At 72.4% G+C, this 56,471-nt stretch carries 49 protein-coding genes (1 of these 49 only partly in view); 13 read left to right on the top strand and 36 right to left on the bottom strand.

What is annotated here, in order from left to right:
• The 3 genes in view from ABZ840_RS22265 to ABZ840_RS22255 are tightly spaced (at most 35 nt apart) and all read left to right on the top strand, a layout consistent with a single transcriptional unit that may run on beyond the window.
• A protein-coding gene (locus tag ABZ840_RS22265; RefSeq protein WP_361561822.1) for an alpha-L-fucosidase crosses the window boundary here: on the top strand, positions 1 to 1,407 show its 3' portion. Its footprint begins 330 nt before the window's first position; 1,407 of the gene's 1,737 nt are visible here — the last part of the coding sequence; its start codon lies beyond the left edge, outside the window; the stop codon is at positions 1,405 to 1,407.
• A gap of 35 nt (positions 1,408 to 1,442) precedes the next feature.
• Complete coding sequence (locus tag ABZ840_RS22260; protein ID WP_361561821.1) at positions 1,443 to 1,973, top strand: cupin domain-containing protein; 531 nt, start codon at positions 1,443 to 1,445, stop codon at positions 1,971 to 1,973.
• On the top strand, positions 1,966 to 2,748 hold the full coding sequence (locus tag ABZ840_RS22255; RefSeq protein WP_361561820.1) for an SDR family NAD(P)-dependent oxidoreductase: 783 nt from the start codon (positions 1,966 to 1,968) through the stop codon (positions 2,746 to 2,748). Before ABZ840_RS22260 ends, ABZ840_RS22255 begins: the two co-directional genes overlap by 8 nt.
• Here ABZ840_RS22255 and ABZ840_RS22250 read toward each other — a convergent pair.
• The 7 genes from ABZ840_RS22250 to ABZ840_RS22220 all read right to left on the bottom strand — a co-directional run bounded on the left by ABZ840_RS22250 (position 2,726) and on the right by ABZ840_RS22220 (position 10,728).
• Positions 2,726 to 3,703: a LysR family transcriptional regulator gene (locus tag ABZ840_RS22250; protein ID WP_361561819.1), complete on the bottom strand. Its 978-nt coding sequence runs from the start codon at positions 3,701 to 3,703 to the stop codon at positions 2,726 to 2,728. The genes ABZ840_RS22255 and ABZ840_RS22250 overlap by 23 nt on opposite strands.
• Positions 3,704 to 3,792: 89 nt before the next feature.
• On the bottom strand, positions 3,793 to 4,032 hold the full coding sequence (locus ABZ840_RS22245) for a hypothetical protein (protein WP_361561818.1): 240 nt from the start codon (positions 4,030 to 4,032) through the stop codon (positions 3,793 to 3,795).
• A 193-nt stretch (positions 4,033 to 4,225) separates the two neighbouring features.
• Positions 4,226 to 5,536 carry a cysteine desulfurase gene (locus tag ABZ840_RS22240; protein WP_361561817.1) on the bottom strand — a complete coding sequence of 437 codons (1,311 nt, stop codon included), beginning with the start codon at positions 5,534 to 5,536 and terminating at the stop codon, positions 4,226 to 4,228.
• Positions 5,523 to 6,917: a family 2B encapsulin nanocompartment shell protein gene (locus ABZ840_RS22235; RefSeq protein ID WP_361561816.1), complete on the bottom strand. Its 1,395-nt coding sequence runs from the start codon at positions 6,915 to 6,917 to the stop codon at positions 5,523 to 5,525. The genes ABZ840_RS22240 and ABZ840_RS22235 overlap by 14 nt, the downstream gene beginning before the upstream one ends.
• Positions 6,918 to 7,224: 307 nt before the next feature.
• Complete coding sequence (locus ABZ840_RS22230; protein WP_361561815.1) at positions 7,225 to 9,306, bottom strand: ATP-binding protein; 2,082 nt, start codon at positions 9,304 to 9,306, stop codon at positions 7,225 to 7,227.
• Entirely contained in the window at positions 9,303 to 9,947 is a 645-nt protein-coding gene (locus ABZ840_RS22225; RefSeq protein WP_361561973.1) for a DUF4255 domain-containing protein, read from the bottom strand. Before ABZ840_RS22225 ends, ABZ840_RS22230 begins: the two co-directional genes overlap by 4 nt.
• A gap of 136 nt (positions 9,948 to 10,083) precedes the next feature.
• Positions 10,084 to 10,728, bottom strand: coding sequence for a response regulator transcription factor (locus ABZ840_RS22220; protein ID WP_361561814.1), 645 nt, complete (start codon positions 10,726 to 10,728; stop codon positions 10,084 to 10,086).
• A gap of 204 nt (positions 10,729 to 10,932) precedes the next feature.
• Between ABZ840_RS22220 and ABZ840_RS22215 the strand changes: the two genes are divergently transcribed.
• A complete protein-coding gene (locus ABZ840_RS22215; protein WP_361561813.1) occupies positions 10,933 to 13,779 on the top strand; it encodes a LuxR family transcriptional regulator in 2,847 nt (948 codons plus the stop codon).
• 77 nt (positions 13,780 to 13,856) lie between these two features.
• Here the strand turns inward: ABZ840_RS22215 and ABZ840_RS22210 are convergent, their stop codons facing one another.
• From ABZ840_RS22210 to ABZ840_RS22175, 8 genes are all read right to left on the bottom strand, one after another.
• Positions 13,857 to 15,224: a zinc ribbon domain-containing protein gene (locus ABZ840_RS22210; protein WP_361561812.1), complete on the bottom strand. Its 1,368-nt coding sequence runs from the start codon at positions 15,222 to 15,224 to the stop codon at positions 13,857 to 13,859.
• Positions 15,221 to 15,790: a phage tail protein gene (locus ABZ840_RS22205; RefSeq protein ID WP_361561811.1), complete on the bottom strand. Its 570-nt coding sequence runs from the start codon at positions 15,788 to 15,790 to the stop codon at positions 15,221 to 15,223. The genes ABZ840_RS22210 and ABZ840_RS22205 overlap by 4 nt, the downstream gene beginning before the upstream one ends.
• Complete coding sequence (locus ABZ840_RS22200) at positions 15,787 to 17,745, bottom strand: putative baseplate assembly protein (RefSeq protein WP_361561810.1); 1,959 nt, start codon at positions 17,743 to 17,745, stop codon at positions 15,787 to 15,789. The genes ABZ840_RS22205 and ABZ840_RS22200 overlap by 4 nt, the downstream gene beginning before the upstream one ends.
• Entirely contained in the window at positions 17,745 to 18,227 is a 483-nt protein-coding gene (locus ABZ840_RS22195; protein ID WP_361561809.1) for a GPW/gp25 family protein, read from the bottom strand. The genes ABZ840_RS22200 and ABZ840_RS22195 overlap by 1 nt, the downstream gene beginning before the upstream one ends.
• Before the next feature lie 55 nt (positions 18,228 to 18,282).
• Positions 18,283 to 20,178 (bottom strand): VgrG-related protein, encoded by a 1,896-nt coding sequence (locus tag ABZ840_RS22190; RefSeq protein ID WP_361561808.1) that lies wholly within the window; start codon positions 20,176 to 20,178, stop codon positions 18,283 to 18,285.
• On the bottom strand, positions 20,178 to 20,903 hold the full coding sequence (locus tag ABZ840_RS22185) for a LysM peptidoglycan-binding domain-containing protein (protein WP_361561807.1): 726 nt from the start codon (positions 20,901 to 20,903) through the stop codon (positions 20,178 to 20,180). The genes ABZ840_RS22190 and ABZ840_RS22185 overlap by 1 nt, the downstream gene beginning before the upstream one ends.
• Positions 20,904 to 21,341, bottom strand: a complete 438-nt coding sequence (locus tag ABZ840_RS22180; RefSeq protein ID WP_030613525.1) for a phage tail protein — start codon at positions 21,339 to 21,341, stop codon at positions 20,904 to 20,906.
• Between the two features lie 80 nt (positions 21,342 to 21,421).
• Positions 21,422 to 21,853, bottom strand: coding sequence for an extensin (locus ABZ840_RS22175; protein ID WP_361561806.1), 432 nt, complete (start codon positions 21,851 to 21,853; stop codon positions 21,422 to 21,424).
• Between the two features lie 1,396 nt (positions 21,854 to 23,249).
• Between ABZ840_RS22175 and ABZ840_RS22170 the strand changes: the two genes are divergently transcribed.
• Positions 23,250 to 23,765, top strand: coding sequence for a hypothetical protein (locus ABZ840_RS22170; protein ID WP_361561805.1), 516 nt, complete (start codon positions 23,250 to 23,252; stop codon positions 23,763 to 23,765).
• A 1,021-nt stretch (positions 23,766 to 24,786) separates the two neighbouring features.
• On the opposite strand, the gene ABZ840_RS22165 is transcribed toward ABZ840_RS22170, so the two are convergent.
• From ABZ840_RS22165 to ABZ840_RS22150, 4 genes are all read right to left on the bottom strand, one after another.
• Complete coding sequence (locus ABZ840_RS22165) at positions 24,787 to 24,945, bottom strand: DUF6760 family protein (RefSeq protein WP_361561804.1); 159 nt, start codon at positions 24,943 to 24,945, stop codon at positions 24,787 to 24,789.
• Entirely contained in the window at positions 24,942 to 25,460 is a 519-nt protein-coding gene (locus ABZ840_RS22160) for a hypothetical protein (protein WP_361561803.1), read from the bottom strand. The genes ABZ840_RS22165 and ABZ840_RS22160 overlap by 4 nt, the downstream gene beginning before the upstream one ends.
• Entirely contained in the window at positions 25,460 to 25,903 is a 444-nt protein-coding gene (locus tag ABZ840_RS22155) for a phage tail protein (protein ID WP_361561802.1), read from the bottom strand. Before ABZ840_RS22155 ends, ABZ840_RS22160 begins: the two co-directional genes overlap by 1 nt.
• Before the next feature lie 86 nt (positions 25,904 to 25,989).
• Positions 25,990 to 27,579: a phage tail sheath subtilisin-like domain-containing protein gene (locus ABZ840_RS22150; protein WP_361561801.1), complete on the bottom strand. Its 1,590-nt coding sequence runs from the start codon at positions 27,577 to 27,579 to the stop codon at positions 25,990 to 25,992.
• 277 nt (positions 27,580 to 27,856) lie between these two features.
• Between ABZ840_RS22150 and ABZ840_RS22145 the strand changes: the two genes are divergently transcribed.
• Entirely contained in the window at positions 27,857 to 29,260 is a 1,404-nt protein-coding gene (locus ABZ840_RS22145; protein WP_361561800.1) for an RICIN domain-containing protein, read from the top strand.
• Positions 29,261 to 29,285: 25 nt separating this feature from the next.
• On the opposite strand, the gene ABZ840_RS22140 is transcribed toward ABZ840_RS22145, so the two are convergent.
• Complete coding sequence (locus tag ABZ840_RS22140) at positions 29,286 to 30,146, bottom strand: polysaccharide deacetylase family protein (RefSeq protein WP_361561799.1); 861 nt, start codon at positions 30,144 to 30,146, stop codon at positions 29,286 to 29,288.
• 100 nt (positions 30,147 to 30,246) lie between these two features.
• On the opposite strand from ABZ840_RS22140, the gene ABZ840_RS22135 reads away from it, so the two are divergent.
• Positions 30,247 to 30,615, top strand: a complete 369-nt coding sequence (locus tag ABZ840_RS22135) for a MerR family transcriptional regulator (RefSeq protein WP_361561798.1) — start codon at positions 30,247 to 30,249, stop codon at positions 30,613 to 30,615.
• On the opposite strand, the gene ABZ840_RS22130 is transcribed toward ABZ840_RS22135, so the two are convergent.
• From ABZ840_RS22130 to ABZ840_RS22115, 4 genes are all read right to left on the bottom strand, one after another.
• On the bottom strand, positions 30,612 to 31,370 hold the full coding sequence (locus ABZ840_RS22130) for a class I SAM-dependent methyltransferase (RefSeq protein WP_361561797.1): 759 nt from the start codon (positions 31,368 to 31,370) through the stop codon (positions 30,612 to 30,614). The two genes, ABZ840_RS22135 and ABZ840_RS22130, sit on opposite strands and share 4 nt — an antisense overlap.
• Before the next feature lie 84 nt (positions 31,371 to 31,454).
• On the bottom strand, positions 31,455 to 32,663 hold the full coding sequence (locus ABZ840_RS22125; protein WP_361561796.1) for an aminotransferase class V-fold PLP-dependent enzyme: 1,209 nt from the start codon (positions 32,661 to 32,663) through the stop codon (positions 31,455 to 31,457).
• Positions 32,664 to 32,670: 7 nt separating this feature from the next.
• Positions 32,671 to 33,990, bottom strand: coding sequence for a pyridoxal-phosphate dependent enzyme (locus ABZ840_RS22120; RefSeq protein ID WP_361561795.1), 1,320 nt, complete (start codon positions 33,988 to 33,990; stop codon positions 32,671 to 32,673).
• Positions 33,987 to 35,552, bottom strand: coding sequence for a Y4yA family PLP-dependent enzyme (locus tag ABZ840_RS22115; RefSeq protein ID WP_361561794.1), 1,566 nt, complete (start codon positions 35,550 to 35,552; stop codon positions 33,987 to 33,989). The genes ABZ840_RS22120 and ABZ840_RS22115 overlap by 4 nt, the downstream gene beginning before the upstream one ends.
• Positions 35,553 to 36,054: 502 nt before the next feature.
• Between ABZ840_RS22115 and ABZ840_RS22110 the strand changes: the two genes are divergently transcribed.
• Positions 36,055 to 36,354, top strand: coding sequence for a hypothetical protein (locus tag ABZ840_RS22110; protein WP_361561793.1), 300 nt, complete (start codon positions 36,055 to 36,057; stop codon positions 36,352 to 36,354).
• Positions 36,355 to 36,402: 48 nt separating this feature from the next.
• Here the strand turns inward: ABZ840_RS22110 and ABZ840_RS22105 are convergent, their stop codons facing one another.
• Positions 36,403 to 38,739 carry a glycoside hydrolase family 3 N-terminal domain-containing protein gene (locus tag ABZ840_RS22105; protein WP_361561792.1) on the bottom strand — a complete coding sequence of 779 codons (2,337 nt, stop codon included), beginning with the start codon at positions 38,737 to 38,739 and terminating at the stop codon, positions 36,403 to 36,405.
• A 414-nt stretch (positions 38,740 to 39,153) separates the two neighbouring features.
• On the opposite strand from ABZ840_RS22105, the gene ABZ840_RS22100 reads away from it, so the two are divergent.
• Positions 39,154 to 39,696: a hypothetical protein gene (locus tag ABZ840_RS22100; protein ID WP_361561791.1), complete on the top strand. Its 543-nt coding sequence runs from the start codon at positions 39,154 to 39,156 to the stop codon at positions 39,694 to 39,696.
• 236 nt (positions 39,697 to 39,932) lie between these two features.
• Here ABZ840_RS22100 and ABZ840_RS22095 read toward each other — a convergent pair whose 3' ends face one another.
• From ABZ840_RS22095 to ABZ840_RS22085, 3 genes are all read right to left on the bottom strand, one after another.
• Positions 39,933 to 41,579: an MDR family MFS transporter gene (locus tag ABZ840_RS22095; RefSeq protein ID WP_361561790.1), complete on the bottom strand. Its 1,647-nt coding sequence runs from the start codon at positions 41,577 to 41,579 to the stop codon at positions 39,933 to 39,935.
• On the bottom strand, positions 41,576 to 42,823 hold the full coding sequence (locus ABZ840_RS22090) for a glycosyltransferase (protein WP_361561789.1): 1,248 nt from the start codon (positions 42,821 to 42,823) through the stop codon (positions 41,576 to 41,578). Before ABZ840_RS22090 ends, ABZ840_RS22095 begins: the two co-directional genes overlap by 4 nt.
• Before the next feature lie 62 nt (positions 42,824 to 42,885).
• Positions 42,886 to 44,199, bottom strand: coding sequence for a UDP-glucose/GDP-mannose dehydrogenase family protein (locus tag ABZ840_RS22085; RefSeq protein WP_361561788.1), 1,314 nt, complete (start codon positions 44,197 to 44,199; stop codon positions 42,886 to 42,888).
• Positions 44,200 to 44,356: 157 nt separating this feature from the next.
• On the opposite strand from ABZ840_RS22085, the gene ABZ840_RS22080 reads away from it, so the two are divergent.
• The 3 genes from ABZ840_RS22080 to ABZ840_RS22070 all read left to right on the top strand — a co-directional run bounded on the left by ABZ840_RS22080 (position 44,357) and on the right by ABZ840_RS22070 (position 47,075).
• Positions 44,357 to 45,007 (top strand): TetR/AcrR family transcriptional regulator, encoded by a 651-nt coding sequence (locus ABZ840_RS22080; protein ID WP_361561787.1) that lies wholly within the window; start codon positions 44,357 to 44,359, stop codon positions 45,005 to 45,007.
• Positions 45,008 to 45,195: 188 nt separating this feature from the next.
• On the top strand, positions 45,196 to 46,329 hold the full coding sequence (locus ABZ840_RS22075) for an LLM class flavin-dependent oxidoreductase (RefSeq protein ID WP_361561786.1): 1,134 nt from the start codon (positions 45,196 to 45,198) through the stop codon (positions 46,327 to 46,329).
• Positions 46,329 to 47,075 carry a glucose 1-dehydrogenase gene (locus ABZ840_RS22070; protein WP_361561785.1) on the top strand — a complete coding sequence of 249 codons (747 nt, stop codon included), beginning with the start codon at positions 46,329 to 46,331 and terminating at the stop codon, positions 47,073 to 47,075. The genes ABZ840_RS22075 and ABZ840_RS22070 overlap by 1 nt, the downstream gene beginning before the upstream one ends.
• An 80-nt stretch (positions 47,076 to 47,155) precedes the next feature.
• Here ABZ840_RS22070 and ABZ840_RS22065 read toward each other — a convergent pair whose 3' ends face one another.
• Genes ABZ840_RS22065 through hsaA form a run of 5 tightly spaced genes read right to left on the bottom strand, consistent with a single transcriptional unit; the run spans position 47,156 to position 52,336 of the window.
• Positions 47,156 to 48,841 (bottom strand): FAD-dependent oxidoreductase, encoded by a 1,686-nt coding sequence (locus ABZ840_RS22065; protein WP_361561784.1) that lies wholly within the window; start codon positions 48,839 to 48,841, stop codon positions 47,156 to 47,158.
• On the bottom strand, positions 48,841 to 49,338 hold the full coding sequence (locus ABZ840_RS22060) for a flavin reductase family protein (RefSeq protein ID WP_361561783.1): 498 nt from the start codon (positions 49,336 to 49,338) through the stop codon (positions 48,841 to 48,843). The genes ABZ840_RS22065 and ABZ840_RS22060 overlap by 1 nt, the downstream gene beginning before the upstream one ends.
• Positions 49,326 to 50,219 carry a VOC family protein gene (locus tag ABZ840_RS22055; protein WP_361561782.1) on the bottom strand — a complete coding sequence of 298 codons (894 nt, stop codon included), beginning with the start codon at positions 50,217 to 50,219 and terminating at the stop codon, positions 49,326 to 49,328. The genes ABZ840_RS22060 and ABZ840_RS22055 overlap by 13 nt, the downstream gene beginning before the upstream one ends.
• A 48-nt stretch (positions 50,220 to 50,267) precedes the next feature.
• Positions 50,268 to 51,152 (bottom strand): 4,5:9,10-diseco-3-hydroxy-5,9,17-trioxoandrosta-1(10),2-diene-4-oate hydrolase, encoded by an 885-nt coding sequence (gene hsaD / locus ABZ840_RS22050; RefSeq protein WP_361561781.1) that lies wholly within the window; start codon positions 51,150 to 51,152, stop codon positions 50,268 to 50,270.
• The gene (gene hsaA / locus ABZ840_RS22045; RefSeq protein ID WP_361561780.1) at positions 51,152 to 52,336 is read right to left on the bottom strand and encodes a 3-hydroxy-9,10-secoandrosta-1,3,5(10)-triene-9,17-dione monooxygenase oxygenase subunit; all 1,185 of its coding nucleotides are present in this window, start codon (positions 52,334 to 52,336) and stop codon (positions 51,152 to 51,154) included. Before hsaA ends, hsaD begins: the two co-directional genes overlap by 1 nt.
• 194 nt (positions 52,337 to 52,530) lie before the next feature.
• Between hsaA and ABZ840_RS22040 the strand changes: the two genes are divergently transcribed.
• Positions 52,531 to 53,373 carry an IclR family transcriptional regulator gene (locus tag ABZ840_RS22040; RefSeq protein ID WP_361561779.1) on the top strand — a complete coding sequence of 281 codons (843 nt, stop codon included), beginning with the start codon at positions 52,531 to 52,533 and terminating at the stop codon, positions 53,371 to 53,373.
• Between the two features lie 67 nt (positions 53,374 to 53,440).
• Here the strand turns inward: ABZ840_RS22040 and ABZ840_RS22035 are convergent, their stop codons facing one another.
• From ABZ840_RS22035 to ABZ840_RS22025, 3 genes are read right to left on the bottom strand one after another with little or no spacing between them, the layout of a single operon-like run.
• Positions 53,441 to 54,472 carry a ferredoxin--NADP reductase gene (locus ABZ840_RS22035; RefSeq protein ID WP_361561778.1) on the bottom strand — a complete coding sequence of 344 codons (1,032 nt, stop codon included), beginning with the start codon at positions 54,470 to 54,472 and terminating at the stop codon, positions 53,441 to 53,443.
• Positions 54,465 to 54,731, bottom strand: a complete 267-nt coding sequence (locus ABZ840_RS22030; protein ID WP_361561777.1) for a hypothetical protein — start codon at positions 54,729 to 54,731, stop codon at positions 54,465 to 54,467. Before ABZ840_RS22030 ends, ABZ840_RS22035 begins: the two co-directional genes overlap by 8 nt.
• Entirely contained in the window at positions 54,724 to 55,920 is a 1,197-nt protein-coding gene (locus ABZ840_RS22025; RefSeq protein WP_361561776.1) for a Rieske 2Fe-2S domain-containing protein, read from the bottom strand. The genes ABZ840_RS22030 and ABZ840_RS22025 overlap by 8 nt, the downstream gene beginning before the upstream one ends.
• Positions 55,921 to 56,471 lie beyond the last annotated feature (551 nt).

Here is a 56,471-nt window from a genome sequence, read left to right as displayed (position 1 = left end):
TGGATGCGTGCGTACCGCGCGGCGGGCGCGAAGCTCGTGATGCTCACCGCCAAGCACCACGACGGCTTCGTCCTCTACCCGACGCGCTACACCCGGCACTCGGTCGCGGCCAGCGCCTGGAAGGGCGACGTCCTCGGCGCGTACGTGCGGGCAGCGCGGGCCGCGGGCCTCAAGGTCGGCGTCTACCTCTCCCCCGCCGACGGCGCCGAGCTGCCGCACGCCTGGCACGCCGACTGGGTGACGAAGATCCGGGCCAAGCAGCAGGCCGGCGAGCCGCTCAGCATCGAGGAGCAGGCCACCCTGGAGGACGGCGACCGCACCCCGGGCGGCCACGGCCGGTACGGCAACGGCAGCGCCCGCACCCCGCGCACCCTCCCCACCCTCGTCGACGGCGACGACCGCGCCCGGGCCGTCGCCAGGGGCGAACTCCCGACGTTCGACATCACGGTCAACGACTACGACGCGTACTACCTGAACCAGGTATACGAGCTCTTCACCCAGTACGGCCCCATCGACGAACTCTGGCTGGACGGCGCCAACCCGTGGACCGACGCCGGCATCAGCCAGGAGTACGACTTCGCCACCTTCTACGAGATCATCGGCAAGCTGTCCCCGAAGACCGTGGTCTTCAAGGCGCCCTGCGGCATCCGCTGGATCGGCAACGAGAAGGGCATCGCCCGCGAGTCCGAGTGGAGCGTACTGCCCGTCACCGGCGACGGCGTCGGCATGCAGGTCCCCGGCGGCGAGTCCGGCGCCGACCTCGGCTCCCGGGAACGGCTCACCGGCAACCCGGACGTGACGTCGCTGCGCTGGTTCCCCGGCGAGGCCGACGTCTCCCTTCGCCCGGGCTGGTACCACCACCCCGACCAGCGCCCGAAGACCGCCGCCGAACTGGTCTCCCTGTACGAGAAGTCCGTCGGACGCAACGCCGTCCTGCTGCTCAACATCCCGCCAGCCAAGGACGGGCGGGTGGACCCCGCCGACATCGCGGAGCTGACGGCCTTCCGCAACGCGCTGGACCGTACGTACGGCACCAACCTGCTCTCCGGGGCGCACGGCCGGACCGCCGCCGCGCTCACCGGCCCCGGCCTCACCACCGGCTGGTCACCGGCCGGGGGCGCCGCCACCGGCGCGCTGGAGCTGACGCTCCCGGAGGCCGTCGCGTTCGACCGCGTCCGCCTGGGCGAGGACATCACACGCGGGCAGCGGGTCGAGGAGTTCGCCGTGGACGTGTGGGAGGGATCGGTCTGGCGGCAGACGGCGGCCGCCACCACGATCGGATACAGCCGCATTCTTGTCCTGTCCTCGCCGGTGACGGCCCGCCGCATACGGGTACGCATCACGGCGGCACGGGCCACTCCCCGGCTGGCGTTCCTGGGCCTCTTCCGGAGCGCCGGACCGGCCTGACGGCCCGGCACACGACGACAGGAGAGGGGCCGGGGATGGCCGAGCCGACACCCGCCGAACTCGCCGAGCGCTACGGACTGCGTCCGCTCCCCGCCGAGGGCGGACTGTTCCGCAGTACGTGGGCGGGGCCTCCGGACGCCACCGGGCGGCCCGTCGGCACGGCCATCCTCGTGCTGCTCACCACCGCCGACGACGGCTTCTCCACCCTGCACCGCCTCCCCATCGACGAGATCTGGCACTTCTACCGGGGCGACGCCGTCGAACTGCTGCTCCTCGGGCCGGAGGACGCCGGACGGGTGGTGCGGCTCGGCGGGGACGAGGGCGAGGTGCAGACCGTGGTGCCCGCGGGTACATGGATGGGCGCCCGGGTCCTCCCGGGCGGGCGCTGGTCCCTGTGCGGTACGACGATGGCGCCCGGCTTCCTGCCCAGCGACTACGAAGGCGGCGACGTGGACGACCTCACCAGGCGGTATCCCCGGCAGGCGGAACGGATCCGGGCGCTGTGCCGGCCCGGCGCCCCGCTGCGGATGCCGGACGGCGCGCCGGGCGAGGCCGACGATGCCTGACACGGAGACAACAGGCAGCCTGACCGGCCGGGTCGCCCTGGTCACCGGCGCCGGCGGGCTGCTCGGCGGCGGCATCGCCCGGCGGCTCGCGCAGGCCGGCGCGGCCGTGGTGGTCCACTGGCACCACAGCGAACAGCAGGCCGCGGCGCTCGTCCAGGAGATCACCGCGGCGGGCGGCAGCGCCCGCGCCGTACAGGCGGACCTGACGCGGGAGGAGGAGTGCCGGCGGCTGGTCGACACGGCGGCGTCCTGGCGCGGTCAACTCGACGTCCTGGTCAACAACGCCGGGATCCAGCCGGTGCAGCCACTCGCGGAGATGACGGCGGAGGACTGGCGGTGGCTCTCCGAGACCAACGTGACCAGCGCCTTCTGCTGCACCCAGGCCGCGGTACGGGCCATGACGCGCAAGGGCGGGGGCGGCGGCTCGATCGTCCACATCGCCTCGATCGAGGGGTCGAGCCCTGCGCCGGGGCATGCGCACTACAGCGCGTCGAAGGCCGCCCTCATCATGTTCGCCCGCTCCGCCGCGCTGGAGTACGGCCACCTCGGTGTCCGCGTCAACACCGTCTCCCCCGGCCTGATCGGCCGTCCGGGGCTCGCCGACGACTGGCCGGACGGCGTCGAACGGTGGACCCGCGCGGCGCCGCTCACCCGGCTCGGCCGGCCCGAGGACATCGGCGACGCCTGCGTGTTCCTCGCCTCGAACGCGGCCTCCTGGATCACCGGTACCGACCTGGTCGTCGACGGCGGGGTCAGCGCCCGTCCGACGTGGTGACGCGCTCCTCGGGTGCGCTGTCCGCGGTCTCGTGCTCGTCCGGCTCGTCCAGGTCGCAGCCGTGATCGCAGATCAGGTCGATGACGGAGCGCAGCAGTTCGGAGGAGTCGTCCGAGCGCCAGACCAGGTGGAAGCGGTGCTCCGGGCCGGGCTCGGCCAGCGGCAGCACGGCGATGCCGGGGAGGGCGATGTTGGCGGGGTCGTCGATGTCGGCGGGGTGGGCGTGCACCAGGCCCGATGCCGTGCCGGCCGCCACCAGGGAGAGCAGTTGCTCCTGTTCGCGGAGCCGGTGGTGCTGCCACAGCGGGGCCACGCCGCGGTCGGCGAAGAAGCGTACGGTCGCGTCGTGCACGCCGGGTGCCGTGTCGCGCTCGTTGATCAGGAAGGGCATGCCCTCGAACACCCCGAGCGGTACCGGCACCTGTCGGGTCAGCGGACCGGGCGCGGGGACGGCCACATGGTCGTCGCGGTACCTGCCGACGATCAGGGACGAGGTGCCCTGCGGCGGCAGCGGGTCGCGGACCAGGGCGAGGCCGAGGTCGCCGCGTACGACCGCGTCCAGGGCCTCCAGGCTCCACAGGGGGACGGCCACCACGGCCACATCGGCGTGTTCCCGCGCCACCTTGCCGATGAGCGCGTCCACGAGGCGGGCGGTGCCCGGTGCGCAGCCGATGCGCAGTTCGCCGAGGCGGGCGGCGCGCAGGGTCCGCGCGGCGTCCGTGACCTCGGCCGCCGCGGAGAGCGCACGGCGAGCCGTGGGAAGCAGTTCACCGCCTGCCGCGGCGAGCGACACCCGGCCGCTCGTCCGGTCGAACAGGATCAGGCCCAGCTCGCGCTCCAGGTCCCGGATCCGCCGGCGTACGGCGGCGGGTGAGACGTGCAGCCTGGCCGCGGCGCGGCCGTAGTGCAACTCGTCGGCCACCAGGGCGAAATACTCCAGGTCACGCAGTTCCACGTGTCGCTCCCCACCTCGCTCGGCCGACGGGTACCCGCGCCGGCCCGGTATGCACCGGGCCGGCGCGGGTGACCGGCTGGAAGCGCCTGTCAGTCGTCGCTCTCTTCGTCGTCCCAGTCGCCGGTCTGGACCAGCGAGGTGTGCGTCCCGGCACCGGTGCTCTGGGAGCCGTGGTGGCCCGCCGTCGCGTTCGAGTAGCCGGAGTCGGTGGACGCAATCTTGCTGTTCAGAAAGTCGTCGCTGTCGGCGGCGGCGGTGCCACCGGCCATCAGCACGAGTGCGGCGACCGGGCCGACGACCGCGGCCACGCGCTTCACAGTGCGGTTCATGTTGGATGCCTCCATTGGGTCAAGCACGGAAAGGCGGCCCCTTGCGCCGCCTCGCGATCGATGAGTAACCGTGCGTACGCAACAGCACACGTGGCATCACCTGAATGGAACGGACCAGTTCCGGAAGGCACTCCATTGTGCTAACGACTCGGTCCGCGATTGTGGTCCGGATGCGTCGAGGCGCGGGCCGCCGTCAGGGCCGCTTCATCGCATCGCGGGCCGGGTCGTCACCGCCCTGCTGCATGCTGTGCAGTGAAGCGGCCAGGGTGTCCACCTCCCGGTGTGTGTTGTAGAGGGCGAGTGAGGCGCGTGCCGCGCTGTCCAGGCCGTAGTGGCGCAGCGCGGGCTGGGCGCAGTGGTGGCCGGCGCGTACGGCGATGCCGTCCCGGTCCAGCCACTCGGCGATGGTCGCCGGGTCGTACCCGGCGACGGTGAAGGTGAGGACGGAGATCCGGTCCGGCGCCGAACCCAGCAGCTCCAGCCCGGGGACGGTGGCCAGGGCCTGTACGGCGTACTCCGTCAGGGCCTGCTCGTACGCCGTGACGGCGGTGCGGTCCTGGGACGTGAGCCAGTCGATGGCGGCGTGGAGACCGAGGGCGCCGGCGATATTGCCGGTGCCGGCCTCCAGGAGGTGCGGCACGGCGGCGAAGGTCGTCCGGCCGAACTCGACCGACTCGATCATGTTGCCGCCGCCCTGCCACGGCCGCATCGCCGCCAGCACCTCCGGCTTGCCGTACAGCGCGCCGATGCCGGTGGGTCCGAACAGCTTGTGGCCCGAGAAGACGTAGAAGTCGGCGTCCAGGGCCTGGACGTCCACCGGGAAGTGGGCGACCGACTGGGCGCCGTCCACCAGCACCTTGGCACCGTACCGGTGTGCCAGCGCGGTCATCTCCCGCACGGGCGGGACGGTGCCGAGCACGTTGGACGCGTGGCTGAGCGCGACCAGCTGGGTGCGGTAGGAGAGCAGATCGGCGAAGGCGTCCTGGTCGATCTGCCCGTCCGGCAGCAGCGGTACGGGCACCACCCGGGCGCGTCGTTCCTTGGCGATCATCTGCCACGGCACGATGTTGGAGTGGTGCTCCAGGACCGGGACGAGGATCTCGTCGCCGGCGCCGAGGTTGGCCCGGCCCCAGGTCTGGGCGACCAGGTTCACCGCCTCGGTCGTGCCGCGGGTGAAGACGATGTCGTCCGCGGACGCCGCGCCGAGGAACGACGCGACGGCCGCGCGGCTCCCCTCGTACGCCTCGGTGGCCTCGCGGGCCATGGTGTGGGCGCCGCGGTGGATGTTGGAGTTGGCGGTGGCGTAGAAGCCGGCGAGTGTCTCGATCACCTGGCGCGGTTTCTGGGTGGTGGCGCCGTTGTCGAGCCAGACCAGTGGGTGGCCGTTGACCGTACGGTGCAGTACCGGGAAGTCGCGCCGCACGGACTCGGGGTCGAATCCGGGCCCGGTGGGTGCCTTGAACGCGCCGGGGGCCTCGGGAGCGGGCGCCTCAGGAGTAGTCATGGTACTTGGACACCTCGACGTTCTGGAGCACGGCGATGGCGTCCTCGACGAGGACCGCGGTGTTGAAGTACGCGGTCATCAGGTAGGAGGTGATCGCGCGCTTGTCAGTGCCCATGTTCCGCATGGCCAGGCCGGGTTCGACCTCGTCGGGCACCTCGGAGGGGCGCAGCCCCACCACGCCCTGCTCGGCCTCGCCGGTCCTGATGAGCAGGATCTCGGTGGTGCCGGCGGCGGCGCCGGACCCGTTGCTGAAGCCGACCTTGTCGGAGGGCAGCAGCGGCACGCCCCGCCAGGTCAGCAGCGGGCTGCCGAAGCGGGTGTCCATGACCGGGGGCACACCCCGGCGCGTACACTCCCGGCCGAACGCCGCGATGGCCCGGGGGTGGGCGATGAAGTAGCCCGGCTGCTTCCAGACCTTGGTGAGCAGTTCGTCCAGGTCGTCGGGGGTCGGCGCGCCGGTGCGCGTCTGGACCCGCTGGCCGGGGCTGACGTTGTGGAACAGGCCGAATCCGGGGTGGTTCAGCAGCATGGCTTCCTGCCGCTCGCGCAGCGCCTGGATGGTCAGGTCGGCCTGGGCCCGCACCTGGTCGTTGGGGTCGTTGTAGAGGTCGGAGACGCGGGTGTGGACGCGCAGCACGGTCTGGGCGACGGTCATGTGGTACTCGCGGGGCGTGTCCTCGTACTCCACGTAGGTGCCCGGCAGTTCGGGTTCGCCCACGTGGCCGCCGGCCAGTTCGATGGGGGCTTCACGGCCCGCGAGCCGCTCGCCGCCCTCGCGGTATGTGTCGAGTGCGGCGCACAGCCCCTCGTCGCGGTCGGCCAGGCGGGCCAGCACGGAGCGTTCGACGCACAGCGCGACGCCGGGGGTGAGGGCCTTGACCTGGTACGGCATGGGCTCTTCGCGGGTCCAGGCGTCGACGTCGAAGAACTGGCCGTCGCCGATCACCTCCAGGACGGTCTCGTCGCCGTAGCGGGTGGTCACCCGCTTCTCGGCGCGGCCCATGACCAGCACCCAGAGGCGGTCGCAGGTGTCACCCTCGTTCCGCAGTAACTGCCCGGCGTCGAAGGTGACTTCGGTGAATCCGCGGGCCAGCTCGTCGAGCAGGGCCGGGTCGGCCTCGCGCAGGAAGGGTATTTCCCGCAGGTCCTCGCTGATCACCCGGCGGTTGCCGTCGTTGTCGGTGTCGACGGTGATCCGGTCGTCGCCGAGCAGGAAGGTGCGGCGCCGGTTGACGCGGAAGACGCCGGAGTCGACGTCCACCCAGGGCAGTGCGCGGAGCAGGTAGCGCGGGGTCCTGCCGCGCATCTGCGGGCGGGTCTTGGTGGTCGTGGCGAGTTGCCGTGCGGCGTCCGGGCTGAGGCTGAGGCGGTGGTCGTTCATGGGGACTCCTGGAAGTCGGTAGGGGGGTCGCCCCGTGCGAAGTCCCGGCCTCCGATGCGGCGCCGACCGGGACGGGGCGATCGTCACGTTGGACACTCGCCGCCCACAAGAAGGCGCCGCACTCACGCGGTCCGGAAATGATCGGCCAGCCCTTTGTACCGATTGATCCGGAATGAAACTATTTATTCGGGAAACACAGTGTGACCAGCGCCCCAGGCCCCTACCAGCACGGACCGCACCTCTTCGGCACATCGTGCGCCCACGCCAACAGCCCTGCGGGAACGGCTTGATGACGTCCGTACCGCCGTCACCAGTCGGCGTCGTCCAGCACCAGCCGGCCCGCCTTGCGGTATTCACGTCGCGCGCCGTCCAGCAGGTCGGCGTTGCCCACCGGGCCGCCCCGCTCGGCCGCCGCGTAGGCCGCGGTGACCACGGCGCTGCGGATGGCGCCGCCGGCCAGCTCGAACTCCCGGGCACACGGCCCCGGATCGATGTCCTCGGCGCAGGGGACGTGCGCGAGGCTGTGCCGCCACAGGGCGAGGCGCTGGTCGGGGGCGGGGAACGGGAAGTCGACGATCAGGTCCAGGCGGCGGGTGAACGCCTCGTCGATGTTGGCGCGCAGGTTGGTGGTGAGCAGCGCGATGCCGTCGAAGGACTCCAGCCGCTGGAGGAGGTAGGCGCTCTCCATGTTCGCGTACCGGTCGCCGGCCTCCTTGACCTCCGACCGCTTGCCGAACACGGCGTCGGCCTCGTCGAAGAGGAGCACGGCGTCGGTGCGGTCGGCCTCGGCGAAGATCCGTTCCAGGTTCTTCTCGGTCTCCCCCACGTACTTGTCGACGACGGAGGAGAGCTGGACGACGTAGAGGTCCAGCCCCAGGTCGGCGGCGACCACCTCGGCGGAGAGCGTCTTGCCGGTACCGGAGTCGCCCGCGAACAGCCCCAGTACGCCGCGCCCGCGCCCGCCGCCGGCGTTCAGCCGCCAGTCGCCGAGGACCCGGTCGCGGTGGCGGGCCCGCCGGGTCAGCTCGCGCAGTGCGGTCAACTGGGTGTCCGGCAGCACCAGGTCGTCCCAGCCGACCTCGGGGCTGATGCGGCGGGCGTGCCGCTCCAGGCCGGAGGCGGACTGCCGGCGCGCCGCGAGCCGCAGGTGCGCGGCGGTCAGCGGGGTGCCGTCGAACTCCGCCAGCGCCACCGCGGCCCGGGCGGCCCTGCGGACGCCTGTCTCCCCGAGCCGGTAGGCGGCGACGACGGGCGCGAGGTCGAACTCCGGTTCCACGGCGGGGGCTTCGGCGTCCTCGGAGGGGGCCACCGACCCACCGGCGGCTTCGAGGGCCGCGGTCCAGGCCGCCACGTCACCCGCGCGCTGGCGGGGCACGTCCAGGACGAGCGGATCACGGCCGTCGTCGGACCACCGGGGGTCGTACGGACGGGTGTCGGCCAGGAGCACGGTGACGTCGTCCGCCGCGAGCGCGCGCAGCAGCGTACGCGGCTGCTCGGGCAGGGCGGGCACGACGATCGCGCGGCCGGTCAGCCGCGCCTCCCGCAGCAGTTCCGCGTACGGCGTCTCGTCCTCCGGTGTGATGTGGAGGGCGCCGAGCCCGGCGGTGTGCAGTGCGGCGGTGGCGCAGGCCGGACCGTCGCCGGCGCGGTGTTCGCGCAGGTAGACGGTGAGCGGTCCGCGCACCAGCCGCTCGGCCAGCGCGCGGGCGAGCGGGCCGGGGTCGGGCGCGGCAGCCGGCGGCCGGACGCTGCCGGCGAGTTCCGCGTCCGGTGTGTCGTCGCCCAGGAGGTGGGCCAGGACCCGGTCGGGGACGCGCAGGCCACGGCTGAGGAAGGGGCGCTCCGGCTCCTCGACGGTGAGCAGGCCCAGCGCTCGCAGCGGCGCGGTGGGGTGGAGCCGGGCGCGCGCCGCCGCGGCGTGCGGGGGCACCCCGCACAGGTCCAGCGCCAGCCCCGTGGTCGCCCGGCGGCGGGACACGTCGTCGTTGAGGTAGCCGTAGAGCGGTTCGAAGCCGCGGTCGAGGTCGGGGGCGAGGGCGACGAGCAGGATGCGGGTGTCCAGCTCGGTCAGGCCCAGCCGGCCGGCGAGCAGGCGCAGCCGGTCGTCCGCCGCGGCAGCCGGCGATTCCGTTGCGTCCGCCGGGGCGGGCGCGTCCGGCTCGGCGGCCTCGTCCGCCGCCGGGCCCTCGCCGGTACGCAGCAGGTGGAGCACCGCGTCCTCGGAGAGGTAGAGCCCGCGCAGCGGGTCATCGGCGGTCGGGTCCGTGGCGCGGCGCCGGTCGACCAGCAGCGCCACGCGTGCGCGCAGCCGGGCGAGGCGGGCGAGCAGCGGATCGGCGGAGCGGGCGTCGGCGGGCAGGGTGTCGGGCGAGGGGGCGGGCGTGCTCACTGTGCGGCCCCTCCGGCGGCCAGGTGGCTGGGCCGGTGCCGGCGTTCGGCGTTGTCGTCGAGCGAGCCGTCGATGTTGCGGACGCGCACCGCCGCGCCTTCGGTGACCGGCGGTCCCGCGTCGTACTCCGGGTACGCGGGGAACGGCACGGTCATGACGACGTCCAGCGACGGCTTCAGCTCGCCGCCGAGCGCGGTCCACACGTCGGACATGGAGCGGGCATCGCTCTGCGGGGTGCCGACGGTCAGCGGAACGGTCAGGCCGAGTTCCGCGAGCGGGCCCGTCAGCCGGTCCGGGGACAGGGTCTCGTGCGGCATCAGGGTGGCGAGCACCGCGGAGAGCAGGCGGTGCTCGTCCTGCGGGCGCTTGGTCCAGGCGGTGACGAGGTAGGCGAGCCGGAACCAGCGCGGCGGCTGCCGTCGGGACCGCACCGCTCCCTGCTCGTCACGGACCGGGACGGTGCCGCGCTGGCGCCGCTGGACGTCCTCGCGGATGTCGTAGAGGTAGGCGTCGATCACCGGGCCGTTGCGCCGGGCCGCCCATTCCCGGGTGGGGGCGTCGAAGGCGATCTCGACGCCGGAGCCTGCCAGCGCACCGCCGGTCAGCAGCCCCTTGAGTACCTCGTCCACCTCGTGGATCACGGTCGTGCCCTTCACTTGCCGCGTGTCTTGTGCTCACCCCATCGTCACCGCGCGGGGCCGGTACCGGCAGCCGTTCCGGGGCCGCGCACGGGGCACCCAACGATGCCCCGGGGGCCCTTGACGGACGCTCGATCCGTCAGATGTAGCCTTCACGGAGAGCAAACGCCACGGCATGAGCCCGGTTGCGAAGGTGCAACCGGGTCGTCAGGCCGTGCATCACGTTTTTGACGGTGCGTTCGGAGTACGAGAGCTTGCCAGCGATCTCACCGGTCCCCAGGCCCTCGGCGACCAGGCGGAGCACGTCGACCTCGCGTGCGGTGAGGCCGGAAGCGGGAAAGTCGGCCGGCCCGGCCGCGTTCCGCTGCATGCTGCCTATCTGGCTTATCAGACGTCCCAGCAGGTCGGAGGGCAGATCACCGTCCCCGCGTGCCGCGGCGAGGATCGCCTTCAGGAGCCGGTTCCCGGTGGCCTCGCGCCGCCAGACGATGGTGCCGACGCCGCATTCAATCACCTGCAGCAACTCGGCCTCCCTGATCAGCTCGGTAACCAAAACGGCCCGGGAACCGTCTGTCCGTACGAGCCTGCGCAGCCGCGCCAGTGCCGTTTCGTCCAGTTTCTCGGTGAGCAGGACCGCTACCGAGCCCTCCGGAAGGGGTGTCGTCGTGTCGTCGACGAGTTCGACCTCCGGCTGCGCGCGCAGCTGGCTGACGGCCCCCGCGTGGGAGAGCGGATCCGACGCGTGGACGACGACCGGGACCCTGGTCCGAACGTGCACAGACATTCCCTTACATACTTGCCCTGCGGTACGTACGCTGCAGTGGGTACGAGCTTCTCGGTGTCCGTGCGCCCGACGGTCCGGTGCCCTTTCGGACAGGCCCCGTTCCGTGAGCGGCACGCACGCGATCAAGCCTGCGGCCGGCACCACGAGAGCCGCAATCGTGGCCGACCACGAGACAAACCACGAGATCAGCGGCGGTCGGTGCCGGTGACCACGCTCATCGAACGCGAGACCGCGCTCGGCCTGCTGTCCGCCGAAGCCGCCCGTGCCCGCGCCGGAACGGGGCGGCTGCTGCTGTTCCGGGGGCCCACAGGGGCCGGTCGCAGTGCCCTTCTGGACGCCGCGGCCCGGCACGGAGAGGACCACGGGATGCGGGTCCTGCGGACCGATTGTTCCGCCGAGAACGCCGACACCGCGTTCGGACCCGTACTGCATCTGCTGGAGCCGCCGCCGTGCGCGGGGCTGGACGAGGACGCGCAGCGGCCGTCGCGCCACGACGGGCTGCCCGCCCGGCTGTGGCGGCTGCTGCGCTCGTACGCGTCCGCCTCGCCGCTGCTGCTGACCGTGGACAACGTGCACCTCGCCGACTCCGCTTCACGGCGCTGGCTGGCCGAGGCCGCCCGGCGCCTCGACGGGCTGCCCGTGCTGCTGGTGGCGAGCGAGCGTGTCCAGTACGACATCGCGCCGCCCGGTCACGGTCTGGCGCATGCCCTGTCGCCCTCTCAGCTGCGGGCACACGCGCCTGCCCCGCTGTCCCCGAAGGCCTCGGCGGAACTGGTACGCGCGGCCTTCGGCGCGGACGCGGCGGACGCCTGGGTGGACGGTTGCGTCCGTGCAGGGGCCGGCCTCCCGTTGCTGCTGCGGGCTTTGCTGGACGACCTGCGCGCGGTGGTGCCCGACGGCGGCCGGGACGGGGTGGCGCTGCCCGACAGTTGTGCCGACCTCTACCCGGGGTCCTACGCGGCCGCCGTGCTGTGGTGGCTGGACAGCGCCGGGCCCGAGACCGCAGCCGTGGCCCGTGCCCTGGCCGAGTTGGAGGAGACCGGCGGCGGCAACGCCCAGGTCACCGACGGGCTGCTGGCCGAGGTGAGCGGGGCGGGCGCGGCCCGGGTCGCGGGCTGGCTCACCGCGATGACCCGGCTGGGCCTGCTGCGCCGCGATCCCGGGCACGGCGGCCCGCTCTTCGCGCACCCCCTGCTGCGCGGCGCCGTGCTGGACGGCTGGCCGGAGGAGGACCGGCTCGACGTGCACCGGCGGGCCGCCGCGTACCGGTACCACCGCGGCGACCGCGCCGAAGCGGTGGCCTGGCACCTGCTGCGGGCGCACCCGGAGGGCGTGGGCTGGGTGACCGACATGCTGCTGGACGCGGCGACGGAGGCCTCGCGCGCCGGCCGGAACGCCGATGCCGCCGCGTATCTGCGGGGCGCGCTGGACACCCCGATGTCGCGCGAGCGCCGCGCCGAAGTGCTCACGCGTCTCGGCGCGCTGGAGTTCTCCACCGTGCGGTCGGCGGGGGTGCCCCGGCTGACCGAGGCGCTCCGTCTTCAGCAGGCGCCCAGGGAACGGGTGCTGACGGCGCTCACGCTGGGCACCGCGCTTGTCCACCGGGGCGAGGCGCGGGCCGCCTTCGATGTCCTGCGGGGCATCGACGACCAGGACGATCCGGTGCTGGCCCGTACGGTGCAGACGGCGGCCGCGCTGCTCTCCGACCACGACCGGGACATCCGGCGCGAGGTGCACCAGCGGCTGCGGGAGACCGCGAAGCGGCTCCCCACCGCGCTCAGTCCGGCCGTGCACACCCTGCTGGTCCGGTACGAGGCCGCCGCGGGCATGCTGTCGGCCGAGGACGCGATGCGGCAGATACGGCAGTTCGTCGCGGCGCCCGAGGACCGGCTGCTGCTGCCGTACCGCATGAGCGCGGCCTCCACCGTCGCCCAGTGGGCGGACGCGCTGGAGGACGCCGACCGCTACGTACAGGACGGGCTGACCCAGCGTCTCTCGCCCCTGCACCCGGCCCACCACGCCCTCATCAACACACGTGCGGACACCGAGGCGGCGCGCGGCGAATTCACGGCGGAGGACTACCCCGAAGTGCGGGCGTCGGGGGTGGCCCCGGGGCGCGCGGTGCCCACCAACATCCGGGCGCACTCCGTCATCTCGCTGGTCCGCTCCGGGCGGCTGGCGGACGCCCGCCGGATAGCGGCGGAGGTACATGTCGATGAATCGACCGACGGCTGGCAGCTCAACCGCTTCCTCTACGCGCGTGGCGTGCTGCGCGCAGCAGAGGGGGACCAGGTGGGCGCCCTGGACGACTTCCTCGACTGCGGACGCCGGCAGTCGGCCCGGGACATCCTCAGCCCGGCCGTCTCCCCCTGGCGTTCGGCCGCCGCCGAATGCCACCTGGCGCTGGGCCGGCCGCAGGCGGCGCTGCCGCTCGCCGAGGAGGAGTACCGGCTGGCGGCCGTCTGGGACACTCCGCGCGTGGTGGGCCGGGCGCTACGTGTCCTGGGCGCCGCCACGGGCGGCCGGCACGGCCTGGAACTCACCGGACAGGCCGTCACCGTCCTGCGGGACGGCGCTCCGACGCCGGTGCCGGACGCCGAGGGCGGTGCTGCGGACGCCGGGCCGGCGCAGGGTCTGCACCTCGAACTGGTTCCGGCGCTGATCACGCACGGCCGTCAGCTCGCCGCCGCCGGGCATCCGCGCCGGGCCCGCCCCCTGCTGCGGGAGGCCGCGGCCACCGCCGACCAGATGGGCGCGGCGCCGCTCCTGGCCCGGGCCGAGCGGGCGTTGCGCGACAGCGGCGCCCGGCGCGGGCCCGCCCGGCACACCGGCGCTGGCGCCCTCACCGACAGCGAGCGCCGCATCGCCGCGCTCGCCGCCGACGGCCGTACGAACGACGAGATCGCCGGCCTGCTGCACCTCGCCCGCCGCACCGTCGAAACGCACCTGACGAGCACCTATCGCAAACTGGGCATAAGGCGCCGGACCGCGCTCCGCGAGGCGCTGGCCGACGACGACACCGGGGAGAACGGCGACCGGCACGCGGGGTGAGTCTCCCGCGGTCCACGCCCCCCGGCCGGGCACACCGCCCGGCCGAGGAGAGCTGTCTCGCCGTCAGTCGCCGTACCTCACGAGGTCGACGACTGGGAGCGCCCGAAGAACTCGATCTCGGCGAACGAGACCTGCTTCTTGGATCCGGTTCCGTAGGCGGACCGCACCGTGAACCGTACGGAGCTGATCTCACCGACCCGGAAGGGGACGCGCTGGGCGCCGCTGGCCTGGTCGAGGTTGACGGTCTTGGTGAAGTGCTTCCCCTCCGCCGTGGTCACGAGGGCGTCGATGCGGTGCGGCAGGGCCGCCTTGGTGAGGTCGGCGGGGCGGTTCGAGATGCCGGGAGTGATCATCAGGTCGAGCAGCCGGACCGGGTCGTGGAACCGTGCCTCGACCCACTCCCCCTCGCCCGACTGCGAGACGCCCGGCCCCCACCAGGTGTTGTTGAACTTGTCGCCGACCAGGTCCGGGCCGTGATCGGGGAAGGACCGGGAAGCCGCCCATTTCTCCGGGGAGACCTGCGCCCGCTTGGCGAAGTGATCGCGCACGGCGTCCACCGCGGTGCCGATGTTGAAGAGGCCGAAGACCACGAGGCCGACCACGATCAGGCGGAACGTCCAGCTGAAGATGCGGCCCAGGTCCCGGCGGAGGCGCGGCCGGGAACCGGCCCACGGCGCCGGCCGGTTGCGGCGGTCCAGAATCCGGCGCCACCACGGGAGCCGGACCGGTGCGTCCTGGCGCGCGGCGAGCGACATGGCGCAGCGCCGGCAGAAGTGGCGGTCGGGGCGGTTGCCGGTGGAGCACCACGGGCAGGGCGGGCCGCCGTCCTCACCGGGCTCCATGGCGGGCCCCTGCGCGACCGGGCGGGCCGCTTCGGGGCGGCCGGGCAGCACCGGCGCCGCGACCGGCGTCGCCGCCACCCGCTGCTCGGGGTCGGCCACCGGGATGAGCAGCGCCCTGGCCCGCTCGTCTGCGGCCGCCTGGTCGTGCGGGGGCTGCTGCGCGCGGTCGGCGGGGGCGGCAGCAGCGTCGAGGTACGGGTTGGCAGCCGCCGCGGGGCCTTCGGGCGTGGCGGTGGTGTGCGGCTGCGGGGGCTCCGGGGACGCGGCGGCGTACGGTGCCGCGGCGGCGCTCCGGGGGTCGGCGGTGCCCTGGGGCGCGGCGGTGTCCGCGCCGCCGACGGCGTCCTGACGGAGCGTCGTCTCCTCGGGCCCGGCGGTGTCGTGGGACGCGGCGGAGGGGGCCGGGGCGGCGGGGCTGCCGCTCCCGGCGGGTGCGCCGGGGGCGCCCGGACGGCCCTCGTCCAGCTTCGGCGGCTTCCAGCCCAGTACCGTGCCGCAGCCGTCGCAGAACGACTGGCCCGGTGCCGTACGGGTGCCGCACTCGGGGCAGTCCGCCGGCCCGCCGGGGGCGGAGGAGGCGGAGGCGGAGTTGTGGTCGGTCACCTGTCGGTCGTCCTTTCGGCTTCGGTCACCTGGACCGTGTAGGGCATGTGAGCGGGGCGGGCAGCGGCGACGAGCCGCTCCAGCCGGTGTTCGTCGTGGGGCCCCGGGTCGGGGAGCCGGAGTTTCACGTGCAGGCTCGGGCGGCGTCCGCCGGGGAACGGGCCGAGGGGCCGGGCGTCCCAGGTGGCGCCACCGCTCTCGGCGATCTCCGGTGCGACGCCGAACGTGAGCCGGACGGCCTCCTCCAGACCGCGCCGGGTGCCGCGGATGCGGTGCAGGCGTACGGCGGCGGCGACCGCGGCGCGCAGCTGCGCCGGGTCCTCGGGCAGGTCCGGTCCGCCGTCGGGCGCGGCACCGACCCACTCGCCGAGCCAGCGTGTGAAGTCGACCGGCGCGAGCGAGGGGGTGAAGTAGGAGTCCAGGCAGTCCAGGACGTTGTGGATGGGCGCGAGCACCTCGTCGAGGCCGGCGACGAAGCGCTGCGCCAGGTCGTCCTCGGCGAAGACGGCGGGCAGCATGTCGCTCAGCGGTACGGACGAGCTGAGCCCGTCGACCGAGCCCCTCATGAGGCGTCCCCGATCACCCGGACGCGGTGGTCGAAGGAGAAGACCAGCGCGGAGGGCTCCAGGGCGATCCGGTCGGTGGGGTCGCCGCGCTTGCCGGTCAGCGGGTCGGCGGGGTGCAGCAGCACCTGGTCGACCAGTTCCACGCCGGGCACTCGCTGGAGGACCGCGAAGACCTCGCCGGCCTGCACCGGCCGCCCGAAGGGCCAGCCGGTGCCGTGCGCGCCGCCGGTCAGCGGGTCCAGGTGGCGGTAGAGCGCGTCGTGGGCATCGCGGCGGACCCGGTCGGTGTCGGTGCCGCGGAAGGCGTGCAGCGTCGCGACGACGGTGACGCCCTGGTAGTACGGCGGGCCCACGGCGAGCCGGGTGCCGATCAGCCGCCGGTCGTCGAGGTACCGGGTGATCCGGCCGAGCAACGCGTCGTTGGGGACGAGCTGCTCGAAGCGGAGCCGGCCGCCCGGGTCCGGTACGGCCTGCGGGATGACCAGGACGCGTACGGCGTGCGCGCCGTGCTCGTCCGGTTCGGCGGCCAGGCAGGTGATGCGGGCGGTCTCGGGGGCCGCGCGGCGGGCGAGTTCCTCGTAGTCGCGCAGGGTGACGGCCCGGTCCTGGGCGCTCAGCGCGATGGGCGCGCGGACCTTCGCCTCCTCCACGGTCTCGCCGTCCACGCCGCCGCTCGCGGCCTCGCGGTTGGTGACCTCGGCGACGTACGGGACGGAGTCGCGCAGCACCTGGATGGCGCCGCGGGCGACGTTGCCCGACTTGCCGCCGCCGGTGCGGTACTGGCGGGCGCGGACGACGGCGCCCTTGGGCGGCACGGCGCCGTACTGCCGCAGCGTGCCGTCCGGTTCGCGTACGGCGGGGCCGAAGGCGATCTCACCGGTGGCGGCGTCGAGGGTGACGTGCCGGTCCTCGGGCCCGGAGGCGGCGAAGTGGCCGACGACCTCCCAGTCGGTCCAGCCGTCGCGCTCGGCGACCTGGAGGTGCAGCGGCGGCACGTCACCGACGACGGGCGCGTGGGCGAGCCGCATCCGCTGGGCGGGCAGCCCGGCGGCCTCGCCGAGGAGTTCGTCGCGGACGGTGTCGGCGTGCACGGCGGGCGTGGTGCCGCCGATGGTGAACGCCTCGGCCACCCGGACGGTGGGCGACACGGTGTAGAAGGGCTGGCCCGCGACGGGGTCGGTGACCCGGCAGCGCAGCCAGCCGGCCTCCCGCCGGCCGGCGCGGGACAGCACGTGCCCGCCGGGTACGTGCAGGACCACTTCACCGGGCCGGTTCAGACCACCGGTGGTGTCCCGCTCGACCTCGCACGGCGCCCAGCCGTCCGCGGTCCACGCCTCCCAGACCAGCGGGGGCTGCCGGGGGTCCACACCGACACCGTCGACGCGGCTCTCCAGGGTCAGCACGACGGCGCAGTGCGGTACGGCGGCGCTCAGCCCGAACAGCATCCGGTCGCCGGGGCGCGGGGCCTCGGCGAAGCAGTTCACGTCCTTGCCCTCGACGAGGTCGGTGGTCCGCTCGGTCACCTCACCGTCCTGCGGGTGGACCACGAGGTGCGACAACTCGCTCGGCACGATGACCAGTTCACGCTCGGTGGCGAAGACGGACGCCTCCTCGCTCTCGGTGCGCGCGGTGGCGACCTCGGTCCCGAGGGCGAGCCGTACGGGCTGCTCCTGGGGCGCGGAGAGCCAGAACGTCACGTCCGCCCGTGCCGCGGCGGGCGGGAAGAGCGTGATGCCGAGCAGGTCCAGGAAGGCCAGGTGGTTCTTCTCGGGCACCCGGTTGAGCCGGTAGACGATCTGATCGGCCATGTGCGCGACCGTCTCCACCAGCGTCACCCCGGGGTCGGAGACGTTGTGGTCGGTCCACTCCGGGGCGCGCTGCTGGATGTAGCGCTTGGCGTCGTCGACGAACTGCTGGAAGCGCCGGTCGTCGAGGTTCGGGGAGGGCAGGGCCATCAGCGGTCGCTTCCAATGTGCTCGTCGGACTTGCGGAGGGAGATACCGGTCGCGCCGGCCGGCTCGGTGGAGCCGGAAGCGGCCGGCTCGTCGTGCGAGGGGATGACGTAGAACGGGAAGACCAGGCTGCGCGGGTTGTTGGTGCCGCGGATCGAGTAGCGCACGTCGATGAAGAGCACCCCCTGGTCGTCGCCGGCCGTCACGGTGACGTCGTCCACCTCGATGCGCGGCTCCCAGCGGTCGAGGCTGGCGTACACCTCGTGCTGGATGCGGCCGGCGGTCGCCTCGTTGACCGGTGCGAAGACCATGTCGTGGATGGCGCAGCCGAATTCGGGGCGCATCGGGCGCTCCCCCGGCGCGGTGGCCAGTACGAGCCGCATGGCCTCCTCGACCTCGCGCTCCCCGCTGACCAGGGCGATGCCGCCCGTGGGGCTGATGCGCAGGGGGAACGACCAGCCGGAACCTACGAACTGTCCGGACATCAGTGAGCCACCTGCCTTCTCTGTTCCATGACCTTCCCGGTGATGCGCTCGGCGGTCACGGGATCGGGTACGGCTTGTTGTTGACCAGCACGACACCCTGGAGCATGAGCGTGGCGGCGCGGATGCCGACGTTGGCGACGGAGTTGACCTGGATGGTGCCGCCGGCGCTGACCGTCGCGGCGCCCAGCGCCTTGAGGCTCAGCGCGCCCATCGCGTCCACGTTGACCGCTCCGGCGAGGGACTTGAGGTTGACCAGCCCCCGGCCCTGGATGTTGAGCATGCCGCCGCTCTTGATGGTCAGATTGCGGCGCGCGCTCAGGTCCAGGTCCGTGCCCGCCTCCACCGACACCGACCGGCTGCCCTTGATGGTGACGCTGCCGGAGCTGTCGATGGCGATCTCGGTGCCCGTACGGTCCAGGTTGACCGTCAGCTTGTTGTCCCCGGTGCTCAGCCGCACACCGCGCTTGCCGCCGGTGCGCTGGTCGAGGAGGTCGACACGGTTGCCGCTGCGGTCGGCCAGCGTGCGCCGGCTGACGGTGCCGCGCGTCGAGTCGTACAGCGGTACGTCGACGGGGTCCGGCTTGTCCTTGCCGTTGTAGAGCCCGCCGATGACGTACGGGTGGTCCAGGGCGCCCCGGTCGAACGCGACCAGCACCTCGTCACCGACGTCCGGGCCGATCACTCCGCCGCCCTTGGAGCCGCCGAACTGCACGGTCCGCGTCCAGTCGCTGGTGTACTTGTCGTCCAGCCAGGGGAACTGCAGCTTGACCCGCCCCTGCTTCAGCGGGTCCTTGATATCGGTGACCAGCGCGTTGGCGACGCTCGGCAGCTTCGGCTGCATGCTCGTGCCGCCCGAGGCCAGGCCGTACAGGGACCGCCACTGACGGCCGCTGACGGTCAGCACGGTCTCGTAGTGCCGGCCGTCCCCGAAGGAGTGGCGGGCCGCGGTCACCGTGTACTTGCCCTCGAAGGGCTCGCCCACGTCAGCGAGCGCGACGGGCACGCCGGGCCGCAGCTTCGGGTTGCCGCGCACCGTCACCTCCAGCTCGGCGAAGGCCCCGGTCACGTCGTCGGCCACGGCCTGCGCCGCGTACCGGACCTGGGCCTGGGTGTCGAGCGGGGTGTCGGTCTCCACCAGGGTGGCGGCGCCGAACGCCGAGGACGCCTGCCCCGGGGTGGTCCCGATCGACACACCGGGAGTGGTACTGGCGGGTGCCCGGCCCACCAGGTCCCGCTTGGTCGTCACGTCCCAGCCCCGCGCCTCCACCCGGCTCACCTGGTCGGCGGAGGTCACCGCGGCCCGGCAGCGCAGGATGTCCACGCCCGCCTCCAGGACGAACGGGCTCTTCTCGCTCGGCGTGCTCACCGGGGGCGCGCCGGACGCCGGATCGGCCTTGACGAACTGCAGCTTGCCCTTGGAGCTCAGCGACAGCACCCGCTCGCTCTCATCGGCCAGCCGGCACGCGAAGTCCCAGTCGGTGACGTTGGCCTGGGTGAGGAACTCGTACTTGGCGGTGGTGCCGTCGATCCGGCCGACCGGCACCCGGTCCTGGCCGGCCAGCTTGCGGACGATGTCGGACGCGGTCATGGACCGGTAACCCATCACCCGGCGCTGCCGCAGCATCCGGTGGCCCAGGTCGTAACCCCGTACGACGGTGAAGGTGCCGGTGCCGTCGTAGTCCGTCTCCAGCCCCGTCACCTCGCCGGTGAGCAGCACGGACTGCGCGCCCTGGCCGTCGGCCACCGGCGCCAGCTCGGCCTTGGCCCCGATCTTGATGCCCGCCTCGCCGAGCAGCTTCCGCTTGGGGTCCCGGAAGGTGAGCTCGAAGGCACCGGGCACCCCGGCCCCGAAGTCGACCCAGCCCCCGACCAGGAGCCGGGCGTGCTGCGGCTTCAGCGGCGCGCCACCGACCTTGACGTGGAAGACGTTGGAGTAACCGATCTGGGTCATCAGGAGCCGACCTCTTCAGCGGCGGGAAGCATCAGTTCGATCCCCGGCCGCAGCTGTGCGGGATTGTCGATGTTGTTGGCCTCGGCGATGGTGCGCCAGGCGGTGGCGTCGCCGTACTCACGGAAGGCGAGGAACTGCAGCGAGTCGCCGGCCACCACGCGGTGCACCCGGCGTGCGGTGAGCGCGCCGGAGGTGGGGTTCTGGCCCGCGGTCTGGCTCGGGATCTCGTGCAGCTGCACCTGGCAGGTGGCGCGGATCGGCACGCCGGTGGTGCCGAAGAGGGTGTACTGCGCGTCCACGGCACTGACGTACGCGGTGAACCGGGCTGTCGAGAACGACCCCCACTCGAACACCACCCACGGCGTCGACGGCTGCTTCGCCGCGATGCTGGCCGAGGTCACCTCACAGCACGAGAACAGCGCCTCGACGTTCTTGCGGACCTCGTTGCTGTCCGGCTCACCGGACTTGTCCAGGAACACCTCGACCGTCATCTCGCGCGGCGCGGCCCCCATGAACTCCGGGAGCGCGCCGTCCCGCACGGCGGCGGTCGGCGTGGTCTTCCACTCGGCACGCCGGCTCAGCGCGAGCTGCGCCGGGTTGAAGTCGAAGTGGAACGTGCTGATCAGACCGCCCGGCTTGGTGCTGTAACCGAGCGGCGGCTGATGGATGGCGAGCGTCGCCCGTACCAGGCTCTTGCCCGCGCCGCCCTTTCCCTTGCCCGGCATCTACGCCGCCCCCGCATCCGTGAAGCCGTGGTGCGCGATCTCCAGCGTCTCGGTCGCCACGGCCGGGCTGGCCGGGTCCAGGGACGGCCCGCGCCAGCTGACCGGCAGTACGTCCAGGAGTCCCCAGCGGGCGACGACCGAGCCGTCCGCGCGCAACGCGGCGATCTGCGCGGTCGGCCGCACCACGCCGCTGGTGACGGAGGAGACCCAGGCGGCCACCTTCGCGGTGTCCGGCGTGAGCGGCCGGGTCAGCGTGATGTGCGAGAAGCTCACACGGGAGGGCAGCTGCCAGACGAAGCCGTTGTTGCCGCCCTCCTGCCGCTGCTCGATCTCCACCTCCGAGGACAGGCCCTCGCACCCGTTGAAGTCGCCCAGGCTCTCACCGTCGATGGTCAGGTTGAAGAAGATCGTGGATCCGGGGTCCTGGTCCTGCGGCATCGAGCTGGGCCTTCCTGGTGCGGCTCATGGGTTCTGCTGGTCGGTGGCTGTCGGGGCGGCGGCGGGCGGGGAGAACCCGGTCAACGACGGGGATCGCGCAGCCTCCCGATCCGCTCGCGGTCGAGCCGCAGCTCGGTACGGAGGAGCCGGGTCAGCGGCCCGATGAGACGGTGCGTCAGCTCATCGACCTGCCCGTCCGTCAGCTGCCGTGCGTCGAAGCCACCGGCGTCCGGCGTCCCCGCGCCACTGTTCTGCCGCGAGTTGTTGGCGGAGCGGTGCGACGCCCCGCCGCCCACCGGCCGCGACGTGCTCCGCGACTGCCGCGCACCCTTCCCGGCCCGCTGCACGGAGGTGGGGCCGGAGGAGGACGCGGCTTCGGCTGCGGCCGGGGGCGCGGACGCGGGGGCCGCCGTGGCCGTCGGCGAAGACTTCGCCGACGGCCGGGAGGGGGCCGCCGCGGGTGCGGAGGCCGCGATCGGGGCCGAGACCGGGGCCGAAGTCGGGGTGCTCACTGACGTTTTCTGTACCGGGAATGCGGCGGGGGCGCCGGATCCGCCGGGTCCGCCGGCCGGCATCGCGGCCGGCGGTGTCGTGCCCGGCCGCACCACTGCCTGGGGTGCTGCTCCCTGCGGTGCTGCTGCCTGCAGTGGCACCGCGGGTGATGCCGATGCCAGTGGGGCCGTTGCCAGTGGTGCCGATGCCGGTCCTGTCGTGGGACGTGCCGTGAGGGGTGCCACGGGCGGTGTTGCCACCGGAGGTGTCGCGGTGGCCCGTTGCACCGGGCGCTGCATGGGCAGCGTCGGCGCCGGCCGGGCCAGCGGAACTGCCCGGCCGGCCCCCTGCGGTGCCGCAGGCGCGTGGGCCGCCTGCGCGGACGGCACGCCCGGCTGCTGCCCAGCCGGACCGGGGGATGCCGGAGAGGCGGGGGGCGCCGGGGCCGCACTCGGCGAGGCCGGGCCTGCCGCCGACACCGGCTGATGTGTCGTCAAGCGCTGGGCCGGGGGCCGCTGGGATGCGGGGGCTGCCGCGGGGCTCTGGGCCGTGGGGCCTTGGGCCGCAGGGCCCCGGACCGCACGCTGGACCGGTGCCCCGGGGCCACCTGCGGCGGGCTGGCCGCCCACTGCCCGTACGGTCTTCCTCGGCTCGCTCCCGCGGCCCGCTGCCGTGCCCTCTTGGGGAAGGCGGCGCAGTGCCACGGGGGCGACGGGGGCGACGGGTGCGCCCGGCGCGGCCGATGTCGCCGGTGCGGCCGACGGGCCGGAAGGCAGTACCGGCCTGGAAGCGGCCAGCGGCTTCGCCGCCGAAACACCGAGGAGCGGTGCGTCGGCCTGTCGCCGCTGAACGGGACGCTCCACGGGAGCATCCGGTCCCGGCTCCGCCTGCGCCTGCGCCTGCGCCTGCGCCTGCGCCTGCGCCTGCGCCTGCGCCTGCTGCGTACGCTCCGCCGCGGGCGCGGCAGCCGGCAAGGCCGACCGCTGCACGGCCGGAACGGGACCTGCGTCCGCTGCCCGGCGATCGGCTGTCGGCCCGGCGAGCGGCTTCGATGCCGGGTTCGTCTCGCTCACCGGGGCACCGAGGCCCGGGCGGCGTACGGGCACGGCCGAGGAGGCCGCGGTAGGACGCGGTGCCGCGACCGGTGCGATCGGTGCGATCGGCATGCCACCGGAGCTGCCGGCCGCCGGAGCCTCGTTCCGCGCCCGCTGCACCGGACTGCCCAACCCGACGCCCCGGGTCGGCCGCGCCGCTGCGGTCGGAAGAGTCGACGGTGTCGACGGGGTCGACGGGGTCTGGGTCCGGGGCGTCGACGGAGCCTGCACATCACGCTGTACGGGTGCGATGACCGGCTCCGATGCGCTCGCCGAAGCAGCACGTTGTGCGCGGTACGCAGTAGTGGCGCCCGGGACATTCGTGCCGGAAGCAGCACCCGGCCGCGCCTCGGCCGCAGAGGTCGCCCCCTTCGCGGCCCCGCTCTCGGGCGCCGCGGACGACCGCTGCACCGCGGCCGTGTTCGTCGCGTTGTCCGCCGTGGTGCTCGTCGCGTTGTTCGTTGCGTCGCTCGTTGCGGACGGCTGCTCGGAAGGCGTCTGCGTCGTCTGCGTCACCGGCGCCGAGGGGCGTGCCGAGGTGTCCTCGGGCGCCGACCGGCGGAGCGGTTCGCCCAGGGGCGCCGACCGTCGGGCCGTGCCACTCGTCGGCGTCGGCCGCTGCGCAGGCCCGCTCTCCGCAGCCGACGGCCGCGCCGGGCCGGAACCCGGAGTCGCAGCAGGCCGCGTACCAGCGGCGGGCGTCGGCCGAGAAGCCGCCCCGCCGTCCGGTACGGCCCGCTGCACCGCCGGACGCGGCGACGGCTGCGCCGCCCGGCGCTCCGACGACTTGGCCACCGGCCGGTCCGGGGACTTCGCTGCCGGCCGGTCCGACGGCTGAGTTGCCGGACGGCCCGGCGTCTGCGCTGCCGGACGGCTCGACGAGGCCACCGGCGGCAGCGCAGGACCGCTGTCCGACACCGCCGACCGTTGCACATCGGGCCCCGAGGCCGACGCGCGCCGGGCATCACCCGTAACGGGAGCCGATCCCGTAGCGGGAGCCGATGTAGCGACCGGCGCCGGACCGCTTCCCGCAGCCCCCGGTGCAGGCTCCACGGCAGGCGCGGGCTCCGACGGACCAGCAGGCGCCTGAGCCCCAGGCACCTGAGCCTCGGGCGCCTGGACCGTACGGCTCGGCTCGGTACGGCTCGGTGCCGCGGACGGCAGCACGCGTCGCTGCACCGGGCCGGGCGTCGACGCCCTGGTCAGCGACGGCTTGCCGGGGGCCGGTACGCGCCCCGGCGCCGGCGGTGCGACCGGTGCCACTCGCGGCCCCCTGGCCCGCTGGACCACCGGCGCGGCGTCGGCCGGCCGGGGCCGAGACGTCGAAGGGGGCGAAGAGTTCGCGGCCGTCCGAGACGTCCGAGACCCCTCGGACGTCCCGGAAGACGGCAGGGCGAAGCCCCGGGGGGCACCCTGCGGGGCCGGGCCCGCCTCCTCCGGCTCGGGGTGTGCGACCGGGAAGGAGAGGGCCGGGTTGCCCAGGCCCGGGACCGGCGTCACGGCAGGCGTCAGGGCGCCCTGGACCAGGCCGGTCGGCGCGCTGTCCATGACGGCGTGCGAGAGCGTGCCCATGAAGGCGGGGTTCTGCCAGGACGCCAGCGAGCCGGCGAAGTCCGGCGCCGACACCGTGTGCCCGCCCGAACTCCCCAGCGCACGCTGGATCGGCGGCAGGCCGACGGGACCCGTCGGCCCACCGGCCTCGCCCGCGGCAGCCGGGCCGGCGGCAACGGCCGGGCCGGTACGTACCTCCTCGGTGGCGGCCGGCGCCAGGCCGGCCGTCGCCGCTCCCCCGTCCGGCACGTCGCCCGTGGTGGCGCCGGCGTTCTCCCGGCCCCGCCGGAACCGGTCGAGCATTCCCATCAGCGCTCTGCCTCCGCGCGCGTCACCAGCGTGGCGATCTGCTCCACGTAACGGCGGCGGTCCCGGTGTTCGAGGTCCAGGATCTCCGCCAGACTCCAGTGGAAGTGGTACGCGACGTACGCGATCTCCTCATGCATGCGGTCGGTCGCGTACGTCACGATTCCCCCAGGCGGCTCCCGCCGAGTTCGACCTCGAACGGCTGCTCGCAGTGCGGGCACGACACCCCGGCCCGCGTGTGGCCCTCGGCGTTGATCTGCCGGTAGAAGTCCTGCAGGAAGGCGAGGTCGGAGGCGAACATGTTCTCCACCACCCCGTCGTGCACCAGCGGCAGCGTCCCCAGCCGGGTGATGACCCGGCCGAGCAGCACCACCGAGAGGTACGCGGGGTTCTCCTGCACCCGCAGGTCCCGCAGCGGTACGAGTTCGTCCTTGGCGGTGGCCAGACGCATCACCCCGTGCCGGTGCACGGTCCCCGACTCGTCGACGTAGCCGCGCGGCAGCTCGAAGGCGAACTCGGTGCTCAGGGTGGGCTGCGGCGCCGCCGCCGGAGCGGCGGCCGGGGCCGCGGGAGCGGCGGCCGCGGCCCCGGTCTCCGCCCCGGCTTCCGGCGCGGTTTCGGCGCCGGAAGCCGCCGGTGCCGGCGAGGCCGGCGTCCTGGGAGCGGTACGGCGCATTACTCGATGACCAGTTCTTCGAACGTGATGGTCACGGTCTCGGTGAGGGCCGACGCCTCACCGGCCTTCACGGTGCTGGTGTCGACCTTGCTGCACCAGGCGTTGCGCATGTTGTAACGCTTGACCGGGTTGTTCTGGTAGTCCATCACCATGATGGTGGCGTTCTTACGGGCCGTGGCCATGACGCCCGCCACCGACTCGGTGATCCACTGGTTGAACGCCGCCGACTGGGTCATACCGCGTACGACCGTGCAGGTGCCGGCCTTCTTCACGCCGGGCAGCTTCTTCGTGACGGGCTTGCCCTGCGCGGAGACCTGCTGGTACTCGATGACGTCCTGCTCGATGGTGAGGCCGTTGACCTCCTGGAGGTACTCGACCATCACACCGTCGATCTGCAGGCCGAAATTGTGTGAAGTGAGCGCGTCACCTGGCTGGAGACTCATGAACTGTCGGGTGTCCTTTGCTGATTACTGACCGACGGGAGAGGAAGGCGAGGGAGGGGAGGGCGGCCGGTGGGCCGCCCTCGCCACTACTCCTCCAGTTCGCCGCTGCCGCTGGAGAACTGGGCCAGGCGGAAGATCACGAATTCCGCCGGCTTGACGGGCGCGATGCCGATCTCGCAGATGACCCGGCCGAGGTCGACCGACTCCTGCGGGTTGGTCTCGGCGTCACACTTGACGTAGAAGGCCTCCTCCGGCCGGGAGCCGAAGAGGGCGCCCTCGCGCCACTCCGTGACGAGGAAGGCGGAGACGTTGCGCCGGATCCGCGCCCACAGCTGCTGGTCGTTCGGCTCGAACACCACCCACTGGGTGCCGATCAGGATCGACTCCTCCAGGTAGTTGAAGTACCGGCGGATGTTCAGGTAGCGCCAGGCCGGGTCCGAGGCGAGGGTGCGGGCGCCCCAGACGCGGATGCCGCGGCCGGGGAAGGCACGGATGCAGTTGACGCCGATCGGGTTGAGCAGGTCCTGCTCACCGCGGGTGATCTGCATCTCCAGGTCGACGGCGCCGCGGACGATCTCGTTGGCGGGCGCCTTGTGCACGCCGCGCTCGGAGTCGTTGCGCGCCCAGATGCCGGAGATGTGACCGCTCGGCGGGACGACCTTCGACTCGCCGGTGGCGGGGTCGAAGACCTTGATCCAGGGGTAGTAGAGCGCCGCGTACTTGGAGTCGTAACCGGCGGTCTCCTGGCGCCAGACGCGGATACCGCGGGCGTTCAGGCCGGGCGGCGGGTCGATGACCGCGACGCGGTCGCCCATCAGCTCGCAGTGCGCGATCAGGCCGAGCTGGACGGCCTTGACGGCCTCCAGGTCGATCGCGCCGCGCTGGTAGGCGGCCATCAGGTCGGGCACGGCCACCATCGAGATCTCGTCGACCGCTTCCAGGCCACCGAAGCCGGTGCGGTCGGCGGAGTCGCCGAGGTACTGGGCGGGGCCGGGGTGACCGGTGGTCGCGGCGGCGGGCGCCGGAGCCGCGGCGGGCGCGGGGGCCGGCGCGGGCAGGGCCACGGTCTGGTTCTCGGGCCGGGCCAGCTGCGCGGCGGGCGCCGCCTCCTGCACGGAGATCAGCTTGGAGCGGTCCTTGACCTGCGTGACGACGTAGTTGCGGCCGCCCTTCTTGGCGGTGACGTCGAAGGTCTCGGCGGCCTTGCCACCGTCCTTGACGACCAGCCGGAAGCGTTCGGCCGGCCCCTCGCCCTCGGCGTCGGTGACCTCGACGGAGAGGCCGTCGCCGCTGCCGGGCGCAAGGGCCATGACCTTGAACGTGCCGAGCTGCTGCGGCTCGCCGGACGGCAGCGCCGCCGGGGCAGCGCCCTGCTCGACCGCGGCGGGCGCCTGGCCGTTGTCGCCGCCCGGGGCGCCACCGACGCGCACGATGTAGGCGGCGGAGCCACCGTTGTTGAAGAAGCCGTAGACCGAGTGCGCGAGGTAGTACCCGTCGGTGAACTCACCGAACTCCGCGACGTACTGGGTCCAGTTGGTGACCAGGGTCGGCTGGTTCAGTGGTCCGCTCGGCGCGAGTCCGACGAAGGCGGCGACGGAGGTGCCCACCCCCTCGATCGGGCGCGAGCCGCCGGCCACCTCCTCGACGTAGACGCCCGGCGACAGGTACGACGACATGCTTTGGCTCTCCTCGGGGTACTGGACACAGGATCCGGAATTCACCCTCCGGGACCAGCAGAGGGAGAGGAAACGTCCTTCGGTACCTAACTGAGGGCACCACGTGTGCCCGAGCGGGCAGCCGCACACCTCCCCGCGGTGCGCCGTCGGCCCCTTCCCGGCGCACCGGGGCGCCCTACGGCTGGGCCAACGGGGCAGTCGGTCGCGCGCGTTCGGGCATCAGACGTGCCCTGTGGCCACATGACCTCACACACGCCCCTGCCGTAGCGTCGCGGGCGTGAGCATCTGGACCTCCCTCGAACCTTCGTCCGCCACCGTGGATCCCGGCAGCACCGCATCCGTACGGCTGAGACTCCGCAACACCGGAGATGTCGTCGATGAGTACCGGTTCGTGCCGGTCGGTGACATCGCGCCGTACACGACGGTGGAGCCCGCATCGGTACGGCTGTACCCGGGGACGACGGGGACGGTGGAGCTGACGTTCGCGCCGCCGCGCACCCCCGACGCCACGGCCGGCCCGCATCCCTTCGGCGTCCAGGTCGTCCCCACCGAACACCCGGAAGCCACCACCGTCATCGAGGGCAACATCACGGTCACGCCCTTCACTGAGGTGCGGGCCGAGCTGGTCCCGCACACCGTCAAGGGCCGCTTCCGTGGCCGCCCGAAGCTGGCCGTGGACAACCTCGGCAACACCAAGCTCACCGCGTCGATCGCGGGCGCCGACCGCAGCGACGAGCTGTCGTACGACATCCGGCCGGCCAATGTGCAGGTCGAGCCGGGCCGTGCCGCCTTCGTGGACGCCATACTCAAGCCCCGCCAGATCACCTGGGCGGGGACCAAGCAGCAGCGGCCCTTCAGCCTGGCGGTGCGGCGCTCGGGCAGCGAGCCGGTGTCGGTCGACGGCACGTACGTACAGCGCAGTGTTTTTCCGTACTGGATGATGACGGTGCTGGGCCTGCTGCTCGCGCTCACCATCACGGGCCTCATCCTGTGGTTCGCCTATCAGCCGAACGTCAACAGCCTCGCCCAGGAGAAGCCGACGGACGACGCGGCCGTCACGCTCCCGAAGCAGCCACCCGCCCAGCCCACCCAGGATCCCCAGCCGGAGAAGACGCAGGAGCAGCCCCAGACGCCGGAGAAGCCGGCCGACGACAAGCCGGCCGGCAACGGCGGCGGGGGCGGGGGCGACCGGCCCGACGACGGCATGCCGGTGAACCGCACCAAGATCCTCATCAAGAACTGGACGAACGGGACCTGCGCCGATCTCCCCACGTTCGAGGCCAAGGACGGGGGCCCGGTGCACCAGTCGGGGTGCAACAACAGCCCGGACGACAACCAGCTGTGGACCCTGGACAAGAAGTTCGACAACGGCGGGCCGAACGGCGCGGCGCTCTTCGTCATCCGCAATGAGAAGGACAACCTCTGCATGGACCTGCCCGGCAAGGGCGGGGCCCCGGCCGCGGCGCGGGTGGACGAGTGGCGGTGCGACGGCTCCAAGGACGACAACCAGCTGTGGTGGGTGGAGAAGCGGACGGAGAACCGCTGGTGGATCCATAACTTCGCCAGCGGCAACATGTGCCTGGACTCGCAGGACAAGGACAACGAGGACCGCAACCTCAGCATCTGGCACTGCCAGACGGAGGACAAGAACAACCACCAGTGGCTCTTCACGCCCCACTAGTCGGCCCTGCGCCCGGTACCCGCGGCTACGCGTGGTGCCGGGCGTGGTGCTGTGCGATCTCATCACTCGTCGTCAGCCACACTCCGGGGTGCCCGGCGACGTACTCGAGCGCCTGGTCCAGGTACTTGCTCCGGAACGGCTGCCCGATCACGAACGGGTGCAGGGCCAGCGCCATCACCCGGCCGCTGTCCGCGGAATCCTCGTACAGCTGGTCCAGCTGGTCCTTCACGATCTGCACGAAGTCCGGGCCGCTGAGGCTCTTCCCGACGAACAGGCTGATGTCGTTCAGCTCGACGGAGTACGGCACGCTCAGCATCCCCGGCACGTTCAGCCGGTACGGCTGGTCGTCGTTGGTCCAGTCGAGCACGTAACCGAGGCCCAGCTCAGCGAGAAGCTCCGGGGTCCGGAAGGTCTCGGTGAGGGCCGGCCCCATCCAGCCGCGCGGCCGCCGTCCGGTGGCCCTCTCGATGGTGGTCACCACCTCGGTGAGGTAGGCGCGCTCCTCCTCCACGCCCATGTCGGCCTGGAAGACGGAGTTGTTCTTCCCGTGCGCGAGCCAGGCCCACTCCCGGTCCAGACCGGCCCGGACGATCTGCGGATAGCGGTCGACCACGTCGGAGTTGAGCAGCACACTGGCCCGCAGCCCGTGCCGATCCAGGCTCTCCAGCACTCGCCAGAACCCCACCCGCGGACCGTAGTCGCGCCAGCCGTAGTTCAACGGATCCGGCGCCAGCCCGGCCGTGCCCGCGAAGATACTCGTCGACGGGCGGTCCACCTGGTAGTGCTCGATGTTCAGCCCCACGTAGAAGGCGACCCGGGCGCCTCCCGGCCAGTGGATCGGCTCCCGTTCGACGATCGGACTGTAGTCGTACAGCTGGTTGTCCATCGGTTCTTCCCTTCGCTCCGTGGCGTCCGGTGATCCGTGGCTATGCTCAGACCTTCACATTGATGTGAAGGTCAATGCGGGCACATGTGAGGTGGGGCACATGCGGATCGGCGAGCTGTCGGAGCGAACGGGCACGCCACGCCGGCTGCTGCGTTACTACGAGGAGCAGGGGCTGATCGTCGCAAGCCGCTGCGCCAACGGCTACCGCGCGTACGACGAGCGCTACGTGGACCGCGTCCTGCAGATCAGGGGCCTGCTGGACGCCGGTCTGCCCACCCGGATCATCAAGCAGGTCCTCCCCTGCCTGGACAAGCCGCGGAACATCCACTTCTCCGACGCCACACCGGAGATGCTCGCCACGCTGGAGCAGGAGAAGGACCGCATGACCGACCGCATCAGATGCCTGACACGCAACCGGGACGCACTGGCCGAGTACCTCGACGCGGTGCGGGGCGGTGGCGCGGACTAACGCACCGCCACCAGGACGTGGTCCGTGCTGCACTGCCAGACGGTGTCCGCGTCGCGGAAGCCCGCCTCGCGGAGCAGGGCGAGGTGGTGGGGCAGGGTGAGGCCGTTGTGGGGACTGTGGGGTGGGCGGTGCCGGCTGCGGCGGGCGGCGAGGAGGTCCGCCAGGTCCGGGTCGCGGGCCGCCGCCGCCCACCACGACTCCCAGTCCTCGTGGGACGGCGTGCCCAGCCGTTCGGCCCGGCGGCGCCCCACGTGCTGGGCGATGCGGGCCGTGGTGCCGTGGTCCGGGCTGACCGTGTCGCTGTTGACGAGGACGCCGCCGGGCCGCAGCAGCGTGGCGAGGTCCTCGTACGTGCGTCGCAGCGCCTCCTCGGGGAGACAGTGCAGCGCGGTGGTGGAGACGGCGGCGTCCAGCGGCCCGGAGAGTGCCAGCGCCGCGGTCCAGCCCGGTTCTCCGATGGCCGCGCGGACGAACCGGGCGGCGTCCGCGTGGTGCGTGCGGCCCAGTTCCAGCAGCAGCGGGTCGCTGTCCACGGCCACGATGCCGGCGTGCGGCAGCCGCCGGGCCAGCCGGGCGGCCAGCGATCCCGGGCCGCAGCCGAGGTCGGCGACGAGCGGCCGGGCGCGCCCGGCGAGTACGTGCTCGACCACGTCGGCGACCACCGTGAACCGCTCCTCGCGGTCGATCGCGTACCGCTGCTGCTGGCGCTCCCAGCGCTCCACCCACCGCTCGGCCGTCGCCGTGCCCAGTCCCATCGGGGCCGCGCCACCTTCACCGTCTCGCACCGTCTTCCGGACCAGCCCGAAGATACAGGTGAAAATGGTTCCCCTTGGCGCAATTCACTGGAGCGTCGTCAGGACGGCGAGCAGCCGGTCGACCTCCTCCGGGGTGTTGTAGACGTGCAGGCTCACCCGTACCGCGTGCTCGCGCTCGCCCGCGCTGCCCTGGCAGAGCCCGTCGGAGCGGACCATGAAGCCGTGGCTGAAGAGGACGAAGCCCAGGTCGCCGGAGTCCACGGCACGGTGCCGGAAGGTGACGATGCCCTGGCGCCGCTGGACGTCGGAGTCCGCGGCCAGGCTGCGCCGGCAGCCCAGCACGTCGTACGCGGGCAGCCGGCGCAGCCCGTCGGTCAGCCGGGCCGCCAGGGCGAGGGTCCAGCGCTCGACCCGGTCCTGGCCCGCCGCGTCGAGCCAGTCCAGTGCCGCCCGCAGGCTCACGGCGCCGGTGGTGTCGGGGCTGCCGTCCCAGCCGCCGGGTGCGAAGCGGGGGCCGCGCGCGTTGCGGGCCCAGAGGGCTCCCGAACCGGGCAGGGCCAGGGCCTTGTGGCCGGAGAAGGCCAGGAAGTCCACGTCCAGTTCGGCGAGGGAGACGGGGAGGTGGCCGACGCTCTGCGCGGCGTCCAGACAGATCACCGCGTCCGGGCCGACGGCCCGGCGGATCCGGTGCACGTTCATGTTGCCGCCGTAGACGTGGTGAACGTGGGTGGCCGCGACGAACCGGGTGCGCGGGGTGACCGATCGGGCCAGCGCCTCGGGGTCGTAGTCGCCGGATTCCGGCTGGTAGGGCATCGGCCGGACATGGATGCGGATGCCCTGCCGGGCCAGCAGGTCGCGGGCCTCCAGCCAGGGCGTGATGTTGGCCCGGTGGTCGGCGAACGGGACGACGATCTCGTCCTGGTCGGCGAGGAACCCGGTGAGCCAGTCGCGGGCGACGGTGCGCAGCGCTTCGGTGGTGCCGCCGGTCAGGTGCACGCCGGAGCGGTCCGGGTCCGGGTCGGCAAGGAAGCGCTTGATTCGGCCCCGGGTCTCGCGCATGAGCGCGGTCGTGCGATTGGCCCAGGTGTAGGTCCCCCGCCCGGCGTTGGCGTTGCTGGTGGTGAGGTAGGTGTGGACGGCGTCCAGGACGGCTTGCGGCTTCTGCGCGGTGGCCGCGCTGTCCAGGTAGGCCAGTTCCGGGTGTCCGGTGACGATGGGGAACTGGGCTCGGAGCGCGGCCTGCCACTCCCCCAGCTCGTCCAGGGCCGCAGTGGCCGGAGTGCCGGCGGTCACGGCGGCCTCACTCCCGTACGAGCGGGGCACCCGCGTCGCGCCAGGCGATGATGCCGCCGGTCAGGCTGCGGACGTCGGGGTGGCCCATGCGGGTCAGCAGCGCGGCGTACCGGGCCGACTGCTCACCCACCGGGCAGGCGAGCAGGACGGCGCGCCGCTTGCTGAACGGCAGCCCGCCGTGGAGGAGTTCGGCGAAGAGCTCGTCGACGATGTTCACCGAGCCCTCGATGTGCAGCGCGGCGTACGAGAAGGGGCTGCGCAGGTCGATGACGAGGGGGTCCTCCCGGTCGATCCAGCGCTCGGCGGCCGCCGCGTCGATGCCGGTGGCGGCCGCGGTTTCGGCGTCGGTGAGGGTGGCGAGCGAGTTGCGGTGGGCCGGCCGGCCCAGCAGGTCGGGCCGCCGGTGGCGTACGTAGCTCAGGTAGCTCTCGATGCGGTCGCAGACGATGAAGACCGCGGTCCGGCGCTCCGTCAGCTCCGCGTCGAGGGTACGGAGGTGGCGTACGGCTCCGGCGTAGGCGGCGCCGCCGGTCGGTCCGGCCGGCATCGCGCACCGCCGGGCCAGCGTCACCATGCCCTCGATGGCCTCGTCCGCGGTGACGGTCGCGATCGTGTCGTACACGTCCGGGTCGAAGAGGCCGACGCTCTGCACCTCGTCGATGGTGCGGATGCCGGGGATGAAGTCGGCCTTGTGCGCGACCAGGCCGAGGACGTGGACGCCGGGGTCGTACGCGCGCAGCACGCGGGCGACGCCGGTGGAGGAGCCGGCGGTGCCCACGCACGCCACGAAGTGGTCCGGGGCCCGGCCGTCCAGGTCGGCGACGATCTCCGGGCCGGTGCCCGTCGCGTGCGCCTCGGTGTTGCGGGCGTTGTAGTACTGGTCGGTGTAGACGTAGCCGTCGGGCGAGCCGGTGAGCTCCTGGTGGAAGCGGGTGAGCGGGTCGTCCGTACTGGAGGGGTCCAGGCACTCCGTCTGCCCCGGCAGCTCCTCGACCTCGGCGCCGAGCAACAGCAGCAGGTCCCGCATCTCCGGGACCCTGATCCGGTTGGTGACGGTCTTGAACGGCACGCCGTGCAGCCCCGCGAGCAGCGACAGGGCCTTGGCGGTGTTGCCGCTCGACAGCTCGACGACCGTGCGGTGGCCGTCCGCCGCCGCCGTCAGACCGGGCCGGACCATGTGCCAGGCGGCCCGGTCCTTGACCGAGCCGAAGGGATTCAGCATCTCCAGCTTGGCGTACAGGTCGATGTGGCGCAGGCCGTGCACGACCGGGTCCACACGGACCAGCGGAGTGTCGCCGATGGCGTCGGTGATGCTGTCGAGTCTCATGCGCCTCCTCCTGCGTGCCCGCCCGGCCGGGCGGCGGTGTGGTGCGGTGCGTCCTGGGCGACCGGCCAGTACTCCTCGTCGAGGCACCAACGCCAGGGAGCCTCGCCGAGCCCGTCCCGACGGTCGTTTTCCTCGCGGCCGTCCCCGTCGCCCGGCTCGCCCTCGTCGTCCTGCCAGGCCGCGACCTTGCGGGCCACGGGCTGGCGTTGTGCCTCGCCGGCCCGGAAGTCCATGCAGTACCCGGCGGTGTTCGCGAAGGCCAGCAGGTCGCCGGGGTGCGGCAGGCGCGGCAGGAAGACCGTCCGCCGCGTGATCATGTCGGCCTCCAGGCACAGGTTGCCGGCGAGCAGGACCCCGACCGGTCCGTCGGCGGCCGGCGCCCGCCCGTCCTCCGCCGGTACGAGCACCGGGTCCATCAGCACGCCGTGTTCCTCCAGTGCCACGTCGTCGGCGTTGGCCGCGAGCCGTACCAGCCGCTCGCCGTTCTCCGTACGCCGCACCTCCAGGACCCGCGCCAGGGTGACTCCGCACTGGTCGGCGAGGGCGCGCCCCGGTTCGGTGTACAGGTCGTACAGCCCCTCCAGGAGGAGCGTGGCGAGCGGCCGGCCCAGGGTGGGCGCCGGCCGGGACAGCAGCGCGTCGAGGTACTGCTCGGCGGCGACGGGGCGGTGTGCCGGGTAGAGGGCGAGGGAGCCGCGCAGCGTCCCCGCCTCGTGCCGCAGGCCGTAGCCGTGCCGGCGCCAGGTCAGGGCCGGGCGCTGTCCCATGACCGCCCGGGTCAGCTCCGTCGTGTACCGCTCCCACTGCTCGCCGTCGGCGAGGTAGCTGACCCCGAAGCCGCCTCCGATGTCGATGATCCGGGGGTCCAGCCCGCGGCTGCGGCACTCGTCCATCGCCCGTACGCACCCTTCGAGGGCCACGGCCTTCTCGTCGAGGCTGGTGGTGTCGAGGTGGTACCCGACGCCGACCGGACGCAGCTCGACCGGGTACCGCTCCAGCGTGGCCAGCACGTCGCCCAGTTCACCGGCCGGTGTGCCGAACCGGCTGGGGCGGGTGAGGAGCCGGCTGCCCTCGGAGGCGAACCCGGAGAGCCGGAGCAGCACTCTGGCGGGCGGGAGGGCGTACCGCCGTACCAGAGCGGCGAGTTCGTCCAGTTCCGCGCGCCCGTCGACGTGCACGAGGACGCCGGTGCGGGCCGCGAGCCAGAGGAACTCCGGGTTCTTCGGGCCGGTGGCCATGATCCGGCCCGGAGCGAAGCCGGCGCCGAGGGCGTGCCGCAGTTCGCCGAGCGAGGCGACGTCGAGTCCGGCGTCGGTGGCGGCGAGGCGTCGTACGAGGGCGCTGGAGCGGTTGGCCTTGTGGGCGAAGAAGATCTGGCCGCTCAGCCGGTGGGTGCGGTAGACGGAGCGGAAGCGGCTGAGGTTGTCGGCGATCCCGTCCGGGAGCACCACGTTGAGCGGCGAGCCGAGCCCGGCGACGAGGGTGTGCAGGAACCGGCCGGACGCCAGCAGCGACACGAGCCGGGGCGTCAGCCGTGGCTCCAGGTACAAGGGGACGCCCATCCCAGGCTCCTCCTGATGCGGACCGCAGTGCGGCTGCCCCCTTCGGCGGCGCCGGGCCGCAGGCGGCGACCGAGACAGTTTCCGCGAATCCCATTTCCCGGCCGCTGTCGCGCTACGCCCGATGCCGCGCCGGGCCGGGCGCACGACTACGGCGTCCACACCGCGCGGGCCACCGCCCGGTACGCGGCCGGCGCCGACCCCCGCCCTGGATGCGCCGCGCCGCCCGTCCTCCGTCCCAGCGCCGCGGTCCGCCGGAACGGTCGCCACCGACTCATGCGCGACGTGGACACGGCGGCGGCATCCGGCGTACCGCCCCTACCGCCGTCCGCCGACGGCCACTCCCCCGCCCCGGGCATGCGCGGCCGGGCCGCGGCGCCACACGCTCCAGGGCCGGACGTCAGCGGTAAAATGGGACGACTGATCTAGCATTCGGACGGATTGCGTGCATTTCCCGTCAGGCACGCAACGGTCATTTCACAGCGCGGCAGATCAGGAGGAAGTCATGACGACGGCCACGCACACCACCCACAAGGGCCACACCCATGAGCACGGCGCGGGCTGCGGGCATGTCGCCGTCCCGCACGGCGACCACGTCGACTACGTGCACGACGGCTGTCTGCACCGCACCCACCAGGACCACGTCGACGAGTGCGAGCCCACCGGGCACACCGAGCACCAGGGCCACACCCACCAGCACGGCGCGGGCTGCGGCCACGTCGCGGTCCCGCACGGCGACCACACGGACTACATCCACGACGGCCACCGGCACGCCCCGCACGACGGCCACTGGGACGACCACTGACCTACGCCCCCGGCCCATGAGCCGGGGGCGGGTGGTGCCGGTGGCCGGTCAGGTGAGCGTCAGGGTGACCTTCTCCTTCGCGGTGGAGGCGGTGCCGACGTAAAGGTCGAAGGTGCCCGGCTCCAGGACGAAGCGGCCTCGGGTGTCGTTGGTCCAGAAGCCGAGGTCCGCGGCGCCGAGGCGGAAGCGCACCGTGGTCTGCCCGCCCGGTTCGAGGGTCACCCGGCGGAAGCCGCGGAGCCTGCGGACCGGCTGGGTGAGCGAGGCGGCCTTGTCGTGGACGTACAGCTGCACGACCTCGTCACCGGCCCGCTTCCCGGTGTTGCGTACGGAGACCGAGACCTCCAGCGTGTCGCCCTTGTCCAGGGCCTGCGCGGCGACGCGCGGGCGGCTGAGCTTCGGCGCGCCGAGGGTGAACTCGGTGTAGCTGAGCCCGTGGCCGAAGGCGAACTGCGGCCCTTCGGGGAGGTCCAGGTACTTGGACGTGTACTTGTTGTCCGGGTCGTACGGGCGCCCCGTGGACTCGTGGTTGTAGTGGATCGGGATCTGGCCGACCGTACGGGGGAAGGAGACCGGGAGCTTTCCGCCGGGGTTCACGGTGCCGAAGAGGACGTCAGCGACGGCGTGCCCGGCCTCGGTACCCGGGTGCCAGGCCTCCAGTACGGCGGGGGCCTTGTCCAGCCAGCCGCCCATGGTCAGCGGGCGGCCGTTGACGAGTACCACCACGAACGGCTTACCGGTGGCGGCGACCGCCTCGACCAGCTTCTCCTGCGCGCCCGGCAGCGAGATGTCGCTGCGCGCCGCGGCCTCGCCGCTGATCGACGGGGGCTCGCCGACGACCACCACCGTCACGTCGGCGGCCTTGGCGGCGGCCACCGCCGCGGGGATGCCGGAGGTGTCCTCGCCCGCGGCGTCCACCCCCTTGGCGTACGTGACCTTCGCCTTCGGCGCGGCCTTCTTGACCGCGTCCACCACCTTCACCGCGGGGAACTTCTCCTGAGAGGCCGGGATCACCCAGGTACCGAGGAGGTCTCCGGAGTCGCCGAACGGGCCGACCACCGCGATGGAGGAGGCCTTCGCGGACAGCGGCAGCACCGACTTCTCGTTCTTGAGCAGCACCATGGAGCGGGCCGCCGCCGCGCGGGCCGCCTTGCGGGCGGCGGCCGACGGCTCGGTGATCTCGTCCTTCTCCTCGACGTAGGGGTGGTCGAAGAGGCCCAGCCGGAACTTGAGCTGGAGCACCCGGTACACCGCGTCGTCCAGCCGGCTTTCCTTGATCTTCCCGGCGCGCAGCAGCTTCTTGCCGTTGTCGACGAAGTGCGTGCTGGTCATCTCCATGTCGACGCCGGCGTTCAGGGACAGCCGCGCGGCATCCGCGCCGTCCTCGGCGAAGCCGTGCGGGATGAGTTCCTGAATGCCGGTGAAGTCGCTGACCACCAGGCCGTCGAAGCCCCACTCCTCCTTCAGGATCTCGGTGAGGGTGTGAGTGTTGCCGTGCGCGGGGACGCCGCTGATGGTGTTGAACGACGCCATCACGGTCACCGCGCCGGCATCCAGCGCGGCCTTGAAGGGCGGCAGGTAGAGGTTGCGCAGCCGGGACTCGGAGACGTCGACCGTGTTGTAGTCGCGGCCGCCCTCCGCGCCGCCGTACGCGACGAAGTGCTTGGCGCAGGCGGCCAGCCGGTCCTTGTCCTTGAGGCCCTTGACGTCCTTGCCCTGGTACCCGCGCACCTTGGCGGCGGCGAACACCGAGGTGAGGTACGGGTCCTCGCCGTTGCCCTCCGCGATGCGGCCCCAGCGCGGCTCGTGGGTGACGTCCATCATGGGCGCGAACGTCCAGTGCACGCCGCTGGAGCGGGCCTCCTTGCCGGACACCTCGGCGTCCGACGCGGTGACCTCGGGGTCGAAGCTCGCCGCCTGGGCGAGCGGGATCGGGAAGTTGGTCCACATGCCGTGGATCACGTCCAGGCCGAAGACCAGCGGGATGCCGAGCCGGGACTCCTCGACGGCGATCTTCTGCAGGGCGTTGGTGGTCTTCGCGCCGAAGATGCTGAAGACGGAGCCGAGCATGCCCTTGCGTGCGGCGTCCTCGACCGCCTTGGTCTCGCCGCCGCCGGGGCCGGTGTCCCAGGTCCACGGCAGCTGCTGGAGCTGGCCGAACTTCTCGTCGACCGTCATCCGGCCCAGCAGTTCCCGGATCTTCCGGTCGTACGGCCCGGCCGCCCGGGGGCCGTCCGCCGCAGCGCCCTGTGCCGCGTCCGCCGCCGCGGCCGTTCCTCCGGCGGCCGGGGCGGCGGCCTGCGCGCTCCCCGCCCCGAGCAGCCCGCCGGCAACGGCCGTACCACCGGCCGCACTCAGAAGCGTGCGTCGTCGCATCCCCTGCATGGGTTCACCTCTTCGGCAACGGACAGGCCTCATCGCCCGCCCTGAATTCAGAAGGTGAATGGACGTTAAAATCTTGTGACGAGCGGGTCAAGAGGTGCGACGGAAGCGGTCGCGGCGTGTCAGAGGTTGAACAGAAGCGGGCCCTCGGCGGCCGCACGGAAGAACCGCGCCGGATCGCAGCCGAGGCGAACGCACTTTCGCAGGCCAAAAGATAGCTCCGCTCCTCCGCATGGGCGGTCCCACCGTGTGCCGTCAGAGCCGTGTGCATGACACCCCGTGGGTGGTCATGGGTCAGCCCGAGAGTGGCCGGTATGGGTTCACTCGGCGGGAGGCATTGGGAGGCCAGGCGTTTCAGGACGGGCACCAGGAGGACAGCTACTCCCCACATGCCTTTACACGAAGGGGAGTTGCGTCATGTTACGTCGCCTGCGCGGCATGCTGGTGGCCCTGGGAGTTCTTCTGGGTGTGCTCGGTCCAGTCTCCGTGGCCGGAGCGCGGCCCGCGTCTGCCGCGGCGCCGGTCGACATCAGCTGCCCCGTGGGCAGCCAGGTCGGCACCTACAGCCCGGGCCTTGAGTACCAGCCGCAGAATGTCGCCTTCCGGACGAGCGGCAACGTGTCCGGTTGTGTGGACCTCAGCGGCAGCGGTATCTCTGGCGCGTCCTTCTCAACCTTTGGCCAGGGGACGGCGAGCTGCCTGGCGGGCAGCGTGTCCAACACGACGACATATCGCTGGAGCAACGGGCAGACCAGCACCGTCAGGGGCACAGGCGCGGTCAACGCCAAACCCAATGGTGTCACGGTCCTGGTACTGACGGGCACGGTGGAATCCGGGCTGTTCACCGGGGCGACGGTCGTCCAGACGAAGGTTCTGCTCAACTCCGACCTGCTCGCGTGCGCGACCCCTGAAGGGCTGACCTCTGTCGGGGGCCCGACCAACCTGACCGTGGCCCTGTAGCGGACCGAGTACTCCCCCGCACGGAAGATGGGGCAACTGGCGGGACATGGCACCGAGGTTCTCAGGACCGTCGTGCCCCTGCGTGTCGGTCTCGTAGCCGCGGGCGGTGATGTCCACGGCGAACGGCGCTGCCATGGCGGGCTTGGGAACCCGTCGACTGCCTGCGCCGGCCGCGCTCCCGCTTCCGGTGCCCGGCCGGGGTGGCCGGGCACCGTGCGAGGCTGCAGCGGGGCTCCCTACTCGTCCGAGAGTTTGATGTTCGGCACGCGCCAGGCCGCGATGACGAAGGCCAGCAGGGTCACCGCGGCGCCGGTCAGGAAGACCGTGCGCATGGCGGCGACGTAGCCATCCAGGAAGGGCGCGGCCAGGCGCGGGTCGAGGGTGTGGAGGAAGGCGGAGTCCTCCAGGTTCAGGCCGCCGTGCGGGCGCAGTACTCCGCTCAGGGCCCGCGCGTTCTCGGGCTCCGCCGCCAGCCGGCGCAACGAGGGGTCGTGGAACGCCGTGTCGAGCCGTTCGCCGATGCGCGAGCCGGCCAGGGAGAAGAGGATCGAGAGGAAGGCGGCGGCGCCGACCGTGCCGCCGTTGGAGCGGAAGAAGTTCACCGAGGCGGTCGCCGCGCCCATGTCCGTGCGCGGCACCTCGGACTGGGCCAGCGTCGTCATGGTCTGCATCGCCGCGCCCAGCCCCGCGCCCATGAAGAGCATGCCGATGGCGACGTACCAGAGCGGACTGTCGGCCCGCAGCGTGGCGTAGACGAGCATGGCGGCGGTGAAGCAGCCGACGCCGGTCACCAGGTGCACCTTCAGGCGTCCGGTGCGGGAGATCAGCCGGCCGACGGTGAGGGTGACCGCGACGTTGGCGACCGTGGTGGGCAGCATCGCGAGCCCCGCCGCCATCGGGCTCATGCCCTGGGCCAGCTGGAGGTACAGCGGCAGCGTCGTCATCGCCCCGAACATGCCGATGCCGACGATGAAGTGCAGGAGCGTGCCGAGCCGGAAACTGCGGACCCGGAAGAGGCGGAGCGGCAGCAGCGCCGCCTCGCCCATGCGCCGTTCGATGAGCACGAAGGCGACGAGTCCGGCCACGCCGGTCGCGTACAGGACGAGCGCCGGCGGCGAGGCCCAGCCCCAGCCGCGGCCCTGTTCGGCGACGACGAGCAGCGGTACGACGCCGACGGCCAGGGTGAGGGCGCCGCCGTAGTCCAGGCGGTGCCGTACGGGCTGGTGCGGCACCCGGCGCAGTACGCGCATGATGACGGTCAGGGCCAGCGCTGCCAGCGGCACGTTGACCAGGAAGATCCAGCGCCAGCCGGTGATGCCGAGCACGCTGCCGGCGCCGGCGAAGACGCCGCCGACGACGGGCCCGACGATGCTGGCCCCGGCGAAGACCGCCATGAACCAGCCCTGGTAGCGGCCCCGTTCGCGCGGCGAGGTGATGTCGGCGATCACGGTCATGGCGAGCGACATGAGTCCGCCGCCGCCCAGCCCTTGGACCGCGCGGAACACCGCGAGCTGGTGGATGGACGCGGCGCATCCGCACAGCAGCGACCCGACGGCGAAGAGCACGATCGCGACGAGGTAGACCGGCCGCCGGCCGTGGATGTCGGACAGCTTGCCGTACAGCGGGGTGGCGATGGTGCCGGTGACGAGGTACGCGGTGGTCACCCACGCCTGGGCGGTCAGTCCGTGCAGGTCATCGGCGATGGTGCGGAGCGCTGAGGAGACCACGGTCTGGTCCAGCGCGCCGAGGAACATCCCGAGCATCAGGCCGGACAGGACGATGACGACCTCGCGGTGCGACAGCCGCGCGGGCGGCCCGGCCTGCTCGGCCGGTCCGCCCGCGGGCTGCGACTCCCCCTTGCGGAGCGCGTCGGAAGAGGTCACGCGTGGTCCCCGACGAGCCTCTCCAGGTCGGCCACCGCGTGCTCGACCGCCGGCAGGGTCAGCATCCGCAGTCGCGCCCGGCGGGCGGTGGCGGCGGCGCCGGCGTCGGCCAGCACCGCGCGGCAGACGGCCGCGATGCCGTCCGGGGTGCGGTCGGTGATCTCCCGGCCGAGCCCCAGTTCCTCGACGCGCTGCGCGTTGGGGCCCTGGTCGCCGAACTGCGGCAGCACCGCCAGCGGCGTACCGGTACGCATCGCCTCACGGATGCTGTTGAAGCCGCCGTGGGTGAGGAACAGGTCGACGGACTCCAGCAGCAGCGGCTGCGGCAGCCGCTCGGTGAGGCGGACGTGCGAGGGCAGCTCGGTGGTGTCCACCGGTACGCCCCCGGTGGCGACGACGACGGTGCACTCCGACAGTTTCGCCGCCGCCTCGATGATGCTCTGCAGCGTCTTGACCGGGTCGGGGAACTCGAACGGCATCTCCGGGGGCTGCTGCTCGCCCTGCTCCTTGCGCTGCTGGATCATGGGCAGCGCCGTACCGATGGCGGCCCACACCAGCGGCCGGTCGGTGGGCAGTTCGGCGACCCACTCCGGCAGTACCGAGTCGCGTTCCACCTGCACCGTCTGGCGGTACGACAGCGAGCCGGGCAGGTGGCGGGCGAAGGAGAAGTCCGCCGGCACGTAGTCGACGCGCCCGTGCGGGACGACCGAGAGCGGGTCCTGCTGCGCGGGCAGCCCGAACTCCGCGCGCAGGGCGGTGAGACCGGGGTGGATCTCCTCCGGGTCCAGCATGTTGCTGGACCCGGAGGGGGTGGGCAGCTGGGGTATGCCCAGTTCCTCGGCGATGAGGACGGAGCCGAGGTCCATGCCGTCGCGCAGGATGAGGTGGGGGCGGAAGTCGCGCGCCAGGGGGAGCATGATTTCCCGCAGCTTCCTGGCCATCGGTCCCGAGAGCAGCCGGACCATGAAGCGCATCATGGCCGCCTGCTGCTGCTCCGGGTCGGGCTCCCCCGCCCCGGCGCCGGGCGCGTCGTCGCCCAGGGCGAACTCCTCGTCCATGAACAGCTGCGGCGTGAAGGACGGCATACAGGTCACGACGGTGAGGTCGTCGTGGGCGAAGAGCGGCGCGACCTCCTCGGTGGTCGCCACCCTTACCTCGTGTCCGGCGGCCGCGAGGGCCCGCAGCAGCGGAAGCTGGGCGCGTCCGTGTGAGGGACTGCCGATGGTGGTGCACAGGACTCGCATGAAGATAAGACCTTTCCGGTCGGTCTGTGGTGGGGTTGCCGGGCAGGCGCGCGGGGCGGAGGTCAGCCCGCCAGCGTGTACGGGCTGCCGATGCTCTGCCGGACGAGCCCGGCGCGGTCCAGCCGGTCGTGGTCGAGGAAGTTGCGGAAGTCGTGGACGAGCCGGCCGTCGAGGCGGGCGGCGACCGCGTCCCAGTCGAGTTCGAGGAACTCCGGCCATTCGGTGAGCACGAGGCAGGCCGCGGCACCGTCGGCCGCCTTCAGCGGGTCGTCGGTGAGGGTGAGCAGGTCGCTGAGGTCGGGCCGGGTCTCGCACAGCGCCGGGTCGTAGGCGTACAGCTCGGCGCCGCGCTCGCGCAGTTGCCGCGCGATGGCCAGTGCGGGCGAGTCGCGCAGGTCGGAGGTGCCGGCCTTGAACGCCAGGCCGTACAGGGCCAGCCGTACGCCGTCGAGCGAACCGTCGCCCGCGCCGGACTGCGCCGCGACGCGCTCCACGAGGCGGCGCTGGTGCTCGACGTTGGTCTCGATGGTGGCGCGCAGCAGCGGGAAGTCGATGCCGGCGGCCTCGCAGACGGAGAGCAGCGCGTGGGTGTCCTTGGGCAGGCAGGAGCCGCCCCAGCCGGGTCCCGGCTGGAGGAAGGCCGCGCCGATCCGCGGGTCGTGGCCGATGCCCGCGGTCACGTCGCCGATGTCGGCGCCGAAGCGCTCGCAGAGCGTCGCCAGGTTGTTGGCGAAGGAGAGCTTCATGGCGAGGAAGAAGTTGGCCGCGTACTTGGTGAGTTCGGCGCTGGCGGCGTCGGTGACCACCAGCGGGGCCGCGAGGTCGGCGTACAGCTCAGCCACCCGCCGCGCGGCCTCGGCGTGCGCGCTCCCGACCACGATGCGGTCCGGGTGCAGGAAGTCGTGCACGGCGCGTCCCTCGCGGAGGAACTCCGGGTTGCTGACCACGGCCACGTCCGGCCGGGCGAGCAGCGCGGCGACCCGCTCGGAGGTGCCGACCGGCACCGTCGACTTGTTGACGACGACCGCGCGGTGCGGCAGTTCGGTACGGATCTCCGCCGCGACTGCCTCGACGGCGGCCAGGTCGGCGGCGCCGCCCGCACCCATCGGCGTCGGCAGGCAGAGGAACACCACATCGGCGTCGCGCACCGCGGCGGGGGTGTCCCCGACGAAGGCGAGACGGTCCGATTTCAGCCCGTCCTGGACGAGTTCCGGCAGACCCGGCTCCAAGATGTCGACCTCCGCCCGCCGGAGCCGTTCGACCTTCCCCGGGTCGGCGTCCGCGCACACCACCCGGTGCCCGTGCGAGGCCAGACAGGCCCCGGTGGTCAGCCCCACATATCCGGTCCCGATGACCGCGACACGCCTCTCACTCACTGATAATCACCTTTTCGAATGATCGTCGGCGGTTCGACCTTACGACACACAGGCCCGCAGCGGTCAACGATTGATGACAACGAACGATGACTTCCGGACACGGGCCGGAACCTGGACCATGTGCTCCTGAACGACGAGCCGAAGAAGGTACGAACACGTGGACGGATCGACAGCGAAGGCAACGGACGAGACCGGCGGGCGGCCCGCGCGAACGCGCAAGAACTGCGCCACCGCCACCCGCGGTGCCCTGCTGGAAGCAGCGGCGCTGCGCTTCGGGAGGTACGGCTACGACGGCGCCAGCATCCGGGACATCGCCAAGGACGCCGGGGTGGACGCGGCCCTGGTGTACCGCTATTTCGGCTCCAAGGAAGCCCTGTTCGCCGCGGTCTCCATCGACACCGCGATATTCGACCCGCTGCTGCGGGTGCCGCTCGACGAGGTCGCGGCCTGGGTGTGCGACTTCGTCACCAACGGGCCGACGGACGAGGAGGTGCCGCACCCGGTGCTGTCGGTGCTCCGCTCCTCCAGCCGCGGAGAGGCGGTGGAGCAGTTCCGCGAGGGGGTGGCCGAGGTCTTCTCCCGCAACTTCGCCGAGCGCCTGGAGGGGCCGGACGCCGCGCTCCGCGCCGAACTGCTCGCCGCCTGGCTCCTCGGCACGAGCCTGATGCGCAAGGCCTTCCGCACCCCCGCCCTGGACTCCGCTTCGGAAGCCTCGCTCCACACCCACCTCCGCGCCGGCCTCGCCCGGCTGCTCCAACCGGAGCGGGGCGACTGCGGATGCGAGTGCTCCTGCCCCTGCGGGATCTGAGCCCGCACTCCCCCTCCCCACCACCACACGGGTCACGGCCGACACCAACGGCCGTGGCCCGTCGGCGTTTTCCGGCGCCTTCCGGCCCTCTCGCCGCGGCTCCGGCTCCCTTCCCCCACCTCGATAGTTCTGATAGGAATATTTCTATTAGAACTACTTCGGAGACACTCGATGAGGAGGAGCCCGTCGTGAAGTTCTCGATGATCTTCGAGGCCCAGATGGCCGACCCGTCCCCCGCGAACGAGCGCCAGGTGATCCAGGACTGCGTCGAACAAGCCGTGTACGCCGAGGAGATGGGCTTTGACCGGATCTGGGCGGTCGAACACCACTCCCTGACGCAGTACGCGCACATGAGCGCGTCCGAGGTCTTCCTCTCCTGGGTGGCGGCGAAGACCTCCCGCATCCGGATCGGCCACGGCGTGGTCACCATGCCGTTCGGCTACCAGCACCCCATACGGGTGGCCGAACGCTCCGCCATGCTCGACGTCCTCTCCGGCGGCCGCGTCGACATCGGCTCCGGACGCGGCGCCACCAAGCAGGAGATGTCCATGTACGGCGTGCGGCCGGAGGACACCTATCCGCAGATGGAGGAGGCGCTGCGCATCGTCAGCAACGCCTGGCGCGAGGAGGCCTTCGAGTGGCACGGGTCGCTCGACATCGGCCCCGGCGCGGTGCTGCCCCGCCCCGTACAGTCCCCGCACCCACCGCTGTTCATGGCGTGCAGCAAGCACGACACGCTCAAGCTCGCCGCCGAACTGGGCATCGGCGCGTTGGTGCTGGGCTTCGCGGGCGCCGACGACATCCGCGAGATGCGCAAGGTCTACGACGAGGCCATCGCAGTACGGGGCACCGAGCGCTTCGTCTCCACCGAGGTCAACAACCACTTCTCGGCGCTCTGCCCGACGATCGTCCTGGACGACGCCGAGGCGGCCTACCGCATCGGCACTCGGGGGCAGCGCTTCTTCGCCGAGTCCATCGCTCACTGGTACGGCAACGGCCCGAAGCCCACCGTGGTCTACGAGGACGACGAGGACCACGCCGCGGCGATGTCCCGCCGCCGGGACGAGCTGGTCGCCAAGCTGCACGAGGCCGACATCCCCGCGCGGCCCGCCGACACCGGCACGTACAACGCCGAGCACGCCTACGGCACCGCCGAGACGGCGATCGACTACGTCGAACAGCTGCGCAGGATCGGCGTCGACGAGGTGATGTGCCTGATCCAGATGGGCACCGTGCCGCAGGAGGCGTGCATGGAGACCATCCGCCAGTGGGGTGAGAAGGTCATCCCGCACTTCCGCGCCCTCGAAGCGGCGGCGGGCTGATGTCCGCGCGGCTGGCGGGCCGGACCGTCCTCGTCACGGGAGCGGGCCGCGGTCAGGGCGCCGCCGAGGCGCGGCTGTTCGCGGAGCACGGCGCGCGCGTCGTGCTCACGGACATCACGGAGGAGGCGGGCCGGGAGACCGCCGCGCAGCTCGGGGACCAGGGGCTGTTCGTCCCGCACGACGTGACCGACGCGGCCGGCTGGCAGCGGGTCGTCACGGCAGCGCTGGACGCCTTCGGGCGGATCGACGCGCTCGTGAACAACGCGGCCCTGTGGCGCACCGCGCCGATCGAGGAGGAGACCGAGGCAAATCTCCAACGGCTCCTCCAGGTCAATCTGGTCGGCCCGTTCCTCGGCATCCAGGCCGTGGTGCCGGCGATGCGCGCGACCGGCGACGGCGGCTCGATCGTCAACATCTCCTCCACCGCGGGCCTGGTCGGCATCCAGGGCCATGCCTCGTACGGGGCGACCAAGTTCGGGCTGCGCGGGCTCAGCAAGTCCGCCGCGCTCGACCTGGCCCGGCACCGCATCCGGGTCAACTCGGTGCACCCGGGCATGGTGGACACCCCGATGGTCGCCGGCGCGCTCGGCGCGGACGCCGGCGAACGGGAGTGGCCGAACGTGCCGCTGCGCCGCATGGGCCGCCCGGAGGAGGTGGCGGAGCTGGTGCTGTACCTGGTGTCGGACGCCTCGGCGTACGTGACGGGCGCCGAGTTCGCCGTCGACGGCGGGCTCACCGCCCAGTAAGCGGCACACGAAGAAGCCCGCCGGCGGCGACCGGCGGGCTTCTTCGTGCGTCGTACGGCTTCGTACGCCATACGGTGCACTCAGCGCGAACCCATCGCCTCCGCGATGTCGTTGACCGCGATCCAGCTGAACGTCATCGCGGGCCCGATGGTCGCGCCCGGCCCCGGATAGGTCTCCCCCATCACCGCCGCCGAGGCATTGCCGGACGCGTACAGGCCCTCGATGACCGAGCCGTCGGCGCGCAGCACGCGGGCCGACGCGTCGGTGACCGGGCCGCCCTTGGTGCCGATGTCCCCGGGGTGGACGGGAATCGCGTAGAACGGGGCCTTTTCGAGCGGGGCCAGGTTGGGGTTGGGCAGGGTCGGATCGCCGTAGTAACGGTCGTACACGCTCGCGCCACGCCGGAAGTCGGCGTCGTGGCCCGCGCGGGCGAAGCCGTTGAAGCGGTCGAGGGTGGCCCGCAGCCGCTCGGCGGGGAGACCGGTCTGCGCGGCGAGTTCCGCCACCGTGCCGGCCTTCTTCACGAAGCCGCTCGCGAGCCACTTCTTGGGGAACGGCTGTCCCGGCAGCAGGCCCATGATGACGTAGCGGGCCTTGGAGGTGGCGTCGAGGATCAGCCAGGACGGCACGGTGGAGGCGCCCGGCCGGTGGTGCGCGTACATGGCGTCCACGAACTCGTGGTACGGCGCGGCCTCGTTGGCGTACCGCTCGCCCGCCTGGTCCACGATCACCATGCCGGGGATGCCGCGGTCCGCGACCAGGAAGAACGGCTTCTCGCCCGGCGCCACCACGGACGGCGCGCCCCACACCTTGTCCATCAGGTCGGTCGCCGCACCCACCGCGACGGCCGCTTCGATCGCGTCCCCGGTCTGCTCCTCGGCCGCCGCCGACCACTCCGGGGAGGTCGGCGCCGGAAGGTACTTCTCGCGCAGCCGGGTGCTGTGCGAGAAGCCGCCGGAGGCCAGGACGACACCGCCGGCGGCCCGTACGGTGACCTCGCCCCGGCCGCGGTCGAGACGTACGCCCGTCACCCGGCCGTCCTCGGTCACCAGGGAGGTGAGCGGCGCGGAGAGCCACAGGTCCGCGCCGAGCCGGTCGAGCGAGTGACGCATGCGGGCGACCAGCGCCTCCCCGAGCGCGACCGGCTTGCGGCCCGTGGCCCGGTCCCGCAACGCCTGGAGGCCCACCTTCAGCGAGGTCCGCCGGCCCGCCCAGGTGCGGGCCGCCATGTTCAGGAAGCGGAAGTCGTAGGAGGTGATGGTGAGGCCGTAGGTGGGCAGCCCGGCGCGCCGCAGGGTACGGAGCTGTTCCGAATTCAGCCGCTTGAGGTCGAAGACCTCCGGTTCGACGGAGCGGCCCTGCGGGGCGCCGCCGAGCCGCTCCGGGTAGTAGTCGCTGTAGCCGGGGGTGTACCGGAACCGGACCGCGGTGCGGTCGTGGAACTCGCGCAGCATCGCCGGGCCGTACTCCAGGTACGCCTCCTTGCGCTCGGCGGGCACCCGGTCCCCGACGGTCGCGTCGAGGTACGCGCGCGCCTTCTCCCGCGTGTCGCCGAGTCCCGCGGCGTCCAGATGGAAGTTGCCCGGTATCCAGACGGCCCCGCCGGACAGTGCCGTGGAGCCGCCGTACCGGTCGGTCTTCTCGGCCACGAGCACGGTGAGGCCGCGCAGCCGGGCGGTGAGCGCCGCGGCCAGGCCCGCGGCACCGGACCCGATCACCACCACGTCGTAGGTGTGGTCCCAGGAAACGGAAGCATGACTCGTCATCAGAATGCCCCCACGGCGTAGCGGCTGCGGAAGTACAGGAGCGGCCGGCCGTCCTCCCGGGCGTCGAGCGCCAGGACGCGCGCGGTGACCAGGTGATGGTCGCCCGCCTCGTACACGGCCTCCAGCTCGCACTCCACGAAGGCGAGCGCGCCGTCGATGCGTACGGTGCCGTGCTCGCCGGTGCTCCAGGGCACTCCGGCGAACTTGTCCGGGCCGCTGCGGCCGAACGCCGCGCAGGTCTCGCGCTGGTGCTCGGCGAGGATGTTGACGCAGAACCGGCCGGTCCGCTCGATCAGCGGCCAGCTGGTGGACGCCCTGCCCACCGCCAGCATGACCAGCGGCGGGTCGAGGGAGAGCGAGGCGAAGGACTGGCAGGCGAAGCCCGCGGGCCGCCCGTCGGCGCCGAGCCCCGCCACGATCGTGATCCCGGTCGCGAAGCGCCCCAGGACGTCCCGGAAGCCGGCCGCGTCCACGGCACGCTCACTCAGCCGTTCCATCGGTGTCCCCAGAAGCTGTCGGCGGTGATCTCCTTGGCCACCCAGGTGGCCGGGTCCACGACCAGGCCGTCCCAGCCGTACTCGACCTGGAAGCCGCCGGGCGCCTGGGCGTAGAAGGAGACCATCCGGTCGTTGGTGTGGCGGCCGAGGGTGGAGGCGATGGGGATGTCGGCGGCGTGCATGCGGTCCAGGCCGCGGCCCACGTCGTCCAGGGTCTCCAGCTCCACCATGAAGTGCACGATGCCCGGGGGCAGCGCGCCGGGGTACAGGCCCAGGCTGTGGTGGCGGCGGTTGGGGCTCAGGAAGTGCATCCAGTGGAAGTCCCGCTGCTCGGCGGCGGTCGGTACGCCCTCCGGCGGCAGCCGCATCGAGTCGCGCAGCTGGAAGCCGAGCAGGTTCTCGTAGAAGTCCAGCGCCGCCTCGATGTCCGGTACCGGCAGGACGACGTGGCCCAGGCCGAGGTCGCCGGTGACGAAGCGGTTGCCGTACGGGGTGCCGAGCGGGGTGTGATCCTGCGCCTGCCCCCAGAAGATCTCCAGGGGGTTGCCGCAGGGGTCGGCACACTGGACGAGTCCCTGGACGCGTCGCTCGGCGAGCAGCGCGTCGTCGGCGTGCTTGACGGCGACGCCGGCCGCCTCCAGCTCCCGCGCCGCCTCCGCGAGCGCGGCGGCGTTGGCGACCTCCCAGCCGGCCGCCTGCAGCCGGTCGGTGGTGGAGCGGACGACGGCGATGCGGTGGGCGCGGTCGTCCATCCGCAGGTAGAGCGTGTCGTCGTCGGTGCCGGTGGCCGCCACCATGCCGAGGAGGTCCAGCGCGTAGGTGCGCCACTCCTCGAACCGGGTGGTCTCCACCCGCAGATAGCCCAGGGCACGGATATCCATGGGGAACACCTCTCTGTCGGTGAAGCGGTCAGTGCGAGAAGCCGCTGTTCATTGAGAAAAGAAGGCGGCGGCGAGCCGGTTGAACTCGTCCGCCTGCTCGGCCTGCGCCCAGTGGCCGCAGTGCGGGAAGACGTGCAGCCGGGCGTCGGGGATGGTCTTGAGGGCCACCAGCGCGCCGTCGAGCGGGTTGGTGCGGTCCTCGCGGCCCCAGGTGAGGAGGACGGGCTGAGTGATGCGGTGGGCCTCGCGCCACAGCATCCAGTCCTGCGCCCAGGCAGGGTTGGCGAAGGCGGCGGCCATCCGGGCGTTGCCGAGCTTCGTCTCGGGATCGGTGGCCGAGGCCCAGCGCTCCTCGACCAGCTCGTCGGTGACGATGGACTGGTCGTACGCCATCACGCTCAGGAAGGCGCGCAGTTGCTCCTTGGTCGGCTCGGGTGCCGACTGGAACTCGAAGAGCCGCTTGATGCCTTCGGTCGGGTCCGGCGCGAAGAGGTTGAGGGAGATCCCTCCCGGGCCCATCAGCAGCAGCTTGCCGACCTTGTCCGGGTGGTTCAGCGCCATCCGGACGGAGGTGCCGCCGCCGAGCGAGTTGCCGATGAAGTGCGCCTGCTCGATACCCAGTTCATCCATCAGGGCGGCAACGGCGCCCGCACTGTAGCTGAAGTAGTCCCGGTCGAGCTCGGGCTTGGCGGACCGCCCAAAGCAGGGCTGGTCGACCAGAAGAGTACGGAAGGTACGGGCGAACACCGGCAGATTCGCCCCGAAGTTGCTCCAGCCGGAGGCCCCGGGACCACCGCCGTGCAGCATGATCACGACCGGTGCGTCCGGGCGGTCGGCCGGCCCCGCCTCGTGGTAGTGCAGCGCGATCCCGGCCGCCTTGGCCGTCCGCGACGTCGACTCGTACGTGAGCTGCGCGGTCATCCGGTCCCCCATCAGAGCATCGTGTCCTGGATCTCGATGCCGAGCGCCGCCTGCCCGAAGAGGACCAGCGCCCGCTCGGGGTCGTTGGCGGCGTGCCCCCGGCCGGTGTGGACATCGCGCCAGGCGCGCTGCACGGGGCTCGGGCCGTTGCGCATCGCACTGCCGCCGGCGTTCTCCACCAGCAGGTCCACCGCCGACACGGCCCGTTCGGTGGCCATCACCTGGTCGCGGCGGACGCGGGCGCGCAGCTCCGGCGTCGGGTCCTCGCCCCGCTCGGCGCACTCGTACAGCTCGCTCATGTTGCGGCGCAGCTGGAGCCAGGCGGCGTCGATGTCGCCGGCCGCGCGGGCGATCCGGACCTGCGCGAAGGGGTCCTCGGCGACCTTCTGCCCGTAGGAGACCCGGATGCGCTCCCGGGTGACCGCCGCGTACGCCTCGTACGCCCCCTCGGCGATGCCGACGAGCGGAGTGGAGATCGCGGTGGTGAAGACGGAGGCGTACGGCAGCCGGAACAGCGGCTCGGGGTTCAGTGCCTGGCCCGGTGTGCGCAGCGCACTGACCGGGCCGAAGCTGAGCGCCCGGTGCTCGGGCACGAAGGCGTCCTCGATGACGATGTCGTTGCTGCCGGTGCCGCGCAGGCCCACGGTGTCCCAGACCCGGTCGACGGTGTACTGGGTGCGCGGCACGAGGAAGGTCCGCATGTCGACGGGCGTGCCGTCCTCGCCGAGGATCAGTCCGCCGAGCAGTGCCCAGTCGGCGTGGTCGCAGCCGGAGGAGAAGTGCCAGCGGCCGGAGATCCGGAAGCCGCCGTCGGCCACGGTGACCTTGCCGGTGGGGGCGTAGGAGGACGCGATGCGGGTGCCGCGGCCGACGCCCCAGACCTCTTCCTGGGCCCTGGGGTCGTACAGGCCGACGTGCCAGGGGTGGACACCGAGTACGGAGGCGACCCATCCGGTGGAGCCGCACGCCTTGGCGATCTCCTTGACCGCCTCGTAGAAGAGCGCCGGGTTCGCCGCGTGGCCGCCGTACGCCCGGGGCTGGAGCAGCCGGAAGAAGCCGGTCTCCTCCAGTTCCTTGATCGAGGCGTCGGGCACCCGGCAGAGCTGCTCGGCCTCGGGGGCGCGCTCCCGGAGCACAGGGGCGAGTTCCCGGACGGCGGCGAGGACCGCGTGCGCGCTCATGGCGTCTTCGCTCATGGCGTCCCCTCTCAGGTCGTGTCTCAGGCCGTGAATACGGCCGTGTGATGCGGAGGTGTGATGCGAAGGTGCGAAGGTGCGAAGGTGCAGCGAATCTACGGCTGACTATTTCTTTTAGAAATAGTGGGTTCCCGCTCAGCGGGAACCGTGGCAGGCTCACGGCACCCCTCCCCCGCTCCTCGCAGGAGTCGCCGATGACCGTGCAAGCGCCGTCGCTTCTGGAGAAAGCCGCACTCGTCCTGGGCGCCTTCAAAGGCGCCACGCCCCGGCTGACGCTCACCGAGGTGGTACGCCGCTCCGGGCTGCCCCGCTCCTCCGTGCACCGGATACTGGACCAACTGGTGCGGCTGGGCTGGCTGGAACGCGACGGCCGGGACTACCGGCTGGGCATGGGGATGCTGGAGCTGGGCGCGTCGGCCGCGCACCACAACCGGCTGCGCCGGGCCGCGCTGCCGCATCTGCACGCACTGCACGAGAGGACCGGGCACGTGGTGCACCTCGCGGTCCTCGACGGCCCCGAAGTGGTGTACCTGGAGCGGCTCGGCGGCACGGCGGACGCCTCGGTGCCGTCCCGGATCGGCGGCCGGCAGCCGGCGTACTGCACGGGTACCGGCAAGGCGATCCTGGCGTTCAGCGAGGAGGCGCTGGTCGCCGAGGTGCTGCGGGCCGGGCTGCGGCCGCGTACGCCGTACACGCTCGTCCGGCCTCGGTCCTTCCGCGCGGAGCTGACGCGCGTCCGCGAACGCGGCGTGGCCTACGACCGGGAAGAGGCCTTCCGCGGCGTGTCATGCGTGGCGGCGCCGCTGCGGGGCGCCGGCCGCGCGGTCGCCGCGATCTCGGTGTGCGGCAACGGCATCCACCGCGAACTGGAGCGGCTGGCACCCATGGTGCTCGGGACCGCGCGCTCGGTGTGGGGAGCCCTGTACGGACCGGGGCGCGCGGTGCAGCCGCGCGCGGCCGAGGAGGTGGCCCCGCCCCTGGACCCGGGCCAGATGGACACACTGATGTCGTGGCTGCGGTTCGCGGAGTGGATGTGAGGCGGGTGGGGGTGAGCCGTGTGGAGGTAAGCCTCGGGGCGGGTGTCGGCTCGCTGCGGGGCCAGGGTCAGGAGTAGCTGATCCCGACCCGGTCGGTGAGGGGCAGGGCCTGGCAGGCCAGGACGTATCCGTCGGTGAGGTCCTGCTCGTCGAGGACGTCGTTGCGAGCCATCTTCACCTCGCCGGAGACGACCCGGCAGGCACAGGCGCCACAGGCCGCCTCCCGGCAGGAGTACGGGGCGTCGACGCCGGCGGCGAGCAGGGCGTCGAGCAGCGGCGTCCGCTCGGGCCAGCCGACGACATGCGTCTCACCGTCCAGTTCCACCTCCGCGACGGGCTCCCCGTCGACCGCCGGTACCGGCTCCGCGGCGGCCGGTGCGGCGAAGACGTCGGCACCGAGGGAGAAGAACCGCTCCCGGCGCACGCGGGTACCGTCCAGCGCGGCTTGCACCGCGTCCATCAGGGGCTCGGGCCCGCAGACGTAGGTGTCCCGTCCGGCGTACGGCGCGACCACCGCGGCCAGCCGATCGGCCGTGGGCAGCCCCTGAAGGCTCTCCAGCCAGTGAATCACCACCAGCCGACCCGGGAAGTCCTCACCCAGCTCCCGCAATTCGTTCCGGAAGATGACGGCACCCTCGTCCCGGTTGGCGTAGAGCAGCGTCACCCGCCCCCGCCCCCGCACCAGAGCCGACTTGGCGATGGAGAGAACCGGCGTGATGCCGCTCCCGCCCGCGACCAGCAGCAGGTCGCTGTCGAGCGAGTCCGGTGTGAAGGCCCCGGCCGGAGGCAACACCTCCAGCTCGCCCCCGGCCACGACCCGGTCGCAGAGCCAATGCGAGCCGTACCCCCCAACCACCCGCTTGACGGTGATCCTCAGCGGCTCGCCGGTGTCCGGTGAACTGGCGAGGGAGTAGCACCGCGCCACGGCCTCCGCACCGTCGCCGCCGGGCCCCGGCACCCGCACCGTCAGGAACTGCCCGGGCCGGTAGGCGAACCGGTCCGCCGCCCCGGCCGGTGGCTGAAGCACAAAAGAACGAGCGTCGGCCGTCTCATCGATCACCTCGGTGACGCGCAGCCGGTACGTACGCGGCTCAGGCATCGGCAGGCTCCGGACCCGCGTCGTCCCGGCGGGTGACGGTCAGAATCCCCGCCGCCACTGCCTTGCCGATGCTGTCGTGCAGCGCCGGGCAGGTCCGGATCCGGGCGCCGGTCTCGCCCGCCGCGACCCGGCTGCCGAACTCCGGGCAGACGGCAGCCGCTTCGGCCGTCCACTGCACGGACGTGTGGGCGTGGCTGAACTTCTCGCAGCGGACCTGGTTGCCACAGGCCGCGCACTCCACCGGCTGCACGTCAGGCACCGCTCACGGTCCGCGTTTCCGCGGCATCATCGGGCACGGTCCGCGTCTCCGCGCCATTGGGCACGGTCGCCGCCCGGCGCGCCAGGTTCTCGTCGACCTCGGCACGCCAGGCCTTGTTGGCCCGTTCGGTGTCGATCTCGAACTCGAACCGCTGGACCATCTCGTCCCGTACCTCCCCGACGTCCACGTAGAACTGCTCGTACCAGCGGCGCAGCTGGTACACCGGGCCGTCCTCCTCGGTCAGCAGCGGATTGTCGATCCGGGTCTTGTTACGCCAGATCTCGACATCCTGCTCGAACCCGGTCGCCAGCCCCTCGGCAGTGAGCCGGGCAGCCTCCGCGGCCTCTTCATCCGACATACCGGGCAACTTCTTCACAATGGCGCCGTACTGCAGCAGGAAGCTGTCCGCATCGATCGGATAGTGGCAGTTGATCAGCACCATCTCCGTCTCGACGTCCTCGGCCACCGGCGTCCAGAGGTAGTCGATCATGTAGGAGGGGCCGTAGTAGGAGGCGTCGGAGCGCAGCGGGGCGCTGAGCCCGCCGAGATCGACGTCCTCGCGCGGGGAGCTCTCCATGTACTGGGTGGCGATGTGCCCCTCGAAGACGTTCTTGAAATACGTCGGAAAGGAGTAGTGCACATAGTAGAAGTGCGCCATGTCCACGATGTTGTCCACGATCTCGCGGCAGTTGGCGCCCTCCACCCGGATCGTGTGCCAGGTCCAGTCGCTCCACTCGTCGCTGAAGGCGCCCTCGATGCGCGGGATGGTCACCTCGGGCGGCGGCGGATTGCCCTCGGGGTCGTACCAGACGAACAGCTGGCGGTTCTCCTCCAGCGTGGTCCACGCGCGGGTACGGGCACGCGGCGGCACCCGGCGCGCGTACGGCACCCCGGCGCACCGCCCATTGCCGGACCAGCGCCAGTCATGGAAAGGACAGGCAACGGCATCGCCCTTCACCGAACCGTGAGCGAGATTCCCACCCATGTGCGGGCAGTAAGCATTGAGCACATGCAGCGCCCCGTCGCTCTCCCCCTGGAACACCACCAGCCTGGTACCGAACGCCTCGACCTCGTGTGGCACACCGTCCTTGAAGGCGTCGGCGAGACCGAGACAGTGCCAGCCGCGAGCGAAGCGGGCGGGCGGGCGACCCGCGTCGATGACGCGGACCTCGTCATGGGGAGCAGTCATCTTCTCGTCCTCCTGCACGGCGACGGCCTGTCCGGCGAGGCTAGGCCGCCCCGCGACCATCACGGGAGGCACTTTTCCCGGTGAGCGGGAAAGCGGGCGGGGTGCCTTCCGCCTCCTCCCGAGCCGCCCTCCGAACCCGCAACCTGGCCGCCGTCCAACGCGCAGTTTCCACCGCAGCAGAAGGCCTGGTCCGAAGCGAATTTCCGCCTCCTCGCAGCGTGCAGCCGCCGCTACGAAAGGGCGTACCTGGTTTCCCGGCGCGTGTGGGTACTGCGGTACACGGAACACCGCCTCCTCCTGAGCGCGCAGCGAAGGAAACCCCGCACGGATGGTGCCGCCGTAGTCCTCATTCAGTGCGCAGAACTGGGAATTCACCTCGCGCTGCGGCTCTACGGAGTCCAAGCACCGGAGTCGCCACGCTTCGAGCAAGCTTCCGAGGCGACCGTGAGTCCTTCCGCCGGCTTCTCGCCGATGCCAGGCGCCGTCTCGTGTGTGCTCCGTGACCAGGGGCCGCCTCACCGTTCCGCCTCCCTGTCGGTCCGCTTCAACCA

It is taken from the genome of Streptomyces sp. NPDC047117 (genome assembly GCF_040643545.1).
GTDB lineage: Bacteria > Actinomycetota > Actinomycetes > Streptomycetales > Streptomycetaceae > Streptomyces.
The sequence above is the reverse complement of the archived record's forward strand: the minus strand, read 5'-3'. Positions and strand labels throughout refer to the sequence as shown.

Bases quoted from the DNA above. Each gene is read 5' to 3' on its own strand.
- ABZ840_RS22260 (WP_361561821.1), top strand. From the start codon at position 1,443: ATGGCCGAGCCGACACCCGCCGAACTCGCCGAGCGCTACGGACTGCGT.
- ABZ840_RS22255 (WP_361561820.1), top strand. From the start codon at position 1,966: ATGCCTGACACGGAGACAACAGGCAGCCTGACCGGCCGGGTCGCCCTG.
- ABZ840_RS22245 (WP_361561818.1), bottom strand. From the start codon at position 4,032: ATGAACCGCACTGTGAAGCGCGTGGCCGCGGTCGTCGGCCCGGTCGCC.
- ABZ840_RS22240 (WP_361561817.1), bottom strand. From the start codon at position 5,536: ATGACTACTCCTGAGGCGCCCGCTCCCGAGGCCCCCGGCGCGTTCAAG.
- ABZ840_RS22235 (WP_361561816.1), bottom strand. From the start codon at position 6,917: ATGAACGACCACCGCCTCAGCCTCAGCCCGGACGCCGCACGGCAACTC.
- ABZ840_RS22220 (WP_361561814.1), bottom strand. From the start codon at position 10,728: ATGTCTGTGCACGTTCGGACCAGGGTCCCGGTCGTCGTCCACGCGTCG.
- ABZ840_RS22205 (WP_361561811.1), bottom strand. From the start codon at position 15,790: ATGAGGGGCTCGGTCGACGGGCTCAGCTCGTCCGTACCGCTGAGCGAC.
- ABZ840_RS22200 (WP_361561810.1), bottom strand. From the start codon at position 17,745: ATGGCCCTGCCCTCCCCGAACCTCGACGACCGGCGCTTCCAGCAGTTC.
- ABZ840_RS22195 (WP_361561809.1), bottom strand. From the start codon at position 18,227: ATGTCCGGACAGTTCGTAGGTTCCGGCTGGTCGTTCCCCCTGCGCATC.
- ABZ840_RS22190 (WP_361561808.1), bottom strand. From the start codon at position 20,178: ATGACCCAGATCGGTTACTCCAACGTCTTCCACGTCAAGGTCGGTGGC.
- ABZ840_RS22185 (WP_361561807.1), bottom strand. From the start codon at position 20,903: ATGCCGGGCAAGGGAAAGGGCGGCGCGGGCAAGAGCCTGGTACGGGCG.
- ABZ840_RS22180 (WP_030613525.1), bottom strand. From the start codon at position 21,341: ATGCCGCAGGACCAGGACCCCGGATCCACGATCTTCTTCAACCTGACC.
- ABZ840_RS22160 (WP_361561803.1), bottom strand. From the start codon at position 25,460: ATGCGCCGTACCGCTCCCAGGACGCCGGCCTCGCCGGCACCGGCGGCT.
- ABZ840_RS22155 (WP_361561802.1), bottom strand. From the start codon at position 25,903: ATGAGTCTCCAGCCAGGTGACGCGCTCACTTCACACAATTTCGGCCTG.
- ABZ840_RS22150 (WP_361561801.1), bottom strand. From the start codon at position 27,579: ATGTCGTCGTACCTGTCGCCGGGCGTCTACGTCGAGGAGGTGGCCGGC.
- ABZ840_RS22140 (WP_361561799.1), bottom strand. From the start codon at position 30,146: ATGGACAACCAGCTGTACGACTACAGTCCGATCGTCGAACGGGAGCCG.
- ABZ840_RS22135 (WP_361561798.1), top strand. From the start codon at position 30,247: ATGCGGATCGGCGAGCTGTCGGAGCGAACGGGCACGCCACGCCGGCTG.
- ABZ840_RS22130 (WP_361561797.1), bottom strand. From the start codon at position 31,370: ATGGGACTGGGCACGGCGACGGCCGAGCGGTGGGTGGAGCGCTGGGAG.
- ABZ840_RS22120 (WP_361561795.1), bottom strand. From the start codon at position 33,990: ATGAGACTCGACAGCATCACCGACGCCATCGGCGACACTCCGCTGGTC.
- ABZ840_RS22115 (WP_361561794.1), bottom strand. From the start codon at position 35,552: ATGGGCGTCCCCTTGTACCTGGAGCCACGGCTGACGCCCCGGCTCGTG.
- ABZ840_RS22110 (WP_361561793.1), top strand. From the start codon at position 36,055: ATGACGACGGCCACGCACACCACCCACAAGGGCCACACCCATGAGCAC.
- ABZ840_RS22105 (WP_361561792.1), bottom strand. From the start codon at position 38,739: ATGCAGGGGATGCGACGACGCACGCTTCTGAGTGCGGCCGGTGGTACG.
- ABZ840_RS22100 (WP_361561791.1), top strand. From the start codon at position 39,154: ATGTTACGTCGCCTGCGCGGCATGCTGGTGGCCCTGGGAGTTCTTCTG.
- ABZ840_RS22090 (WP_361561789.1), bottom strand. From the start codon at position 42,823: ATGCGAGTCCTGTGCACCACCATCGGCAGTCCCTCACACGGACGCGCC.
- ABZ840_RS22070 (WP_361561785.1), top strand. From the start codon at position 46,329: ATGTCCGCGCGGCTGGCGGGCCGGACCGTCCTCGTCACGGGAGCGGGC.
- ABZ840_RS22065 (WP_361561784.1), bottom strand. From the start codon at position 48,841: ATGACGAGTCATGCTTCCGTTTCCTGGGACCACACCTACGACGTGGTG.
- ABZ840_RS22060 (WP_361561783.1), bottom strand. From the start codon at position 49,338: ATGGAACGGCTGAGTGAGCGTGCCGTGGACGCGGCCGGCTTCCGGGAC.
- ABZ840_RS22055 (WP_361561782.1), bottom strand. From the start codon at position 50,219: ATGGATATCCGTGCCCTGGGCTATCTGCGGGTGGAGACCACCCGGTTC.
- hsaD (WP_361561781.1), bottom strand. From the start codon at position 51,152: ATGGGGGACCGGATGACCGCGCAGCTCACGTACGAGTCGACGTCGCGG.
- hsaA (WP_361561780.1), bottom strand. From the start codon at position 52,336: ATGAGCGAAGACGCCATGAGCGCGCACGCGGTCCTCGCCGCCGTCCGG.
- ABZ840_RS22040 (WP_361561779.1), top strand. From the start codon at position 52,531: ATGACCGTGCAAGCGCCGTCGCTTCTGGAGAAAGCCGCACTCGTCCTG.
- ABZ840_RS22035 (WP_361561778.1), bottom strand. From the start codon at position 54,472: ATGCCTGAGCCGCGTACGTACCGGCTGCGCGTCACCGAGGTGATCGAT.
- ABZ840_RS22025 (WP_361561776.1), bottom strand. From the start codon at position 55,920: ATGACTGCTCCCCATGACGAGGTCCGCGTCATCGACGCGGGTCGCCCG.